We start from the raw sequence: 42,660 nt of genomic DNA, 5'->3' as shown, positions 1-42,660 counted from the left end.
CCGGGCGGCTCTGGCAAAGATCAGAGGTTGAGCGGATCGCCACCGCGAGGCCGATGACGTTGACAGCGTCGAAACCCAAGCCGTTAATACCGCTGTAAAAAGCGGAGCTGAGCCACATGCGCGCGCGACGGATATTGAGCACGGGGGCTTTCGATCACCGCGATATGGAGCGCCTGCAATCAGCGTTCAACGCGGCTGGGACGGTAATCGAGCCCACAATAGCCGAGACAAACCGCGACGCTTCTCGAACGACCTTAGCGACAATTATCGTGGCATCTGGAAATGTCTCTGGTCTTGACGATGGCGAGCTTGCCGCGATGGCACTTCGGACCTTTGAGTCCATTCGCGAGGCAAACGGGTTTCTGCTTTAGTAGAGACGCCAGCATATTTTTCCGTCCTGTCGGGCGCGGCTGTGGGAATTCGGATCGCCACCGCCGATTATGTAAAGTCATCATGTGCGGTTTGATCCGCCGGTTCGAAATGGCGGAGGAGGCTGGTTTTGCCGCGTTGACGAAGCTGAGGGCGGCTCGCTCTTAAGCGTCGCGCCGAACGGCATTGAACTTTGAGAAGGAACGGAATTCTGCGTGAGGTATGGAGCGAGATTCGCCCACGCTCCGCTCATCTTGAAATCGAAGGTCATCGGTAAAGAGCTTTGCTTGAGCGTGTCGGCATACCACTCGTTTGCTTGCGGGCGCGGTATCGGCGCTACCTGCGAGTTCCACATCTCCCGGCGATCGGTCGACAGAGATCTGAAGAATTTTTCGACGCCCTTCTCGATCCAGCTCAAGACGTCGTCGGCGTCACCAATAGTGAACTTCCGTTGATCGCTGGAGATTGGCCGCTCCGCATCCAAGTGGAAAACCTGCTCTTCCAACTTCGCGATTTTTGGCGGCATCTCGCCCGGAGCATAGTGGAAGCCGCCTCGCGCAAATTGCAACGCCGCTACATTGTCCGAACCCTTATCGTTGTTCGTCAGAAATAGAAACAAGTTGCGAGCGGTGCCGGCGAACGCGAGATACGCCATGTTCCAATCAGCGATCACGCTCGAAGTCGCCATCTTCTCGCGGGAATGTCGCACCATCGCCAGTTGATAAGGTAGATGTTCCTGGAGCCAGTTCCTTATGACTTCGGGGGGGAGTTGTTCTGGCTTTCTCTTAGAGTTTTTTGTCACCAGATTTTCCGCCGCATTTGTTCGAACTCGGTTCGCCGTTCGCCAAGTAGTAGCTCCAACAACTCTTGGCACCGCGAACGTAGGAATCGGAGCGGCGTTTCGCAATGATTCCTCATGCTAAAGCGCCTCGCAAGCTTCGAGCGGGTCATAGTTTTGCCGATCATCATCGGTCATGTCGTCATTCCCTTTCTGCTGCAGAGATCTGCTTCGGATCGAACACCGTTTTCGGCGGATCCAAAAAGTCGGTTCGGTCTGCTGCAACCGACATCATCCCTGATGACCAGACGATCGTCACGCCCGCAATCAAGAATGCCAGATATGACACCACGCCGAAGCCCCAGCCCGCGACGAACGTCCGGAAAATCACGGTCCCGTGTTTGAGCGGCGCATCCTTTGCTTGCTTCAACTTTTCGGACGGAACAAATTCGCCAACCGAAACCCACTTCTCCTCGATTTCGTCTGCGCTGAGCTTGAAATCCTCGTCCGTCTGCTGCGCGAGCATTCGAAAATTCCAGATGGTCGCAATACCAGACAGGGCGGCAGCTATAATGCCAATGAAAAAGAGTATCCCGGCCCACCGTTCCCAAGATAGCGCTGGCCCATCGCCGTTAAGAAACTGGTGAAGCGCTGGGACGCCTACGATGCCACCCGCATTGATGACAAACGCTGTATTGATCATCATTTGTGATAACGCGTCAGCAGACTTGTTCCATCGGTCTGAGATTTTGGCGCCGGTGTCGAGATGATGCTGCCAGCTGAGATTGAAGTCCTGCCATCGATCACGGTTCATCATCGCTGCCCACCCAAGTCTGAAAACAAATAGGCCCGCCAGCGCTGCAACGCTGAACGGGCCTTTATCTTGAACCCCTCCTGCAAGAGGAGGCTCACTTGTGATGATTTACAACAAGACTCGCGTCGCCGCAATGGCGGCGGGAGCGATGCTGCTTGCCACAAGCGCATCCCTCAATATTTCGTCCGCAACTGACGGCGGAGCGCCCTTGGTTTCACCCACGGTCGTCGCGATTGCCGTCGTCGCTCTAGCGACGGCGATATCCGTTCCCTCTGTCATGTTCGCTTGGCGAGAGCGACGCCGGGGAGTCGCGCTCGTGACCATTTTATTCCTGCTATGCGGGGAAGGCTTTAACGGCGTCAACAGCGCAGAGCGGCTTCTGGCGACCCGTGATGCTCGTGCTCAGGCAGCTGTCGCGGACAATCGGCCGTACGAGAACGCTCGGCAGCGAATGCAGACGGCGGAAGAAACTTACCAACGGGCTGATGTGGCAGCTGCCGCCGAGGCGGGAAGGGGTGGGTGCGGTCGGATTTGTCACGACCTTCGGGATGCTGCCGAAAACGCCCGTCTCCAGTTGGAGGATGCACGTGCAGTTCTCGAACGGACGCCGCCTCAGAGTTCGGAGCATGTTCTGTCGACAACGATCGGATGGGCGTCTTCGTCGGTCGAACTGCTTCAGGCCGGTTTGTTCACTGTCGCGCTGAATGGCCTTGGGTTCATGCTTTTGGCAATCGGCGATTCAGGCCGCAGTGAAGATCACTCGCGAGTGAACCGGGCACTGGTGAACAGCCCGAGTGAACCACGCCGGCGGCGCCGAAGAGTGAAGTTTTCGCGCCGGAACGCAAAACCTAGAGTGGGCCCAACGCGGGCCGAACAAATTGGCGCGTTCTGCCGGAGTTTCCGGGAGAGTGTCGGACGCGAGCCGACCTTCACGGAGGTCCGCGAGGCGACGAAGCTTCCGAACTCCACCGTTTCCAAGTATCGCAGAGTCGCCCTCGCGGCTTGATCATGCCGCGCGGGACCCTGTGAGTGCCGCGATCGCCGCTCCTCCCTCCGGCATTGAGACTTTCTCGATCAGATAAGCGGTCGTCTTTTTAATCGGGCAGCCGGTCTTTGTCGTGATCGGGACACGCTTATCGGAAAGCCGCGTTACGCCCGGGACGTCCGCAAGGGCCGCGAAAAAATTGTTGGGTTTCGGAAGGCGCTGGCCAGACGTGGCGGCAAGGCGGCTGGCGTAAACCCAGATATCGGCCCAGGCGACGGGATCGGCGATCTCGATGTTCGCTAGGTGCCAACGGACATACAGCTCCGCAAACGGGCGTGCCCGTTTGCGGGCGCCCGCCGGTCCGGGAAGTTTGGACGCAACGGCGGCCGCGCCTTTCGGTGCGGACCCTTGAGCACCTGGCGAGGGAACACCTGGCGAGGGAACACCTGGCGGAGTTGCGGACCGACCGTCCGGATTGCGGACTGCCGACCCCTGCACCGTTGACGTCGTGTTGGCTGTTGGCGTTGACGGTGCCGACCTTTGACCGGTTGATGGCGCGCTTCTTGGCGCGGCTGCCGACCCTTGAGCACCTGGCGAGGGAACACCTGGCGGACCTGGCGGAGTTGCGGACCGACCGTCCGGATTGCGGACTGCCAACCCTTGCGCCGTCAATGGACGCTGCAGACTGACTGCAGGCTGCCTGCTGTCGGCAGACTGCTCATTGCCTGCAGGCTGCTCGCCGCCGACAGCCTGCGGAATTTCCTCGGCCGCGCGCTGAGGACTGGCTGCGGACCGGACTACCGCTGTTTGTGGTGCCGGTCTCGTTGACGCGAACAGCCGCTTGGCAGAATGGCAAAAGGAAAGCGCCGCTCCGCCGATGCGGATCACGAGCAAAATGACTGTGAGCACGAGGCAGAGCGCGATCATGATGACGTCTGCAGCCATCACGTAGTCGTTCGTGGCGTCCATCCGGAATCCTCCCGTTCCGGGATAGTTTGGGAATCCGCTCGCGAAAGAGCAAATTGCGGAGGGCGGTTATCTACACCTCAATGTCCGGATTCGACGCATCTCGCCGTTAGGACATTCGAGCTAACGAATTGAGTTGAAACGGGCACTTTTGGGCCGAAATGTCCTAACGACATCAGAACGCATTGGTAAAATTCTGAACTTAAAATTCTGGGGCAGCAATGCCGTGAGGGTTCAACTCCCTCCGTCCGCACCAAACTGAATACCTGGGCTAAAAAGCTATTTTGGTCTGTCGAGATTCAGCTCCCCAAATTATCGCATTAGGACACGTTGTTCGAACACCCAGCCCTCTGCGCCTGACTTCTGCTTTGCAGAGACGCAGACATCACCTGGATTGCCGAACGGCGCGTCCCTCGTCAGGCGAACATGTCTGGAGTCCGTCGATGAGCAGACGGACTAAGTACTTCCGCCTAGGCCAACAGCGGTTATCGGCTGAGCCCATGATTGCACCGGCTCACGAGACTTTCGAATTCTGCCCCTATGCGCCTAAAGCAAAGGTCACAGACTGAGCTATGGCGGTAGTGGGTCTGCCAATGAGGCTGCCTGAGCTGCCGGCTAACATCGAAAGGAGAGCCGTTCGCAACATTCGCGTCTGATTCTACATAGATCGCCGCGAGACGTGAATACTCAAGGCGCACGAGTCCGATCGGTTAACGCAGAGGGAGCCACAGCGGGGTCTCCCATTCACTCAGTTGCTCCAGGAAGACCTGAAGCTTAGATGGAACGAAGCGACGAGTCGGATAGACAGTGTGAACGAGGATCTCCGGCGATGACCACTCCGGCAGGATTCGAACGAGTTCTCGTCTCCTTATCTGCTCCTCGCAATAGCCCGACGGCAGAAGACCTATGCCGTGCCCTCTGTAGGTGAATGCGCTGACGCTCTGGAAATCCCGGCTGGAGACCGGCCCTGCGACGCGCAACTTCACTGATTTGCGGCCGTTGACTAGATGCCATTCCACCTCGTTGTTCCGGCCATTGAGGAGAATACATTGATGGCTGGCTAAGTCTTCGGGCTTTGCGGGTGCAAGCCGGCCCTTGAGATATTCCGGTGAAGCGACGAGATAACGGACGCTTCGCCCAATCCGTTTTGCCACGAGCGTCGAATCCGAAAGTTCCCCAAACCGAATGGCCACGTCGACATTTTCTGCAATCAGGTCGACGAACAGATTTGTGATGAAAAGGTCGACGTGGATGCCGGGGTACTTCCTCAGGAACGTTGACAGAAACGCATAAAAGGGCTCCTGGCCCAAGGTCACGGGGACGGACACCTTCAGCAAACCCTCAGGCTTCCTCTGAGTCTGGGTCAATGCATTCTCCGCGTCGACCAGCCGACTGAGTGGCTCGCTGCACTGATCGTAATAGGCTCGACCTTGGGCCGTCAGGCTTAGCTTGCGCGTCGTCCGCTGAATGAGCGTGATGCCGAGCTGATCCTCGAGCGACGTCACCTTTCGGCTGACGGTCGAGACCGGCATGCTTAGTGCACGCGCTGCCTGGGTGAAGCTGCCGAACTGCGCCACCTTCACGAACACCGCGATGTCGTTAAGATCTGTCATAGCCACACTTTTTCAATTATGGAAAAGAGTATCCATATAATTGCATCTAAACGAAGAATGAGGCTTGGTCTATATCGCTTCATAAGGCGAGCGTAGACACGAAAGAGATCGCCGGTGAGCAACAGGAGATCAACATGGAACAGGGTAGAACAGTTATCGTCACGGGAGCCTCGCAGGGCATTGGTGCGGCGGTCGTGAAGGCCTTCACCGAGCGAGGTTACAATGTGGTCGCCACATCGCGTCGCGTCAGCGAGTCCGCCGAGATCAAAGCTTCGGAGCATGTTGCTCTAGTCGACGGTGATATCGGCGATGCTGCAACCGCAAAGAAAGTGGCGGAAACGGCGGTCGAGAAATTCGGCTCCATCGATGCGCTCGTCAATAATGCCGGCATTTTCATTGCTAAGCCGTTCGTCGAATACACGGAGGACGACTTGAGAAAAGTGTCATCGACTAACATCGACGGATTCATCCATCTCACTCAGCTTGCGATCCGGCAGATGCTGGCGCAAAAAACAGGCGGCAGCGTTGTCAGCATCACGACTTCCCTTGTTGATCATCCGATCGCGGGCTTCAATGCGTCGGTATCGATGGTGACGAAGGGCGGCATCGATGCGGCTTCTCGGAGTCTTGCCATGGAATATGCGAAAGACGGAATCCGGGTCAATACGGTCGCTCCTGGAATTGTCGATACGCCATTGCACAAGGACAACCCCAAGGACTTTCTGAAGACCTTGTCGCCGATGGGGGTCATTTCGGGCGCACAGGATATTGCCGACGCGGTGGTGTTCCTGACTGAGGCTGCGGGTGTGACCGGGGAGGTGCTACACGTCGACGGCGGCGCACATCTGGGCAAATGGTAGAGCGCGACGTTGCGGCGCCCATCGGCGCAGAACAGCTGCTGAGGGAGCTTGGCATCGAGCTTCCTTCGCCACCGACGCCCTTGGGCGCATACGTCGAAGCAGTTCGGTCCGGTGACCTGGTCTTCTTGAGTGGGATGCTGCCGGTTGTCGACGGCAAGCCGAAGTTTGTCGGTCGCGTCGGGGGGGAGCTGAACCTCGAAGAAGGACGTAGGGCCGCCGCGATAGCTTGTTTAAACGGACTCTCGGTGGCGAGGGCGTTTCTAGGCTCTCTCGACCGAGTAAGCGCGGTCGCCAAGCTCGGCGTGTACATCGCGACCGACGGCGATTTCCGGGAGCACGCGAAGGTCGCGGATGGTGCGTCTGAATTGCTTCAAAATATTTTTGGGACGGAAAAGCTTTCGCCTCGGATTGTCCTCGGTGTCGCGAGCTTGCCCCTGGGAGTACCGATCGAAGTTGAACTCGTTGTCGAGGTGCGAAACTTATGATTTATCGAAGCGCGTCTAGCCACTTTTCCACGAAGTCCGATTTGCGGAGAAAGCGAGCTTTAGTTGCCTTTCGCCAAACTGCGAACGTGTAATCCGCGCATCTAGTTCTCTTCAGCGCGGACTCAACGATGACTTCCGCTGACTGCTACGAGCGATCAGCGTACCAAGTGAAGGGAAGCTTAAGAGTCTTCTCTAAAAGAACCGTCGGATCTCATCGGTGATCGGATCGACGTGTGTCTCGAGAGCGAAGTGCCCGGTATCCAACAGAACGACACGACAATCGGGAATGTCGCGCCGAAACGCCTCTGCACCAGAGGGAACGAAGAACATGTCGTTGCGCCCCCAGATGGCAAGCAACTTTGGGGCGCGGGCACGAAAAAAAGCTTGATATAGCGGATAGCGCTCGATGTTGCGCTTGTAGTCCAGCTTGAGGTCGATCTGCAGATCTGCGTTGCCCGGCCGAGCGAGAATTGCTGCGTCCAGCGTGTAGGATTCAGGCTCGATGAGGGAGAGATCCGAAACTCCCGTAAAATAGGCGGCTTTGACGCCTTCTAGGGTCATGCGCGAACGCAGCCCCTCGCGAAGTTCGGGGTTGGGGTTCGCCCAGTATGCCAGCAACGGCGCCCACGCCTTTTCTCCAAGACCCTCCACGTAGGCGTTGCCGTTCTGACTGACGATGCCGGCTATCCGGTCGGGATAGGTCAATGCCAAATCCCAGCCGACCGGGGCTCCATAGTCGAAGACGTAGAGCACATAGCGTTTCAGTCCCAATACGTCGACGAAGGCGGCTGTTGTCCGAGAGAGAGAAGCAAAATCATATTGGTATTCAAGCTCCGCAGGAACTTCGGTGAACCCGAAGGATGGCAGATCAGGCGCTATCATTCGAAATCGATCGGCCAGTTTTGGCATCATGTGGCGAAAGTAAAATGAGGAGTTCGCGAACCCGTGGAGCAGAAGCAGCACCGGCGCGTCCGGCGGCCCTGCCTCACGATAGAAAATGTCGACACCATCGGCGCGAATTCGCCTGGTCCGGACATCGATCGATCGGGACAGCGTCGCGTCTCCGGCCGACGCTATCGCCGTCGCCGTCGCCGTCCCGGCCAGCCCTAAGCCGAGAGTTCCACCGGTGAGAACCTCCCTTCGGGTCGCAGCGACGAGTTCGTGTTTGATCGGCTTTGCAAGCGGTGCTGGTGAGGATGTGATGTCGGTCATGCGATCACCAATGCTCTAGAGTTGGCCGACGAGCTATCAAGTCCGAGATCGAGACTTCATGCCCTAGAATGATCGTCGCGGCAATCGAACGATCGAGTCGAATTGCGATCCGAGTGACTGGCGTAATAAGGGCATCAACCGGAGAAGGCTGACGCACGACTGCAGTGGCACGGGGGGAAGAGAGCCCCTGTTGCAGCCCGAGAGATATCGGGCGCGAGATTGCCATATTATTTTACTGGGCCGAGGCCCTGCGAATTCAACCGAAATGTAAATAATTCAATATTGCGCTGCAATTCAGATTGTTGACGACGGCGTGTCAAAAATGATCGGTACACAAGTGGCGCCTCGCGCGTCCGCCGCACTTTGATGGCAAACGAGCTAATTAAGTAAATATCTACGGAGCACTTAATCTCGAATTATATCGTCGCCGAATGGCGCAAGTCACTTGCGCTAACGGAGTGCCAAAGTATTGTTGCATCGCTTTTGAAAACATGCGGGAGATCTGCCATGTCGGGTAGTTCTAGATCTATTTTGAGTTTGAAAAGCATTCCCTTCCTTTTGCCAATTATCGTCATTCTGGGTTTGGGTCCCGTAGCTCTCGCGACCATCGACAAATACAGCGTGTCGGTGCCTGGTGGCTTGGCTTTTTCTGAATTTAAAGGCTACGAGCTATGGCCAGTTATCTCGATAAGCCAGGGCGAAAAGGTGATGGCGGTTATAGTTGGCAATCCAGCCATGATTGCAGCCTACCAGGCGGGCATACCGGGTAACGGCAAGCCATTCCCCGACGGCGCCAAGATGGCGAAGATCCACTGGGTCCCCACGAAGATGGAAGACGCTCCCGGTGAGCCGACGGTCCCTGGCACGCTGCATGACGTGGACTTCATGGTGAAGGACAGCAATCGTTTCGCGGACAGTGGCGGATGGGGGTATGGCCAGTTCGAATACAATGCGGCGACTGATGAGTTCAGGCCGGGCACCGTCGATGATAAACCACCTCAAGAACACGATGCAAAGTGCGGGTTCGCCTGCCATACCATTGTGCAATCGAAGGATTACGTCTTCACGGCATATCAAAAACGATAGTTGTCGGTCAGCTGGTTCCCAACGCCGAATATTTTCTCGCGAAAAAGTTGGTTTGATGGGATCCGGAATTACAAACCCAGCAGCGCTAAATCTTTGACGTGAGGGACTTACGATATCCAAATTGGAGTCGCCCATGAGCCAAGTGCAAGTCGAGCAGAAAAACTTTGAGATGCCACCGCAGGACGGATTTACCATCGCGCACTTTATTACTGTCGCCGACATCGAGCGATCGGCTCGATTTTACGAAACGGTTTTCGGGGGTCGCATTCTCAGCAGAGGCGACAGCAGCGGCGCGCCGGGTTACATCCAAATCGCGAACACGTGGCTAATCGTCAATGTCGGGGGCGGTCCTACACCCGACAAACCCACGGTGACCCTCAGCGCGCCCGCCGACCGTGATTCAGTCAACAGCTTCTTGAATATCCGCGTTGCAGATATCCAAGCCTGTTATGAACTTTGGCGAAGTCGAGGCGCTGAGTTTATAACTGAGCCAAAGGACAAGTACGGCGAGACGCGCTGTTACATCCGAGATCCCGATGGTTACATTATAGAAGTTGGGCAGAGCAAGCCGGGCGTCGCTTACGGTTAAAACGGCAATACCCACAAGGAGTAGCACCACAGGATGGGCTTAACTCCGAGAAGAGCGGCTCGCGCTCAATGACGTTCGATCGTAGCAGCACGAAAGGATTTCATTTATGAAAATTTTGATGGTTCTGACCTCTCACGACAAGCTCGGGGATACGGGTAGGAAGACCGGTTTTTGGCTCGAAGAGCTCGCGGCGCCGTATTTCACCTTCAAGGATGCGGGCGCCGAGATCGTGCTTGCATCTCCCAAGGGCGGCCAGCCACCGCTAGATCCTAAGAGTAATGAGCCGAAATTTCAGACCGACCTTACCCATCGCTTCGAAGCCGACAAAGACGCCGAAGCCCAGCTCGCATCAACGCTTCGCCTCGATAGCGTGAAGGCCGAAGATTATGACACGGTGTTTTATCCCGGCGGTCATGGGCCTATGTGGGATCTTGCAGAAGATCAGGACTCGGTGAGTTTGATCGAAGCCTTCGTTGCGGCCGGGAAGCCCGTAGCATTAGTCTGCCACGCTCCGGGCGCTCTTCGACACGTGCAAAACCCAGATGGCACGCCGCTTGTGCAGGGTAAGAAGGTCACAGGGTTCACCGACACCGAGGAAGAAGCCATGGGTCTCACCAAGGTCGTACCTTTCCTTGTCGAGGATGAACTGAAAGCCAAGGGTGGAATCTTCTCCAAAGCCGACGACTGGCAGCCTTACGTACTTACCGACAGGCTTCTGACCACGGGCCAAAACCCTGCGTCCTCGGGACCCGCAGCAAAAATCCTTTTGGGAGAACTCGCTAAGCTTGGAAAGCCATAACTGCGTTCGTGGTGATGATCGCACAGCGCTCGACCCGATACGCAGAACGAGAGCGCTCACAATCACCGAACCGAACATTCCCGAAAAAGCCGAAACGAGTTTGAGGATCGTCGAGACTCCTTAAAGATCAGGTGGGCCGGCTAGGAGATCGATCCCACACCGAATTACGAACTGGAATTTTATCAATGCACAACGTCGATATGAAGCTTGAAGTGGTCGTCGTCCCGGTATCGGATGTCGACCGCGCCAAACTGTTTTACGAAAGTTTAAGCTGGCGGCTCGACGCCGATTTTTCGTCGGATGATGGCTGGCGCGTGATTCAATTCACTCCACCCGGCTCCGCGTGCTCGGTGATCTTTGGCAAGAACGTGACACCAGCAGCGCCGGGCTCCGCTCAGGGATTGTACTTGATCGTCTCTGACATCGAGGCCGCCCGCAACGAACTGCTCGGTCGCGGAGTTCCGATCAGCGATATTTTTCACGGCGCCGGTGACGTGCATGCTGGAGGAGATGAACCTTATTTGTCGGGGATGGTCCGGGCTAGCGGCGCGGAACCAGAACGCCGTAGTTATGGTTCGTTCGCGTCGTTCAGCGATCCCGATGGTAACGGTTGGCTTTTTCAAGAGATCACAAACCGCTTGCCCGGGCGCGTAGACGAAGAATTGACTTTTACCACTTCGACTGATCTAGCCGCTGCGCTCAGACGTGCAGCTGCCGCGCATGGCGACCACGAGAAGCGTATTGGTCACCACGATGTCGATTGGCCAGACTGGTATGCCGAGTACATTATCCGAGAGCACTCCGGAAAGCCGCTGTCCCCATGACAAGCGACTTCACCCGCGCATCCGGTGCTGAAGCACGGAAAAGTCGGAAATCTGCTATCGATCAGTAATAGCTTGGTCAAATGTTCCAGCTGCGGAGGCACCGTGAAATCGCAAAGAGAGGGAATCAACCCCATAGCGAAGCCGACCGGTACCGGCTGTGTTGAATGCACCGCAGCGGGCGGATGGTGGTTCCATCTTCGACGATGCGCAGAGTGTGGTCACGTTGGCTGCTGCGATAGTTCCCCAAATCATCACGCGTCAAAGCATGCAGCTTCCACAGGACATTCAATCATCACTAGTTTCGAGCCCGGCGAACAATGGTTTTATGATTATCGCACCGGCGAAGCCTTCGACGGTCCAAAACTCGCGCCTCCAAATTCGCATCCTTTGGAACAGCCTACGCCCGGACCTACTGGACGGGTTCCACACGACTGGCAATCACGTCTCCGCGATTAAAAAATCACATTTTTCGTTTAGTGCGCTCGCGCCGCGCTAGTGTTGGCAAGTTACTTTTCCGGGGTGGATTACTCGCAGCCGTCTTCACGTTTTAGTGGCAGCTCGCCATCTGTAAGCGGACTGCGATTGGGACGTCAGAAAGACGTCACTTCAACCAGCCCGCGATGTCGGCTTTTGTATATGAGCAGACGAGCGTGAGTGTTCGCAAAGCAGAGAAAGCAGATCGTGAGCCGGCGCAATCATGGGCCCAGCCGACAACCGCTGTTGGCCCATAGCGGACTTGTAACCGGCGGAACACTTGCACAGAAGGAAGTATTTTAAGCGGATCCAACTCCATTCGTTCAAAGAGGAAGTCATGGGTCTTTACGCTCGATACATCGGTCCGCGCTTCGTAGGTTGTCTTTGCTCAATGCAAGACATTACCGACGAACGCTTGAAGGTCATACCCTACGCGTCAGGCGTAGTGCTGGAGATTGGGATTGGCCTGGGTCTTAACTTACCGATCTACGATCCGACTCGCGTGGAATGCGTTATAGGCGTCGATCCCGGCGCGAACTTTCTTCGTATTGGCCGCTCGCGGCACGCGACTTCTCCGGTGCCGCTGGAGATTATCAAGGCGCCTGCCGAGGCATTGCCGCTAACCGACGCTTCTATTGATACCGCAGTCGTCACCTACACTCTGTGCTCCGTCGAAGACCCCATGCGCGTTCTTGCAGAGCTACGCCGTGTTCTTAAGCCGACAGGCCGCGTCCTGTTCTTGGAACATGGTCTGGCTCACGATCAGAAGGTCTCATCGTGGCAGCATCGACTCAACCCGATATGGAAGCGCCTCGCCGTTGGCTGCAATCTAAACCGACCTGTCGCGTCGACCTTTGAAAAGGCCGGCTTTCGGCTGCTAGAGGTTGATCATTACTACCTTGGCGGCGCGCCGCGCTCTGTCGGGTATACTTGCAGGGGCGTTGCAGTTTCGACGGGCTGACTTTCAATTCGCACAAGCAATGCAGCGGAGACCCGCTGCTGGCCCTTAACTGACGTCAATAATCTATATCATTGTTGTCAGATTTTAGGATCGAGCGGCATGTAGGCAATGTCGACTGTCGGCCAGATGAGGCTATCAGGGCTGATCGATCTTCAAAGGCAACATTTGTCGCTAAAGAAAAATAAGAGGGGGCACGACGTCATATTGTAAACCATGTATTTCAGACGGTCAGGCTCGCGAAGTGGCTATTCAATCGCACCGTTGCAAAGCGCTAATGGGCGTGGGGTAATTGTTTAGACGTCTGCAGAGCAGCCGACGGAGGCTCGGCGGGCTCGGCTTTAGGCGATGATTGGGTGGCTGGGGGTGCTTCAGCTCTTGCTTCGGGTGAAGAGCTAGGGAGCATACCTGGGGTCATAACCTCGGGTCGGGTGCATGCCGACTTGATACGCACTTCAGACCTCTCGCGACCTTCGATACCTCCCTTGGTCTGAATCGGAATAAACGACAGTTTTGTCAATTTGTAGAGTTCGTTAGTAAACGTTGCACCACAGTCCAGCACAAACTGGTGATTTTCGGCCATGTGGCATTTGTCGAGTTCGGCATTTGGGTCGCCATTAGCGATGCGCGTGTCGTAGGCTTTAGTCAAACATCGGTCGACATCCGACATAGCGGCGACGAGGCCGTCTTCATAATATTTTTCAAGACCGGAAATCATATACTCGCCCGTGACCTCACGGATAGCAAAAATGTTTTGCATCACATTCTTGTTCCAATCGACATAAGTTTCATCATACGCGCGCTTTCGATAGCGCACTTCTTCGATATCGGCGCCGCGCCGCAAAGCGGATGCGACCATGCCAGCACGAGTGCGCCGCTCATATATAAGATGCACTAAGGCTTCGATGGATTGTTTGCGAGATTGATATTTGGCGTACGTTTGGCCGAGCCACGCCCCCACACCTGCAGTAATGATGCCATTCAGTACCGCCGAAGCGAGCGCGAAGGAGATGAGTTGTCTACGCGTGAGCCGCGCGTTTCTAAGCAATCCGAGACTTGTATGCCCTGACATGCGTTTGCTTTCTACGTAGGATAACCCTCGTCGGTAGTGCACTCTACTTCATGCGTTTAGGGGATACGCAACCGCCAGAATGCTTATTCACATGCGTCCTATATCCGAGCTTCAGGATAAAATTTGACTTTCCACCCCGCATCGCGCGAAGAGCTGGTCAAAGTGATCTCCTTTAGTTCGAGATGACGCGCTAACGACCGGAATCACTAACAAGCAGATATAGTTGATCATCAGCATGATGTGCCGAGCGCTTCAGGGTAATGTCGGCAAATGGGATGTACGCCGATCTTACAGGGAGGCGCACATTCCTAACCGGAATGTCTGCTCTTAGCGTTTTGGGGCCGTCAAGCACTGCTCTCATTGTTGTCGGCTTTTGAAGGCGGTGTAGGCACCTACGTTGTTGTTCTACCCGAGTCGCGAAAGTACGTAGTCGCGACCAGGCCGAGATATAGCATCGTCTCAGCTCCAATTTCATCGCTCTGAGATTTCCATCGCGCCCCTTGTACACATTGGCCCGGCGGCCAAAATCTCTCTCCATGATTTGCCACTCAGGTCGGTGGGTGCCAGAGATGACGTCCCCGTCGCGGTGAGCCAAATGCTGCACCGTTTCCCTGTTGCGCCATTTCGTTATAAGCATTGAACGCGTTAATTGGCTCGGCCGAAGCAGTTCCTATGAAATGCTAATGGTTGAGCGCATACCCGTAAGGGCCAGCAGCACCGCTGATGGCCGCTGCTAAGACGGAGTTTTGATCGTGTTAAAATATATCGCTGCCGTTTCGCTCACTGTTGCCGCGTGGGCGCCAGCAGCTCTCGCAAGCGATCTTACCGACACCATATCCGCCCGAGCCAATGCCCGGGCAGGCGGCGCCGTCAGCGAAAGAGACAAAGAATTGTTGGAACGTTATGGATGCGAGAGCGGCACGCGAAGCGCATCCTGCCAAAACGGGCAGCGTGTTAAGCAAAAAGCGCCACGTAGCTATGAAACTGAACGGGCACTAAAGACAAAAGCGCAAGAAAGATCACGAGCGCAAGCGCAAGCGGCTGCCGTAGCAAGGGTGAAGTTGAAGGCTACGCAGCGGAACGATTCAGGCGGCGGACCAATCAAGCCGGTAATCGCAACCGGAGCGACGGCGGCGCCGAAAGAAGACCTCCAAAAAACAACAGTCGTCACAAAATCTCCAAGCGCGCCCGCGCAAGACGCTCCAGCGGCGGCGACGTGCCGTAAATACTCCCCAGCGGTCGGAGGTATGGTCGAGGCGCCCTGTTAAATGCGCATTTACTCGCCGACCTAGAGTTATTTCGAAAGAACAAACAAGAAGCCACCTGCCGTCAACCCAGTTGGATGGCAAAGTCGCGACCGGGCATGAAGCGGGACAAGCTCTTTCTTAACGACGTCTGCTTGGGGTCAAAAGCGGAATAGCGGCGGACGAGCGCGGCTTCAGCTTATCACTCAAAACCAGACGTTCGTTGCTTCGTTGCTGTCGGCATCATCGCGTATCGGAATGATGCCCGCTTTTGTATCGAAGGAGACGAAGAGGCTCGGCCCTCTTGCCGTTAGGACATTTCGGCTAACATATTGAACCGTAATAGGGTGGTTTGAGCCCAAAATGTCCTAATGACCTTGGTGGCATTGATAAATTGGTGAACTTAAAATCCTGAGACGGTAACGTCGTGAGGGTTCGAGTCCCTCCGTCCGCACCAAACTGAAAACTTGGGCTAAAAAGCTATTTTGGTCTGTCGAGATTCAGCTCCCCAAATTATCGCATTAGGACGCGTTGTTCGAACACCCAGCCCAATGCGCCTGACTTCTGCTTTGCAGAGAAAGCGAACGTCGGACCTTCAAAAGTAGGAGTTGGCCTGAAAGGCCTCGATCATGTCTGCAATGCACTCAGAATCAGACATCCGCCAAATGACGCGATGGCGGCTTAACAGCTCGCGACATTGAGATGCGACGACACTGTGGGCGTCGCAAGTGACCGGCGAAGTAATGGACTCGGAATCAATCGCCGGACTTACGGACGGTGCGCCGCTTCGGCTTCTTGGGTTCCGCACCAAGAAGAGTGAGACGCGCAGCACGCAGCCTTTTGCGTTTTGGCAAGAATTGCGAGCTTGCTGACCTCCTGTTCCTTAACAGCAAGTGATGCGTCTTGCTGACGACGCAGCTTCAGTTCCCGCAGCCGTGGCGCGCGGAACCTCCCGCTCCCGCTTCGCGTCGATTGCCGCCTGATGCAAAGGGCTCTTCGGATACTTCCACATCTACTACAAATGGTCCCCGCACTTCGTTCGACAAGCCCCGCCGCAACCTTGGATATGCCGCGCCACTTGCTTCGGCCCGCTTCAGGGTAGGCCTGGCTTCATCATGCATTTCAAACGTCATATTCGAACATGGCTTCGAACTGCTTTGGATCTCCTGCCAGCAAGGACGCCCTCTTCGGCAATTGATCTCTGGGCATCAAGTGAAAGCCATTGAGAGAATTCAGTGCGTCCTTCGAAGGCAGGCTGGCAATTAGCCTCGGGATCAGCCTGTGATTCACGACGCTGACAAGCATCATTTCGGCCGGCGAGCCGAGACTTTGCCAAAGCCGGAGAAATCCTGCTTCCACCTCCGTGCTCCAGAGACCGCCGGGAAAGTATCGGTCAGCTCATATGGTCATGGCTGTGTGAATCCTTCGGTGGTCGTTTGCATTTTAACATTCCCGCCGGCCAGCTGCGCCAAATCATCAACGACACCGCAATGGTTGCGGTAACAACGCGTGATCGCCCCCGGCGTTATGTCGGAGAAGTCAGTGGTTTCGGACTTGGCTCCTATTCTCCCAATATTGCCTTCGTCAGATCGTCGATTTTAATCGTCGCGAAATTCGAGAAGGTATCCGAGATCGCATAAGGCAAGATGATCTGGTCGCCGCTACGCATGGCGCCGCATGTGTAGACGACGTTGGGCACATAGCCTTCTCGCTCCGCCGGCTCCGGGCGCACGAGAGGTTCATGCGAACGAGCGAGGACTTTGGAAGGATCCTTCTTGTCGAGGAGAACCGCCCCGATCGAATACTTCCGAACGGGTCCAACGCCGTGTGTGAGAAGAAGCCAACAGTCATCAAGCTCGATCGGCGATCCACAACTGCCGATCTGGACGAATTCCCAAGGATGCTCGGGCTTCAGAATCGGGTCGCCGCCTTCCCATGTGTAAAGGTCGTCCGAATAAATGAGATACAGGTTCTCGTTGTCTTGCCTCGCGATCATCGCGTAGCGGCCATCTATTTTTTTCGGAAATAGCGCCATGCCTTTGTTTCGCGCGGCCGAACCGGCAAGCGGCGTCATGCGGAAACTGCGGAAATCCTTTGTTTCTAACAATTCGGAGCGGATCGCCCGGCCGCTGTAAGCTGTGTAGGTCGCGTAAAAATTGATTTGCCCTTGATCGGCGAATTCAACGAAGCGGGCGTCTTCGATTCCGTTCGACTGAGCGTCGGTAATGGGAAATATGACGCGCTCGCTGAGGTCATCCTCAGGACGGAAAATGACTTCGACGCTATCCCCATTGGGTCCTGGCGTGCGACGTTCGACTTTTGGAACGCATGCGAGGCGCGCCGTCGGATCCACCGTGACGCTACCATCAACGCCGATACTTCCCGATCGGAAGGTCAGCGACGAAATATGCCCCTCGCCGACAGCACGAAGGCTCAGAATGAATCGACAACCGCCTTCAGGAGCACCGGACTGATCGGGGTGGCGCACGATGCTTGGATTGAATAGAGCTGACGCTTCAAAAGAATACTCGTGAAGAAAGTAAGCTCCGATTAGGCACCTTTGCGTCTTGTTTAATACGGCGTGTGGAACCAATGCCTCTTCCATCTCGGCGGCGCGCGCTTCGAAGATCTCAAGCAAATTTTTGTGACGGCCTTCGAAGTTCTCGAGAACCTCGGTAAGTTGTCTCGCCGCGACATCGGCCCCCAGCAGGAGCACCCTGTCGACGATATGGTTGGCTCGCGTCTTATCGGTCGGGTTTAAATCCCTCGGTTCAGTCGCCGGCTTGAATGGCCGGACGACGACTCGTGCCGGATCGGGACGGAGATGCAAGCTCTGGCGGTTCAGGAATCGTGATTGAGACAACGTGGCCCCCTGGACTTGTTCTCGATGGCGTTTGGCGACTTACGGGGGAGGAAACCAATTTGGGTGTGGGTCTCGGCCGGTCCATCATAGCGGTGCGGTTGAACTCCCTAATCTCGACAAGCGCAAGAAGATACGACAGTGCGGACTCCGCGCCCCTGTTCTCGTTAGCGCGATCCGGGTGCAGACCGTCAGAGCATCCGCCCGTATCGGGATCAATTAGCGACTTCCGCAAGTCGTTCTCGCCTAGGAACCAATTGAACGCGCACATCGCGGCTATAGGCCATTCACTGCTGCCATCGGCGCGTGCCGCTGCAATACATGCAGAAATCGACGCTGCGGCTTCGACGGGCTGCTGATCAAACGGTTCAGGTGTTTGGTGCACCCGCCCGAAACTATCGGATCCGACTGGCCTGAAGTGGCCCGAGGAAGCTTTCTGAATTGCCATAAGCCAGCGAAGAGACCGTAGGCCAGCCTCAACGTAGGACGACGTCTGAATCGCTATGCCGGTTTGGATCAACGCCTGAGGAAGGCGCGCGTTATCGTAAGCGAGCACGCGCTCGAACCAGGGCCAACCGTCGGGCTCGTTCTCCGCCGCTTCCAGCATGGAAGTTAGCCGATCAGCTAGCTGCCGGCGCATGCGCTCGGCGGAAACGTCGCCGGCTACCGACGCACAATAAGCGTCGAGTCCCAAGAGCGAGAAGGCCCAGGCTCGGGGCGATGAGAAACTTTCGACGATCGGAAGAGCGGTCTTGAAGAGTGCAGTCGCCCACTTTTTTCGAGGGAGATCAGTGTTGTTTCGAGCGCATTCGCCCAACGCCCATAGCGTCCGCCCGTGGCTATCCTCCGAGCCCATGTCTTCGAGCCAGCGGCGGTCGAAACTCATGAAGTTTCGGAACCGACATGTGTCTGGGTTCCAGGCGTGTTGGATGAAGGCCGCAAAGCGCGCCGTAATCAGCTCGGGAAGCTGCACGTCGCCGACGTGCGCAAGTGCGCTCGAGAGCAGCAACGCGCGGGCATTGTCATCGACGCAATAACCGTGAGCGCGATCCGCTACCGTATGGACGGCGTGCTGAAGCATGCCGGTGCTATCGCAAAGCGATAGGAAGTGTCCGATCTTGATATCCGGTATTTCATGCTGCGAGCGTTCGGACACAATCCGATCTGAAGAAAGCAAAATTGCGGGCCGCGAATATCCGCGCGCCGCGCCGAAGTTCAAATTGTAGCGCTTGGCGGTCTCAGCCCACGTCATCGATCGACTTGCGGCGTAAGCCCTCTTACGCATTGCGTGCCGGCGAACGTCATTCGTCAGAAGTCCGGAAATCTCCGTCCCCATAGCCTTGGCGTCTCCGAAGGGAACCAGAACCCCGCGCCCATCGCCAAGCAGCTCCTGGGCATGCCAATAGGGCGTCGACACAACCGCTTTTCCAAGCCCGAAACTGTAAGCCAGCGTGCCCGATGTCATCTGAGCTTCGTTGAGATAGGGGGTCACATAGACGTCGCACATCGAGATGAATTCGAGCAGCGTACTTTGCTCCACGAACTGGTTGAAGAACACGACGTGATCTTCAATGCCAAGTTCGCGAACGCGAGCCATAAGGCTCTGACGATAAGCCTCGCCGTGATCGCGGACAAGATTGGGATGGGTCGCGCCCAAAATAACGTAAACGGCACTAGGACAAGATTCTATGATGCCCGGCATGGCATCAAGCATCGTCTCAATGCCCTTGCTTGGAGATAGTAGACCGAACGTCAGAATGACGGCCTTGCCTGCAAAGCCCAGCTTCGCTTTGGCATGATGCGTGTCTAGGAACGGGGCATCGGGTATCCCATGCGGTATGACATCTATTTTGTCGGCTGGAACGCCATGCACGGCACGGAGTATCTCACGGCCCTTTTCCGCCATGACGATGATTTTCGCCGAAGCCTCGATGACGTGATCCAGAACGGCGCGTTGAGCCGGTGTGGGCAGGGCGAGAACAGTATGAAGCGTGGTTACGATCGGCATCGCGAGACGGGAAACGAGGCCGGTAATATTTCCGCCAGCATCACCGCCGAAAATGCCGTACTCGTGTTGAAGCGAAACCACTTCTATTCCCGCGGTGTTCAAGAATTCTGCCGCATCGACATAGTCGACCATCATATCGTCGCGAATTTGGAACCGCACCGCTTGCGGAAATTCGTAGGTGCCGCCGGGATCGGTCATGGCAACCACGGGGGTTTCGAGGTCGGGTCGCTCTTTCGTGACCGCGCTATGCAGATCGTATGTGAAGGTTGCGATGCCGCAGCGGCGTGGAAGATAATTGCCGATAAACGCAACGCGCCGGAGTGGCTTCATCGGATGATTTCCTTACGTTGGTTGCCACCGCCGGTCGTTGCAGCGGTGAATGAAGACGGCTCTGGCATTGTCTCGTCGAACTTCAAATCCGGCGAGCCGGCCTGCGTGATGCGCTGAAGAGCGTGGGGAATCGGACCGCCGACACCGGAATATGCCAACAGCGCGATAAGGCCATCTGGACCCACGTTGATGTTAACTCGATCCGATTGAGCAAAAATGGCGTCACCTGTAGTGACATCAGATGAGCCGACGTGCGCGAGGCCACCTAGAACGAGAAGCCAAGTCTCTCGCGCGGCTTCGAGCCACCATGCTGTGCCCGATGCCAAGCGAAGTCTTTCGAAAACAAAGTGAGTATTGGAGACAAGAAGCGTTCGCTCATCGGTAAGGGCAAGCGGCCGAGCTTGAACGACCATCGGTCCGGCATTGGCAACAGCAAGCGCGCTTTCGACGTGGAGCTCTCGCTTACGGCCGTGATCGAAAATGCGGTACGTTGTGTCGCTGCGCTGTTGAATCTCTGCGATGACGAGGTCCGCGCCGATTGCGTGAATGGTGCCGGCCGGCACAGACACGACGTCACCGGTCGAAACCGGCTGCCATGCGACTATCGTCGAGATGGAGCCGTCTTGAACCGACTCGCGAAAATGCTCCGGTGTCATCTGCTGGTTGAGACCGATCGCGACCTTCGCACCGGCTGCCGCGCTCACTACGTACCACGCTTCAGTCTTGCCGCTCGGCAGTCCGATTGACTGCGCATAAGCGTCATCCGGATGGACCTGAATGGAGAGCGGCTGGCTGGTAAGCAGTATTTTAAGCAGTAATGAGGGTTCCGACACGGGTTGGCCAGGTCGTTCGTACCTGATCTCGCCAATGGCTACGCCGTCATCGTCCGTCGTAAAAGGAAAACTGCCACCGACAACGCCCCACGGCCGCGGCACCGACACCGTTCGCGCAAACTCTATCGTCAAGGCGTTTACCTATTGAAGACATCTAACCCTGGATTGATGGCACCGACGGAGCGGTGAGAGCGCGAACCTACCTGGTGGTCGGTTTGGCCGGTACCTTCGGAAACTACTCAGAGATCGCCACCGAAACCGAAGCACAGTGCTTTCCGGCCCTGGGCGGTAGAATTCATCGCCCGTAAAGGACGTTGACGCTAGTCATTCAACGGCTTCTTCCGGTGTTCGTTTGCGGAGGCCCCAGCTGAACGGGCCGGGTAATCCATTTTTTGACCAGCTTCCTCACTGTCAGAAAGCGAAATTCATTATCCCTTGCGGGCAGTTCTTGCTCCCTCCATTTCTGCTAATGGCCTGAAGCAGACCTTTGTCGGTTGTGGATCCAAAGTCGATTCCGAATGCGAGCCTCCGTGTCGGCCGCCTACGATAATGCCCGTGACACAACTCGTGCTATGGAGACGTGCTACGAGAGTGGCGACCGGAACTCTTAAGGTAAAAGCCCATGTTGGAATTTGGCAGTACATCATCGCGATACAGCATCTCCCGCTCGGTGAACGAGAGGGACCGTCATCTCATTTTCGAGGAAGGCGGCTTCGATGAACTACCTGAGAGCATCCGCCGTCAGACGCCGTGGCAATACCTGAAGAGCGGACAGTTTAAAAATCTTCGTCCGGATTACCTCAAGGCGCTCGTGGATCGCGGCTATATCATCGTTGAGCAGTCGGCGGGGGTGTTCTCGGCGGAGACGTAGTCTCGGTGGCCAGCTTCAAGTGGCACAACACGACCGATCGGAGGGGGACACCAGGCGGGCCACGCATATAACTCTACTGCAGAGCAGCCGGAGCAGGATCATTGGGTGTCTTCAAAGCGAGCATTCAAATCGTTCGATCGCGTAGGCCCTCAATTTGTCAACGTCCGTTTGTCCCGTCCTCGCATAGCCTAAAATAAGGAATGCCACGGCCTCGCATTTCTTGTGATCTTGGCTTACTCCGAGCTCCTCACACGCCGAATCCAATGCCGTTTGCAACGTGTTGATGTTGGCACTGTCCCAGTTTCCATCAGGATATTTCATTGTTGTCCGCCCGTGCAGAGAGTCGCGATCAAATTGCTGTCGATCGCCAACACCGCGAAATCGCTTCGCCGATCGTAACAAGCACACTTTGGTCGATAGCGAGCGAGGTTCGGAATCTACTTATTACCTTTCCGGTGTCGTCTAACGCGTTGAACACGATGGCATGATCGAGCATCCCGAAAGGTGGCGCGCTATTAAACCTAAGATCGAGGCTGAGTAGATTCCGACCCTGTGACCAACTCAGCTCGCTCGCCATGATCAACACCGCGCCGACGAGCGCGTTCTATCGCCTAAACAGTGTGGCCATCGCAATTTTTGCGAAGGATTTTTTTATGGCACTTAGCTTTCCCAATCCAACCAGAAGCTATGATAGCAAGCATCACTGCGTGCGCTTTTGGGGCTATGACGGAACGTTCGAAGTCAGCTTTCTTGTTGAGCAGCTGGCTTTCTCGCGGATCAACCCGGGAGCCCCTCTAGACGAATCCGGTATTCTAAGAATTTTTGACAAATATCGTGACAAGATTCTCGGCGTTGCTCGCCGTGTTTATCGTGGGCGCCATCCCGGAGCTTATACATTGGTCGCATCGGATTTCTGAGTCGGCGGCGTGTCCATACCGGATCTACTTGTCGCTCAGTATTTTCCGAGCCTGACCGACTCCAGCTGCGTCACCTATGTATCTACCGCTCGGCAAAACGGCGTCGCGTCGGCGATCGCTCGTTGCCTCCACAGTCTGTAGTGTCGCGCGAGACGCGGTCTCCGGCTTCCGATAAGACACCGTTGGATCTCGATCCACTGGAGAAGCTTCGACCAAGCGGCCACGGCTAAGCATGCCGATGAGCGCGATTTTGGCGAGCGGTTGCTCGATAGCTGAGCGGTAAAGCGTCTCGGCTCGAGGCGTTCTGCTGTCCGTGCGGAAACCCTCAATTTCTGTTCTGGAGAAATCAAAGCTATGTTCCGTACTTTATCCGTCGCGACTGCATTTTCCGTCGCGCTCGCAATTCCCGTGTTCGCCGACGAGACGAAGATAAAAGCCGATCCCGGCACGGACCTCACAAGCACGATGTCCGATCGCGTTCCTGAGATGAGGAGCGATGCTAAAAACTCAAACGTCGATGGATCGAGCTCCGCAAACCTTTTACCTGCCGCGAAGGCGATGAATGACGCCGTGTCTTCGATGCGACCCAATGATGCCATGTCGGGGCAGTTGGACATTAAATCGAGCGCCGGAACGCGCACTGCGGGTACTGGCCTATCGCTCTCCATGCAAGAAGGCGAGAACTGGATCAAGAAGCCGATCTATAGCAACGACGGTAAAAAAATCGGCGTCGACATTTCCTTTCAGCGCGACAAAGATAACAACGTTGTGGGAATGCGCGCCGACATCGGTGGATATTTCGGCTTTGGTCGCAGTCGTGTCGACCTGACGACAGCGCAGTTCAGACTCCAAAGTGATCGCGTCGAACTTGATTTGACGGCAGCTGAAGTCAAGGCCCTGCCAGTCGTACTCACCTAGTACGGCGAGGTTCGGGGTGCGGTCCTAGGTTCGCACTCCAAGGATATTGGAAGGCAAGTGCAGTTCGAGGCGGCAAGCTTACGAGCGCGAAGCCTTTCGCGACGACAAACGCAAAAAGGGCGATCTTTTGAAGTTCGCTGTAGCCCACTTAAGCTGCCCCTTTGGCGTCCATCGCGAGTTCCACGGCCCGGGCCAGATCGGCAGCAAAGAACGGCTTCTGCATCACGATGGCATCGGGCATCGCTGCGCGAACGCCTGAAACGTCGCCACTGACGAGCATGTGCGGCACATGCCCGCTCTGCAGTATCGTCGCTAACGCCGCGACTCCGCTGCCCTTCCGCAGTTTGGCATCGGCGATGATCAAGTCCGGATTGAATTTCGCTGCTGCAGCGACGGCGTCGGCCTCCGTACTCTCCATTGCACAGACATTGTGCCCCATGTCCTCCAGGACCTCCGCAAACAGCATCGCGATAAGGATTTCGTCCTCGACGAGCAGTACTCGAAGCGGCCTCATAATGCGTCGCCTCTCCGGACACCCTCGTTGATGGAAATCCCGATGCCATCGCACCCTACCAGATCGGCGCGATAAGGCCCGGTCATTGGCGGATGCGAAGGCATCCTTAGGGGGATCACGTTTTGCGTGTTGATTGACTTCATAGGCGCCGGACCGCAGCCTCGACATGATCTCGGCCGATGCATTATTTCTGTCATCGTCAGTCCTTGTGCAGGGCCATGAACGTTGGTGGCTAACCATAAACTCCGCACGAAGCTTCAAGGCGACCAACCTATCCGAAAGGAGTCCGCTGCGTTGAGGATCGGAAACTACTTAGGCGTTCGCGATATGACGGAACCGGCGATGGCGCCACGCGCCGATGCGCCCATTACATTAGCACTCTACGAAGAGCGGGGCGTGATACTATGGTCGGAGGCGACTTGTCGGGGGGCAGGCCTCTCGAGGACATTCGCGTCATGCCGACCGATCGACCAAGTCAAATCAAAGCAACCGGCGCGCCGGCGCGCCCGCGTGCGGTCGCGGCGAGCTGGCCGCCATCCAGCTCTCTCGATTTCCCGGTTGTTGGCATAGGCGCGTCCGCCGGCGGCCTCGAGGCTTGCAGGAAGCTCATCGGCGCGCTTCCTGCCACGAACGGCATGGCCTTCATCCTCGTTCAACATCTCGATCCAACGCATGAAAGCATGCTGGTCGACTTGTTGTCCGGGTCCACGACGATGACGGTCCAGCAGGCAATAGAAGGGATGCCGGTTGAGCGTGACCACCTCTATGTCATTCCTCCCGGAGCCTATCTTTCTGTTGGCGCAGGCGTTTTGCACGTGTCGCAGCCACAGGCGCGCCACGGCACACGGCTGCCGTTTGACTTCCTTCTGCACTCCATGGCCGATGATTTCGGGTCTCTCGCCGTCTGCGTTATTCTTTCCGGCACCGGGAGCGACGGGAGCGTCGGGCTCAAGGCCGTCAAAGAAAGCGGCGGACTAGTCATTGCCCAGAACCCCGACGAAGCCGGTTATGATGGCATGCCTCGCAACGCGATCCTGACGAGTATGGTCGATTTCATCCTTCCGGTCGCGGAGATTGCTGATGTTCTGACCAGCCACGCCAAACAGATCTCGATTGCGCGGGCAAAAGCCGGCGCCGCGAGCGACCTGGAACCTGACTGGCTATCCGAGATCATCGATCTACTGCGCGCGAAAACCGATCATGATTTCACGCTTTACAAGAGGGGGACGCTACAGCGCCGGATCGAGCGGCGCATGGCAATGTCCTCTATGGAGTCCAGGGGCATGAAGAAGTATCTCGAAGTCCTGCGAGGCGACACGAATGAACTCGAGCTCCTGGCTAAGGACCTACTCATCAATGTCACAAATTTCTTTCGGGACCCGGAAGTCTTCAAGTTTCTAGCAGAAATTACCATACCGGAACTTGTCCGAGAGCACCCTGTCGATCAGCCGCTACGCGTCTGGGTCGCTGGCTGCAGCACCGGCGAGGAGACATACTCCCTGGCCATGCTTTTCCTTGAAGGCATCGCAGCGTCCCATCGAAACATCAAGCTTCAGGTTTTTGCATCCGACGTTGATCCTGACGCGGTTGCCGTCGCCCGTGAGGGCCTTTATCCTGAATCCATCCAGGGTGACGTATCGCCGGAGCGGCTCGCGCGCTTTTTTTCCAAAGAGGATCGCAGCTATCGAGTGTTGCCTGCGCTCCGAGCCGTGGTGGTCTTCACTGTTCAGGACGTTCTAGCCGATCCGCCATTCTCGCGTATTGATTTTGTCTCCTGCCGTAATCTGCTCATCTATTTGCAGACTGAGGCCCAGGCGAGAACCATCGCGGCTTTCCATTTCGCACTCCGCGACGGCGGCCTGCTTCTTCTTGGTAGCTCGGAGACTGTTGGAAGCGCCGATGGCCGCTTCGGGTTGATCTCGAAGTCGGCTCGGCTTTATCGGCATATCGGACGAACCCGTCAGGGGGATTTCAAATTTTCGCGGAATGCCGGAGGTACGACGCGCGCGCCCTTACGATCGGCTCTCGATCCGGCGCCGTCGCGTCAGGCGGCATTGGCCGAACTTTGCCGGCGAATGGTCATGGAGACTTATGCGCCTGCCGCCGTCCTGATTAATCGCAAATACGAGTGCCTCTATTATCTCGGGCCAACCGACCGCTATCTGAAAGTGGCGTCTGGCCGCCCGATGCACGATCTGCTCGCTATGGCCCGCGAGGGAATGCGCACGAAGCTTCGCTCGGCCATTCAACGAGCCATTCAGGAAAATGCGCGTATCGTCGTCCCGGGAGGACGCATCGGGGTAAATGATGGTGTGAAGCCCTTCAGCATCGCCGTGCAGCCGACGTCAAGCGATGGCGAAGATTTACTGCTGGTCTGCTTCATCGACCAGCCGCAGAAAGAAAGCAAAGAGGGTCGGCGGTCGTCCTCCTTGGACATTCCACGCGTCAGCGAACTTGAGAGGGAACTTGATGCGACGCGAACGGAACTTGAAGGCGCGATCCACAATCTTGAGATTTCAGGCGAAGACCAGAAAGCGATCAACGAGGAAGCTCTTTCCGTCAACGAAGAATTTCAATCAACCAATGAAGAGCTGCTGACATCAAAAGAGGAGTTGCAGTCGTTAAACGAGGAACTTACCGCCCTCAACACTCAGCTGCAAGAGACGCTGGAGCGACAGCGCACAACATCAAACGATCTACAAAATATTCTGTATAGCACCGACGTTGCAACGGTGTTTCTAGACACCCAACTCAACATCCGTTTTTTTACGCCGGCAACAAAGTCTCTGTTCAATATCATTCCCGGCGATATTGGTCGACCTCTCGCCGACCTCAGCTCGCTCGCATCTGATGGCTTTCTTCTGAGCGACGCGCGTACGGTCCTGCAGACCCTCACGCCGGTCGAACGGGAAATCGAAGCCAATAACGGTGACTGGTATGGGAGGCGGATTCTTCCCTACCGTACCCAGGAGAATGGCGTCGAAGGCGTCGTCATCACTTTCGCTGACGTTACCGATCGCAAACAAACGTCGAAAGCGCTGGAGGTGGCGAAACAGCAGGCTGAATCGGCAAATCTCGCAAAATCGCGATTTCTGGCTGTGGCCAGCCATGATTTGCGCCAGCCGCTCCAATCCCTTGCGTTGATCCAGGGTCTATTGGTCAAGATCGTCGAAGGCGATAAAGCACGGAACCTCGTCGGGCGGATCGAGGAGACTTTGGCTGCCATGTCGGGGATGCTGAACGCTCTGCTCGACATCAATCAGATCGAAGCCGGCATCGTCCGCGGTGAAGTCGTCAGGTTTCCCATCAACGATATTCTGAACCGTCTCAGGGACGAATTTACGTATCACGCGAAGGCTAGAAAAATCGAGCTTCGCGTCGTCGCGTGTGGAGCGTCGGTAGACAGCGATCCGCGCCTGCTCGAGCAGATGATCCGCAATCTCCTCGGGAACGCATTGAAGTACACCGAACAGGGCAAGGTGCTGCTCGGCTGTCGCCGGCACAAAGGCCGGCTGACGATTGAGGTATGGGATACGGGGATCGGGATTCCGGAGAAAGACTACCAAACGATATTCGGCGAGTTTAATCAGCTCGACAACGCTGCGCGCGAGCGGAGCCGAGGCCTGGGCCTTGGTCTCTCGATCGTGCAGCGATTGGGTCGCCTGCTCGGCCATCAGGTTAGTGTACGCTCCGTACCAGGCAAGGGATCTGTCTTCACTGTCGAAATCGATATGCGGCGGAGCGGCGCTGACGTGCCGTTGTCCTCTCATCGGCCCGAGAGTGCGCCGGAAAATGCCGACGTTACGCGCAGCGTCAGCAATATTCTGGTCGTGGAGGACGATCCGGAATTACGCCAACTGCTCGAACTTCTATTAGAGGGCGAGGGCCACCGCGCGGTAACAGCGGCCGACGGCGTCATCGCACAGGCGAAGCTGGAACACGGGGCGATCCGGCCCGATCTTATCCTGACAGACTTCAATCTCCCGAATGGGCTGAACGGGCTCCAGCTCGCGGCGGCACTGCGAAAAAAATTCGATCTGGAAACTCCGGTCGTCATTCTGACGGGTGATATTTCGACTGAGACCCTGCGGGATATCGCGGGTGCGAACTGCGTGCAGCTGAATAAACCCGTGAATGTGCAAGAATTGACGAGTGTCATTCAGCGCCTCCTACCGGCGTTGCGTCCGCAGACATCCGGGCTCACGCGGAATGGAGATACTGCAGCCATCGCCGGTTTGGCGCCTGTAATTTTTGTGGTTGACGACGACACGAACGTCCGAGACGCCATCCGCAGCGTGCTCGAGGACGAAGGATGGACGGTCGAGGATTTTGGTACTTGTGAATCGTTCCTCGAATCCTATCGCGCAGGCGGCGAAGCGTGCCTGCTGGTGGACGCCTATCTGCCCGGAATGAGCGGACTGGAATTGCTCTCGCGGCTTCAGCAAGCGGGCTATCGACTCCCGACGATCATGATGACGGGCGACAGCGACGTTCAAATCGCGGTTCAAGCTATGAAGGCCGGCGCCTCCGATTTCATAGCGAAACCCATCGGCCGTGGTGATTTATTGAACAGCATCGAACGCGCACTCGAGCAATCGAGGGATTCAAACAAGCTGGTTGCTTGGCAGCAGTCTGCCGCGAGCAACATCTCGGGCCTTACACCGCGACAGCGCCAGATTATGGACCTCGTGCTTGCCGGTCACCCCAGCAAAAACATCGCAGCAGATCTCGGCATTAGTCAGCGCACGGTTGAGAACCATCGGGCCGAGATCATGACCCGAACCGGTGCGAAATCGCTGCCGGCATTGGCGCGCTTGGCGCTTGCGGCGGCAAGGACCGCGCAATCCGACGTCTGATGAAGCCGGCCGTATCGGCAAGGCTCAATACAATGACATTCATGGCTACGCGATGAACCAAGCCACCATTCGGCAAAGAAAGACGGGGCGGCCCCCGTGCGGTACGAACTGACCAACCAGACACGACAAGCAATCGACGAGTATCTGAGACTGATGGACAGAAAGGTAGGACAATTCCTGTTCGCCGGCCGGGCCATGCCGACAGTCGATTAACTACCCGCCAATATGCCCGGCTTGTGCAGGAGTGGGCGTCCAGTATCGGCCTCGATCCAGCGAAGTTCGGCACGCATTCTCTGGGTCGAACTAAGGCGGCTCTTTTCTACTGCCGAACCGGAAACCTTCGTGCTGAACAGCTGTTGCTTGGACATTCGAAGATTGAGAGCACCGTGCGCTATCTCGGCATCGAGGGCGATGATGCGATCGACATCTGATGGCAGCATTACCCCCATGAGCAGACCTAGTCGGCGATTGGACGGGGGGCGCCGACTAAGGCCCGAGCAATGTCTGCTTTTGGGATGTTCCGGCTATCGCTATGCAGAGAAAGCGGACATCCGGCTACGCGCGAGCCGGCCGCGGCAGGAGCACCAAGTCGGCCGCTTCCTCGGCATCCCTGAGAAGCGTCTTGCGCGGCATACCCATCTGCGCACGCATGGTAAGGCCACGACCAAGATCAATGAGCTGGCTCGCGCGCACGGCCACAGGAAAGTCGGAGGGTAATTCTCCGGCTGTGATTGCGTCTCGGAAACGGCTTTCCACGAGCGCCACGGCGCCCTCTGCCGCCTTCTGCAGGAACTGCCGGACCTCAGCATCATCCACAAGCGGCGCGACGCACACCAGAAGACATCCTCGAGCAGATCCTTTCTCGGTCGCCGTTTCTACGGCGTGCCTCAGGAAGGCGGCGAGTGAGTCGCGCAGAGTGCGTGGCGAGAGGAGTGCCTTCGCAGCGAGAGCGCCTTTCGCCTCAGCGTAAGCCCTCAGCGCGCGCAAGAACAACGTCCGCTTGTCTCCGAAGATGGCGTACAGGCTCGGCCGTCCCACGCCCATTCCGGCGACGAGATCATCGATTGTTACGCCGTCGTAGCCCTTCGACCTAAATATCTGGGCGGCCTTTTCCACCGCGTCCACTTCATCGAAGTTGCGCGGCCGTCCGGGCGGCCTGGCGGCATTTTGAAACATTTAGTTCAAAACTCCTTGACCATCATCATCTCACCAATATATAACTAAATAGTTCGAAATTAGCAAGATGGCCCTGGCCGAGCACGACTCGAACTTCACCAAGGAGGCGCCTGTGGAACATTCGATCGCACTCGTCACGGGCACCACCTCCGGGCTCGGTTGTGCGGCAGCCCGGTTACTCTCCGCCAAGGGCTACCGCCACATCATCGTCACCGGACGCAGCCTGCGGCAGGTTCAAGAAACGGCCGCTCAACTCGGGTCTGAGACCAGGAGGCTCGTTTTCACGCCGCTGGAACTGGAGCTGGGCACGCCGTCCAGCGTTCAGTCTGCGATCGCGGCGCTCGTCAAGCGAGGTACGCCGATCGATTTCCTCCTGCTCAATGCCGGGATGGTCCCTGGCAAGGCGCGCGTGCTGACGCCGACGGGCGTCGAGGCTTCTCAGGCTCCGCTGATCGGCCATCATCAACTGACTGTCGGCTTGCTTCGCGCCAACCTGCTGAGCCCCGGCGCGCGGATCGTTATCACCAGTGCGGAGCCTGCCCGAGGGGGCGTGCCCATGTTCAAATACACCGACGCGCCCGCCTTCGCGGCCAAATACTTCCGGGGCGATCAAACCGCCGCTGTTGAAGCCCTGATCCGCAACGGCCCGCACGTGAAGTACGCGCCCAACAATGCGTATGCCGACGCGAAGCTCATTGTCGCTTGGTGGGCCGCGGCGCTGGCGCGCCGACTACCCACCGACATGGCCGTCTACGCGGTCTCGCCCGGTGCGTCGAACGCCACCAACGTGGCGCGAAACGCTGGCCCATTGTTGAAGTATCTGATGATTCCAATCGTGAATCTTATTCCCGGTATGAATCAGACGCCGGAGACTGCGGCCAGTCGGTACCTCCAGGCGTCGGAGTTCGGAACCAACGTCTCAGGGCAATTCTTCGCCTCGGCTCCAGGAAAGTTCTCAGGCCCAATTGAGGTGCAGCGCCAGCCACACCTCCACGATCGCGTCAGCCAAGAAGCCGCGTGGCAGGCCGTCGTCAATGTCTCCGGTATTGACTTGTGTAACCCATCCTTGAGCGCGGTGTCTTGAGCGTGCGTCGCTCGCGGCGAAATGGGCGCCGATGCCGAACCGACTCCGCGCCCGCTGGGCTAACCGGCACGACGCCGCAAGTCACTGCGGCCAACAACAAAGCGAGGACCAGACAATGCCCGTGATCGAACTTGTCGCCGTCGGGCTTCCGATCGCACTTGGCGTCGTCATGATCGGGACTGGCGCGCTCAACTTCGCCGGTTCTTCATTAGCACTTAAGAACTTCGCGCTCTGGGGTTATCCGGCCGGCTTTCACCGGGTGGCGGGCAGCCTTGGAGTCGTGCTCGGTTTACTTCTCATGATCCCGGTGACGGCGCAGGTTGGAGCTATCGGGAGCGCCATTTTCATGCTGATCGCAGTCGCAACCCTGATTCGTAGTCGCGACTGGGGGCACCTGCCGAGCGCTGCGGTTCTGATGGCGGCCTCCGGCGCGGCGATAGCGATCCACCGGTAGTTGGACCTCATGAGAAAAACTGAAACGCAGCTCTGACAACCCAGCAGCGCTGCGCAAGAGGCGAGACTGCTATCTGCGCTCGAACCTACGCGCTCGTCACAGACCCCAAGGCATTTTGAAACAAATAGCACAAGGAGATTACGCATGAATCGGCACGAAGGTAAGAAAGCGGTGGTCATCGGCGGCACCAGCGGCATAGGGCTCGCGACGGCGAAGATGCTCGTCGATGGCGGCGCGCGCGTTCTAGTGACGGGGCGGTCGCAGGCCGGCCTGGATTCGACGCAGAAAGAGCTTGGGAAGAGCGGCGTCGCGGTTTCGAGCGACGCGCGCTCATTGACGGACATCGACGCCCTCGCCTCTCGGGTGAAGGCCGAGTTCGACACCTTCGATCTACTCTTCGTCAACGCCGGGTTCAGCGCCTTCGCCCCTCTCGAGAACACGACCGAGGCGACCTTTGACGAGATGTTCAACCTGAACGCCAAGGGACCGTTCTTCGCGGTCCAGAAGCTCGCGCCGCTGATCAACGAGGGAGGATCTGTCGTCCTCACGACCTCGACCGCAAACATTAAGGGGATGCCTATGATCGCCGCCTATGGGGGGGCCAAGGCGGCGCTGCGATCCTTCGCTCGGACGTTCGCCGCTGAGCTGCTTCCTCGGGGTATTCGCGTCAACGCGGTGTCGCCCGGCCCCACCCAGACGCCGATCATCGGCAAAGCGTTTCCCGATAAAGCAACGGCCGACTATCTCACCGGGCAGATGCGCGAAGCCAATCCGATGAAGCGCTTCGGAACGCCGGAGGAAGTCGCCAAAGCAGTCCTCTTCCTCGCATTCGACGCGACCTTCACGACCGGACTCGAACTACCGGTCGACGGGGGCTGGTCGCAACTCTGATCCTTACCACAACGAACTTGAGGATCTACAAACCATGACACGGCGGACTTTTCTCGTGACGGGCGCCACAAAAGGTATCGGCCTCGCCATCTCCAAGCGCCTCGCCGAAGCCGGCTACGCCGTCGTGGGCATCGCGCGCGAATCCCTCCCTTCGTTTCCCGGAACTCTCGCCGCTGTCGACTTTAGCGATGAAGCGGGCTCGGCCAAAGCCTTCTTGGAACTTGCAGAGCGTCACTCGTTCGATGGCGTCGTCAACAACGCTGGGGTCGGAAGGGTTCAGCCGCTGGGCGAGGTCGATGTGAATGTCCTCGACGAGTTGCTGCGGTTCAATCTCCACCCGACCCTCAACGCTGTCCAGGCAATCCTGCCGACGCTCAAAGAGAAGGGGTGGGGCCGGATCGTGAATATTACCAGTCTCGTCACGCTCGGCATGGCCAACCGAACGGCCTATGGGGCGAGTAAAGCTGCGCTCGGAAACTTCACGCGGACTTGGGCTCTCGAGCTTGCGGAGACCGGCATTACCGTGAACTCGGTGGCACCCGGCCCCATCGAGACGGAACTGTTCCGCACCGTTACTCCCGCAGGAAGCGAGGCCGAGCGGAAGTTTCTGTCGATCATCCCGATGCGACGCCTTGGACAGCCCCACGAGATAGCCGCGGCCGTCGCGTTCCTCCTCTCGGAGGAGGCAAGCTACATCACCGGCCAAACGCTGCACGTCGACGGCGGCGGCTCCATCGGAAAAGCCGCGATATGAGCCGAGGGCGGTGTCGATCTATCGCCGAACTGGCAAGGCGGGGGGGTCAACACACTCCAAGATCGAAAGCACCGTGCGCTATCTCGGCATTGAGGTTGGGTATGCGATCGAGATGCGGAGAAGATCGAGATCTAACGCGATACCTCAATAAGCAGACGCGGTCTGCGCTGGCTTGCGCCTCGTCGATCATGTGCGGCCGACTTCTGCTAGTGGGATAAAGCAGACGAAGAGCTTTCCTTCTTGGCGTTAGGACATTTCAGCTAACGTATTGAACCTTAATGGGGCGGTTTGAGCAAGAAATGTCCTAATGGCCTTGGTAGCATTGATAAATTGGCGAACTTAAAATCCTGAGACGGTAACGTCGTGAGGGTTCGAGTCCCTCCGTCCGCACCAAGCCGATCTGCCGAGTGAAAAGTCGATTTGACCGACCGCGAACCTTTTCGCTGGAACTGCGATCAAGCTCGCATCGACCGCAAAACTGATACCGCCGACGAGATTAGCTTTGATGCAGGCAGCAACGACGCGCTCGAACACTTGGCGGAAAATGTCGTGCTAGCGGAAGCGCGCGTGAAGGCGGAGTGATCGGGAATCTTGTCTTCGATACCGAGACAGGCAAGATTGAGCTCAAACTCGCGACAGAGCGCGCGTTCCGAGCGAATGGCAAAGACATAACCGATGACGAGCATCCGGATCTTGTGCTCCGGATCGATCGAGGGCAGGCCGGTGTGTGAATAGTGCGGCGCGAGTTCCTTGCGCAGCCAGGAGAGGTCCAGAACCGCCGCGATCCGACGTGCCATATGGTCGCCTGGCACCGCCGCATCGAGATCGAACGCGTAGAACAACTGCCCTTGCTCAGACTGGCGAATTGGCTCGCGGTCAGTTTCGTGCCTGACAGCATTGGCTTCGCCGCTTCAATCAGCTCGTACATGACAAAACGATAGGACGTTTACGCCAAACGCCGAACGAAATGCTCTACTGAAATGAGAGGGGCTTATCCGCACCAGCTTGAGGCCCAATTAGGTGATTGTTTTCACACTCTCGAACCATAGGTTGGGCCGATCAGGAATTTACCGAATCGACGACGCAATGCCAGACGGACTATACCTCAATGCGCGCGGTGCTGAATTCGGACCTATGCGAGGGACCGGAGGTCTGGCGCGAGTTGGTGTGAAGGCGCGTTGGGACTTGGAGGCGTAAGTGAGTACACCGCTCATTCATGCGATGTCGCAGGGTCGCCGGATACCCATATTCCGTGATCCTTTCCTGAGCAGCGCCAACAGCCCTTGGGCCGGATTTCCCCTCGAAGAGTCGGACTCTAAATTGGAGGAGATCTCCACTGCATATTTTCCCCATACCATGGTCTTCGTCGTCACCTGTGGTTCGGGAATCGCACATTGGAAAGATCGCGGCGCCCAAGTTCATCATCGTGTCGTGCCGGGGGCGCTCAGCATCGCGCGCAGCCATTGCGAGTTGCACTCGTCTTGGGCGACAAACGCGTGGTCCAGAGTGGCTGTGCAGCTCGATAGCGCGAAGTTGTGGTCGATTGCGCCCTCTGAAGTGACGACTATAGAGGACTCGTTGCCCCGCATGCTGCCGACACGCGATAGCAGGCTTGAGGGCTTGGTCCTCGCCATGCGGAACGAGGTCAAGGAGGGATGCCCCTCTGGGAGATTGTTCGCAGAAGCGATCTCAATCGCCTTAGTTGCATATCTCGCTGGCAGGTACGCCACTTCTGGCAATTCGCACCGCGTATCCCCCTTGTCGGCGGCGCAGAGACGAAGCATCTCCGACTACGTTCGCGAGAACCTAGACAATGATATCAGTGTGACCGAGCTTGCCGCGATCGTGTGCATGAGCCCGGCTCACTTCTCCCGGCAGTTCAGTGCGACCTTCGGCATCACGCCCTATCGCTTTGTCTTGCGGGAACGGATTACACGGGCAAAGGATCTGCTCGCAACGACCACGTTGTCCTCCGGTCAGGTAGCCATGGCTTTCGGCTTTTCGAGCCAGAGCCACTTCGCGAAAGTCTTCCGTCAGTTCACCGGCGTCACACCCAAACAATACAAGGCTGGCCTCTAGCCAATCCTCGCGGGATGAGGGTTAGCGGATTCATACGGAGTGCATGAACGCAATTGGCCGGTATCCGCTCACGGGATTTTCTAACCCATGCCGCTATCGCTGTCCCGCGTATTCCAAGCCGGGAATATTCGTCGTCCCAGACGAGTACGCCATTCGCGCAGTCAACCGAAAAGCGCCCGGCGTACAGCCGAAACGCTTTTTGAAATGCCGATAAAATATTGAGGAATCGCGGTAGCCTGATTCACGGATCAAATCCAATACACGCTCGTTCGTATTCTGGGAAGCAAGTAGGCCGGCAACCCAATCCATCCGCATATCTGAGACGTATCGACCAAATGTCATTCCCTCTCGAGCGAAAAGCTTGTGTACATATCTGGCAGACCAGCCCATGTCGCGAGCGACAACTGTTGCCGAAATCTCGGGTCTATGAATATTCAGGCATATATACTCAGCAAGACGGTCGAATCGAACGTTTTTGGTGTCGAGCCATAGAATACGATTGCGATTTATCGAATAGTGCGCTCCACACGAAATGTTCGTTATGAACGGATTAAGAGAAATTGACTCACCATCAAAGGTTATGCGCCATTGAGCGGGAGATATCGGAGTAACAATTATAAATCCGCAACAGCAAGGACATCGGTGAACTAAAGTCGCCATTTTAATGGAGACGTACAGGCGACCCGCGACGATCTGATCCGGCAAGTGATCAACGAATTCGGGAATGAGCAGCCCTGGCTTCAGCCTCCGAGCAAAGGATGCTGTTCCCGAATTCAACCGCAACGTTTTTCTGAATTTCACTAATTCCATCGTCTGGGAGGTCGACATGACGTAACCCCGTCCTTGGTTAGGATCTGCTCAGTGGCAGCGGCGGTCATCCTCTGTCTGGGAGCGCCATATCCCCGCTGAACAGTCGCGTACTCTGCGTGATGGCGAGGTTGCGCCACGCTGCTTTGCTTTTTGCAATACAACTGCAGAGGAATACGATGGGCTCGGTGATCCACGAATTGCGCGGGGCCGCAGTTCAAAGCTCGCTCGATGTTCAACATCCATCGGTTATGCATCACGTCTGCGAAGTAGCGGCCCTGCGCCGCGCGAAGCGAGCAGAGCCGAGTATTTAGGTCCTCGTCCCGCGAGGGACGAGGACCGCCGCAGGATTACCAGTTGCCCCAGCCCCAGTGGCCACGCGGGTTCCTCGCGTAGCTGTCGAGCTTGTTCTTCTTAAGGTTCTTGAAGAGCAGCGATGCGACCTTGTCGTTATCCATGTCCATGAAGGGGATATGCGTGCTTCCGGGGAGGCCCGCCTCGTCCAGCTTGACGACTTCCGCGTTGCCGCCGTAGGCGTTGATCAGCGCGGCGCACTGGCGGGACTGGATAACGTAGGTGTAGGTTTCGGCCCGATGATCGCCCCAAACGAACTGGATCTTCTTGAGTTTCGCGAGCTTCTTGAAGTTTTCCTCGGGAATGCCAATGGGACCAAAGGCACAGCCCGTCCCTGACATGTCGCACAGGTTCGCCGGCTTCGGCAGATTGGCTGCCGCCCCCGAAGTTGTGAGCGGGAACACGTAGCCGATGCTCTCATAGGTCGTCATGCCCGCGATGTTGTTTTTCGTGGACTTGGACGTTGTCACCATGGCGCGAAGGCCACCGGCGGAGTTCGTCAAGTAGTACAACGCATTACCGAGCTTGCCCGAGTCGGCCGCGACAGCCGCCGCATCAGTCTCGATGTCGATATTCCGGCCGATGTCGAACTCGTCGTAGCGAGCCCCAGTGGCATTCCACCAATAGTCCTCATAATTCTTAGCGGTGATTGGGAACTGCTCGCCAGGCCACCATTCCGCTGCTGTCGGCACTAGTCCGGCGGGAACCGCAGGGCCGAAGTTCCAGGCGGTGAAATTGCCCTGGTCGCGAGAGGAAGGCGTGTAGGTGATCGACTCGCAGCTCCAATTGGCGCGCCCGACGCGCGGGCCGTCCCAAATGTACGTGGGATAGTCGGCTCGCAGCATCTTGTCCTTGAAGCCTTCGCCGCCGTCCCAGCGGTTCTGCCAAACCTGCGCGCTCGAACTGTGCCACAGCACGATGCTCGTCTTGCGCGGGTTCATCGGTAAGAAATACTCGACGTACCCGTGATCGCACGAAAGTGTCCGATTGGGAGTTGCCGGATTGATGGCCTTGTGCTGCCCGCCGATGATGAACCCGCCCGATTTTTCGAGGACGATGGGGTCCTGACGGCTATTGTTATCATCGTCGTGCGCTAAGGCGCTACCGGGTGTTCCTGCGATGAGAAAAAGTGCGGCAAGCGGATAGTATCTGCGGGCCATTCTACTCCGTGACTTGGCAACGTTATTATTATTGTTCATTTTACGTCCCTTTTTTTGCTTCTTCCCTTGGCTTTTGCGACGAGCACTTTCGATCTTCGTCGAAAGCTGAAGTGTCCTCGTCAAAACGGATGCTAGAGGCGAGCGCGTGAGGGAACCACAATGATCCTGCGCATTCGGGCACAATCCTGCTCCAAACAGAATTTTACTTGGCGACGGTCTCATGGATATGGAGCGACCTTAGAGGTCGCGATTGGATGCGGCGCCGAACACGCGCGCTACAATCCGACTTTATATTGCTTGGGGGAAACGCCCGTGAACTGACGAAAAACTTTTGCGAAGTGACTCTGGCTCGAAAAACCATACATGGAAGATATCTGGCTGACAGATAAACTCTTGTTGGCGATCAAACCCTTCGCATCTTCAATTCGTGCATGCATCACAAATCGATAGGGTGTTAACCCAAACGCGTCAGCAAATACCCGAGTGAAATGAGAGGGGGTCATCTGTACGAGTCCCGCAAGCTCGGACACAGATATGTTGTTCGTCAGGTTAGCCCGGATGTAGTCGATAACTACGCGCTTCTGGGCTGGTGAGAGACCGGTATCACGATTTCCCGCAAGCTGACCGGCAGCATATTTACTTGAAAGCATCGCGAGAAAGGCTAGCGAGATCGATTCGCCAAAAAGCCTGCCAGAGGGACATCCGTCTCGGACTTCATCGCACATTGCTGACATCAGGGTGGCGAGGCGGAGATCATTGGTCACTTGCGCCGTTCCCAACAATTTATCGATGGCAAGAACGTTATCGGGCGCGAGGTGCTGCAATTTGGAATTATCCAGTTGGAGCACTATGGTCGGCATCGGATTGCTCGGCAAGCAGGCTTGAATTTCCACATCGCGCCGTATGATGGAGACGGTTCCGTAGCGGACGGAATCCGTCCGCCAAATGCCTCTATGTTTCCAATTCAGGGAACCGCCGCCACCTGTGACCAACAAAAGCGTGGTCTTGGACCAGGAATGGCTCGGTATCGGATCGGCGGGGCCGTACGCCTCCTCCAAATAATAGCCCGCCCACGGATGATCGGAACTCCTGAGAGCCGGGTCGGAAAAAAAAGGCAGGCGATGTCCGTTCGAGTTTATTTGGAGGCGTGATGTGGTCACATTCTCTCCTTCGCGACGAAACTCGGCCGAGATTCTTTTACAAGACGTGGGCGGAACATCAATGCAGTCGTGAACATGTCTCCCAATTACTGGCGACGGAGATGATGGGGGTGTCGCTTTGAGCCACGGGGGGCGCTGTAAGCCGTCGACAACAGCATGTCGTTATCCAAAAACTGGCACGGCTAGCCGACGTCTAAGTGCTTGCTTTTGCCCGGTTCGCTAAAGCTGACGCCGAGGAAGGCTGTCCCTACACGGCCAATTGAGATAGGCCACTGGCGCTAACTGTTCTGCGCTCCCACATAGTATGTGGAAGTAATTGGCGGGAAATGCCGCAATTGAATATGTGCTGAATGATAGCAAAGGGATCGTATCATTGGCTCTGAATACCTTCGAGCATCACAAGCAAGCGGCTGAGCACCATGAGCATGCTGCAAAGCACAATCGCGAAGCAGCAAAACATTATGAGGCAGGGCAGAACGAAGAGGCCGCCAGGCACGCATATTTGGCACACATACATCATCTGCAGGCTGAACATCATCACTACAAGGTTTCCAAAGCGTCCGATGCGGAACGGCAATAGCCACTGAGGGATTGCGCCAAGTACCGGTACGGTCCGCGATGGTCCTGAATTTACCGCATGGCAGGATCCAATGCTGCCTCGATACGAATGCCGATGTCGATCCGACCTTCGGTCATCTCGATGGGCTAATCGTTGAGCTGCAGTCGCACCTCCACTTCTTTGTAATGAGCGACAAAATCGTGGACGATCGGCAGGATGTGCCGATGCCCGAAGCAGTAGGGAGCGGCAATGGCCGTCTCAAGCTTCGGCCTTGGCTGGCACTCGACCGTCCGACGGTGGCGATGTCGCTTGCATGCCCTACATCGCACTGATCCACGAAGGCGGCCTGTCCATCGACGGTCGTCCCTCTGTGGCCGCCTGGGTTGAGCGCGTAAAGGCATTGCCGGGGGTCATCGGAATGCCGGGACTTTGATCCGGACCGAAGAGAAGGCGGTGCGCTGCCTGACGAGCGTCGTGTCGGCAAGAAGTCCGTTGATCACTTGAAAGCGGTCATGTTGCGACTGGATCGGACAAGGGTAGTTCACCACCGTCAAGTGTCCGCTAACGTATATGAGCGGACGAAATCGCTTAGCTTGCTCGCTGTTAGGACATTTCAACTAACGCAATGAAGCAAAATGGGGCTATTTGATCCCAAAATGTCCTAACGGCCCTTGGAAGAGTTGATCAATCGACGAACTTAAAATCCTAAGACGGTAACGTCGTGAGGGTTCGAGTCCCTCAGTCCGCACCACTCCAGCTTTCCCCCCTATTAATTCGTGTCGCGCTTGTAATTTTTTTCGCCCGAAGCCTATCCTAATGTGACGCCGACCAAGAGATCGCAGGGGGAATCTGTGGCGATACAAGGAGATGGCAGGCCGCTCGTGAGCGTTCTGCTTCCAGTATATAACGCCGCGCGTTTTGTTCGTTTGAGCATCGAGAGCGTCTTAAAGCAAAACTACGAAAATACCGAGATTATCGTTGTTGACGATGGATCCACTGACAGTACAGCCGAGATAATCAAAGATCTCAGCAATACCGATTTCCGCATAAAATATATGCATAAACACAATAGCGGGATTGTCGACGCGCTAAATCTTGGATTGTCGGCTTCATCAGGCGAATTCATCGCACGTCAAGATGGCGACGATATTTCGGCGCGTGGCCGACTTACAAAACAAGTTGACTATCTTCTGGAACGTCCTTCGTGCATCGCCGTGAGTGGGGCGCACTTTCACATCGACGAGGAAGGCAGATTTACGGGGGAAAAACATTATCCAAATAATAGAGGATCGGGCGATTACACGGCATATCCCGCGCGTGAGCCGTATCTTCCGCACCCATTTTTGATGATGAGAGCGGATATCCTGAAGAAACTTAAATATAGGCACACCTTCCACTGTGAGGACAGTGACCTGTATTGGAGAGCTGTGCCGTTCGGCCAACTCGAGAATATGGGGGACATTTTGGGACTATACCGCATCCACACGGCGAGCATTTCCGGCGCGTCCGTCGTGGAAGGGCGCATCCAAGCTGTATATAGCCAGCTCGCAGCGATTTCTGCTGCACGACAAGACCTGATGCAGCCCGATCTTGCTTTCGATCCGAGCCTCTTGAAGAGATGCAGGGAAGCTAAGAGCCTTGAGGGAATGATCGGCCTTTTTGCGGGTGAATTGCCGCCGCATGAACTTTTCTATTTGAAGGCAGCATCCGCGCTGAAGCTTATCGAACTTGCCGGTTTTCGCCCCTACAGGTTGGAGGAGGATGATCTTCGGTACGTTCGAAACAACGTCGATCCGTCAGTGCTTCGCGGCAAAGAAAATCGGAAAAATGCTCGGAAAACAATTCGCGGCTACTACCGCAGGCAGGGATTGCCGAGCTTGCTGAAATATTTCATGGGTTTTTGAAATCATTTTCCATCAATGTTTTTATAGGGTGATGGGATGTGCCCCAAAAGGGCTGCTGCTCTCCCTATAGCCCTGGCGATTTTATCGCCACCCGTCAGAGCCATCTTTTTGAAGGCGCACGGGCCGAGTGGGAGCGCGAATGGACTAAACATAATCAGTAGAGGGCCGAGGAAAAGATTGAGCGGAATCGTATGGAGTTTTGATACCAAAGTCGTTGCGAGGCCTTGTCGTACAATAGACTCGCGGATGTTGGCCGCGGCTATCCAATAGGACTCTTGGCACTGGCGCAAAAAGGTCAGTCGTTCGGGATGGATCGCCTCGAACGTAATCGCCCTCGCAGTTTGCCGGATTTCAAATCCTGCTTTTCTGGCTCTCGTAAAGAAATCCACATCCTCGCCTCCGCTTAAGGCTAGCCTCTCGTCGAACTTGAAACCTTTGTCGACAACGGCTCGGCTGAAACGGACATTATGTGTGTAGGCCGTGTGACAGAATTCGCCTTCAATGGGCTTTTTGCTACGCCCCGCGACATCCCAATAGGGCGCCGGTTGCGGTGCCTGCAGAATGCGGTATCCCCTCAAGATAGCGACCGAAAAATAATCGGAAGACATGAGTTCTGCCAGCCACGAAGTGTCGGCGATTTCATCGTCATCGATGAACGCTATCCAATCGGCGCCGAGGTCGCTTGCAGCCATGAGTGCCGCATTCCTCGCGAACGAAATGCCCCGTTTGAGTTCGACAAAATATGCGATGTCGGGACCAAATCGACGCGCAGCGCTTTCGCCGGACCGTTCACTATCGTTGTCGACGACAATGATCCGATACCTCATATTTCCAATCGGCTTCTGGCTTACCAGTGACGCAAGACAAGCCTCGAGCATGACGGGACGTTTGTAGGTACAAGCACAAATGGCCACGAGCTGATCGACATGAGGCTGCGCCGCGCTTGCACCTGACTGAGTTCCAGAAACGACATCTACTGATGATCCAGTCATGCCTGGAATGTTAGCCTCGCGCCTCGATAGCGCATCGCATGAGCATAATAT

Annotated in this window: 36 protein-coding genes and 1 pseudogene; 21 read left to right on the top strand and 16 right to left on the bottom strand. The window is 56.4% G+C overall.

Features of this window, described 5'->3' with window-relative positions:
• Positions 1 to 451 precede the first annotated feature (451 nt).
• The 4 genes from WC811_RS09815 to WC811_RS09800 all read right to left on the bottom strand — a co-directional run bounded on the left by WC811_RS09815 (position 452) and on the right by WC811_RS09800 (position 5,525).
• Complete coding sequence (locus WC811_RS09815; protein ID WP_372643668.1) at positions 452 to 1,057, bottom strand: hypothetical protein; 606 nt, start codon at positions 1,055 to 1,057, stop codon at positions 452 to 454.
• A 292-nt stretch (positions 1,058 to 1,349) separates the two neighbouring features.
• Positions 1,350 to 1,673 (bottom strand): hypothetical protein, encoded by a 324-nt coding sequence (locus tag WC811_RS09810; RefSeq protein ID WP_372643664.1) that lies wholly within the window; start codon positions 1,671 to 1,673, stop codon positions 1,350 to 1,352.
• Positions 1,674 to 2,967: 1,294 nt separating this feature from the next.
• Positions 2,968 to 3,915 carry a hypothetical protein gene (locus WC811_RS09805; protein WP_372643661.1) on the bottom strand — a complete coding sequence of 316 codons (948 nt, stop codon included), beginning with the start codon at positions 3,913 to 3,915 and terminating at the stop codon, positions 2,968 to 2,970.
• 707 nt (positions 3,916 to 4,622) lie between these two features.
• Complete coding sequence (locus tag WC811_RS09800) at positions 4,623 to 5,525, bottom strand: LysR substrate-binding domain-containing protein (RefSeq protein WP_372643657.1); 903 nt, start codon at positions 5,523 to 5,525, stop codon at positions 4,623 to 4,625.
• 134 nt (positions 5,526 to 5,659) lie between these two features.
• On the opposite strand from WC811_RS09800, the gene WC811_RS09795 reads away from it, so the two are divergent.
• Positions 5,660 to 6,385, top strand: a complete 726-nt coding sequence (locus tag WC811_RS09795; protein ID WP_372643654.1) for an SDR family NAD(P)-dependent oxidoreductase — start codon at positions 5,660 to 5,662, stop codon at positions 6,383 to 6,385.
• Entirely contained in the window at positions 6,379 to 6,870 is a 492-nt protein-coding gene (locus WC811_RS09790; protein ID WP_372643652.1) for a RidA family protein, read from the top strand. Before WC811_RS09795 ends, WC811_RS09790 begins: the two co-directional genes overlap by 7 nt.
• 192 nt (positions 6,871 to 7,062) lie before the next feature.
• On the opposite strand, the gene WC811_RS09785 is transcribed toward WC811_RS09790, so the two are convergent.
• On the bottom strand, positions 7,063 to 8,082 hold the full coding sequence (locus tag WC811_RS09785; protein WP_372643650.1) for an alpha/beta fold hydrolase: 1,020 nt from the start codon (positions 8,080 to 8,082) through the stop codon (positions 7,063 to 7,065).
• A gap of 507 nt (positions 8,083 to 8,589) precedes the next feature.
• On the opposite strand from WC811_RS09785, the gene WC811_RS09780 reads away from it, so the two are divergent.
• The 6 genes from WC811_RS09780 (at position 8,590) to WC811_RS09755 (ending at position 12,815) form a co-directional block, all read left to right on the top strand.
• Positions 8,590 to 9,168 (top strand): cytochrome P460 family protein, encoded by a 579-nt coding sequence (locus WC811_RS09780; RefSeq protein WP_372643647.1) that lies wholly within the window; start codon positions 8,590 to 8,592, stop codon positions 9,166 to 9,168.
• A 133-nt stretch (positions 9,169 to 9,301) separates the two neighbouring features.
• Positions 9,302 to 9,757 carry a VOC family protein gene (locus tag WC811_RS09775; RefSeq protein ID WP_372643644.1) on the top strand — a complete coding sequence of 152 codons (456 nt, stop codon included), beginning with the start codon at positions 9,302 to 9,304 and terminating at the stop codon, positions 9,755 to 9,757.
• Between the two features lie 106 nt (positions 9,758 to 9,863).
• On the top strand, positions 9,864 to 10,556 hold the full coding sequence (locus WC811_RS09770) for a type 1 glutamine amidotransferase domain-containing protein (RefSeq protein ID WP_372643642.1): 693 nt from the start codon (positions 9,864 to 9,866) through the stop codon (positions 10,554 to 10,556).
• Positions 10,557 to 10,741: 185 nt separating this feature from the next.
• Positions 10,742 to 11,380, top strand: coding sequence for a VOC family protein (locus WC811_RS09765; protein ID WP_372643640.1), 639 nt, complete (start codon positions 10,742 to 10,744; stop codon positions 11,378 to 11,380).
• Positions 11,381 to 11,404: 24 nt separating this feature from the next.
• The gene (locus tag WC811_RS09760; protein ID WP_372643637.1) at positions 11,405 to 11,836 is read left to right on the top strand and encodes a UBP-type zinc finger domain-containing protein; all 432 of its coding nucleotides are present in this window, start codon (positions 11,405 to 11,407) and stop codon (positions 11,834 to 11,836) included.
• A gap of 409 nt (positions 11,837 to 12,245) precedes the next feature.
• Complete coding sequence (locus WC811_RS09755; protein ID WP_372643635.1) at positions 12,246 to 12,815, top strand: class I SAM-dependent methyltransferase; 570 nt, start codon at positions 12,246 to 12,248, stop codon at positions 12,813 to 12,815.
• A gap of 271 nt (positions 12,816 to 13,086) precedes the next feature.
• Here WC811_RS09755 and WC811_RS09750 read toward each other — a convergent pair whose 3' ends face one another.
• The 4 genes from WC811_RS09750 to WC811_RS09735 form a co-directional block, all read right to left on the bottom strand.
• Positions 13,087 to 13,884: a hypothetical protein gene (locus WC811_RS09750; protein WP_372643633.1), complete on the bottom strand. Its 798-nt coding sequence runs from the start codon at positions 13,882 to 13,884 to the stop codon at positions 13,087 to 13,089.
• Between the two features lie 2,805 nt (positions 13,885 to 16,689).
• Positions 16,690 to 17,991: a glycoside hydrolase family 130 protein gene (locus WC811_RS09745; RefSeq protein WP_372643631.1), complete on the bottom strand. Its 1,302-nt coding sequence runs from the start codon at positions 17,989 to 17,991 to the stop codon at positions 16,690 to 16,692.
• On the bottom strand, positions 17,900 to 20,326 hold the full coding sequence (locus tag WC811_RS09740) for a glycosyltransferase family 4 protein (protein WP_372643629.1): 2,427 nt from the start codon (positions 20,324 to 20,326) through the stop codon (positions 17,900 to 17,902). The genes WC811_RS09745 and WC811_RS09740 overlap by 92 nt, the downstream gene beginning before the upstream one ends.
• A complete protein-coding gene (locus WC811_RS09735) occupies positions 20,323 to 21,291 on the bottom strand; it encodes a class I mannose-6-phosphate isomerase (RefSeq protein ID WP_372643626.1) in 969 nt (322 codons plus the stop codon). Before WC811_RS09735 ends, WC811_RS09740 begins: the two co-directional genes overlap by 4 nt.
• Positions 21,292 to 21,781: 490 nt before the next feature.
• Here WC811_RS09735 and WC811_RS09730 point away from each other — a divergent pair, with 490 nt between their 5' ends.
• The 3 genes from WC811_RS09730 (at position 21,782) to WC811_RS09720 (ending at position 23,865) form a co-directional block, all read left to right on the top strand.
• Positions 21,782 to 22,030, top strand: a complete 249-nt coding sequence (locus WC811_RS09730; protein WP_372643624.1) for a hypothetical protein — start codon at positions 21,782 to 21,784, stop codon at positions 22,028 to 22,030.
• A 575-nt stretch (positions 22,031 to 22,605) separates the two neighbouring features.
• Positions 22,606 to 22,947, top strand: a complete 342-nt coding sequence (locus WC811_RS09725; protein ID WP_372643622.1) for a DUF1488 domain-containing protein — start codon at positions 22,606 to 22,608, stop codon at positions 22,945 to 22,947.
• A gap of 408 nt (positions 22,948 to 23,355) precedes the next feature.
• On the top strand, positions 23,356 to 23,865 hold the full coding sequence (locus WC811_RS09720; protein ID WP_372643619.1) for a PRC-barrel domain-containing protein: 510 nt from the start codon (positions 23,356 to 23,358) through the stop codon (positions 23,863 to 23,865).
• 148 nt (positions 23,866 to 24,013) lie between these two features.
• Here WC811_RS09720 and WC811_RS09715 read toward each other — a convergent pair whose 3' ends face one another.
• On the bottom strand, positions 24,014 to 24,379 hold the full coding sequence (locus WC811_RS09715) for a response regulator (RefSeq protein WP_372643616.1): 366 nt from the start codon (positions 24,377 to 24,379) through the stop codon (positions 24,014 to 24,016).
• A gap of 455 nt (positions 24,380 to 24,834) precedes the next feature.
• Here WC811_RS09715 and WC811_RS09710 point away from each other — a divergent pair, with 455 nt between their 5' ends.
• Together WC811_RS09710 and WC811_RS09705 are read left to right on the top strand one after the other, a co-directional pair.
• On the top strand, positions 24,835 to 29,235 hold the full coding sequence (locus WC811_RS09710; protein ID WP_372643613.1) for a chemotaxis protein CheB: 4,401 nt from the start codon (positions 24,835 to 24,837) through the stop codon (positions 29,233 to 29,235).
• Between the two features lie 209 nt (positions 29,236 to 29,444).
• Positions 29,445 to 29,666: pseudogene (locus tag WC811_RS09705) on the top strand (integrase); the annotation flags it as partial.
• A gap of 124 nt (positions 29,667 to 29,790) precedes the next feature.
• On the opposite strand, the gene WC811_RS09700 reads toward WC811_RS09705, so the two are convergent.
• Positions 29,791 to 30,411, bottom strand: a complete 621-nt coding sequence (locus WC811_RS09700; protein WP_372643611.1) for a TetR/AcrR family transcriptional regulator — start codon at positions 30,409 to 30,411, stop codon at positions 29,791 to 29,793.
• A 67-nt stretch (positions 30,412 to 30,478) separates the two neighbouring features.
• On the opposite strand from WC811_RS09700, the gene WC811_RS09695 reads away from it, so the two are divergent.
• From WC811_RS09695 to WC811_RS09680, 4 genes are all read left to right on the top strand, one after another.
• Positions 30,479 to 31,495: an SDR family NAD(P)-dependent oxidoreductase gene (locus WC811_RS09695; RefSeq protein ID WP_372643608.1), complete on the top strand. Its 1,017-nt coding sequence runs from the start codon at positions 30,479 to 30,481 to the stop codon at positions 31,493 to 31,495.
• A 115-nt stretch (positions 31,496 to 31,610) separates the two neighbouring features.
• Entirely contained in the window at positions 31,611 to 31,949 is a 339-nt protein-coding gene (locus tag WC811_RS09690) for a DoxX family protein (protein WP_372643606.1), read from the top strand.
• Between the two features lie 144 nt (positions 31,950 to 32,093).
• Positions 32,094 to 32,840 carry an SDR family oxidoreductase gene (locus WC811_RS09685; RefSeq protein WP_372643603.1) on the top strand — a complete coding sequence of 249 codons (747 nt, stop codon included), beginning with the start codon at positions 32,094 to 32,096 and terminating at the stop codon, positions 32,838 to 32,840.
• A 34-nt stretch (positions 32,841 to 32,874) separates the two neighbouring features.
• Complete coding sequence (locus WC811_RS09680; RefSeq protein ID WP_372643600.1) at positions 32,875 to 33,594, top strand: SDR family oxidoreductase; 720 nt, start codon at positions 32,875 to 32,877, stop codon at positions 33,592 to 33,594.
• 455 nt (positions 33,595 to 34,049) lie between these two features.
• Here WC811_RS09680 and WC811_RS09675 read toward each other — a convergent pair whose 3' ends face one another.
• Positions 34,050 to 34,391, bottom strand: a complete 342-nt coding sequence (locus WC811_RS09675; protein ID WP_372643597.1) for a transposase — start codon at positions 34,389 to 34,391, stop codon at positions 34,050 to 34,052.
• 400 nt (positions 34,392 to 34,791) lie between these two features.
• Between WC811_RS09675 and WC811_RS09670 the strand changes: the two genes are divergently transcribed.
• Positions 34,792 to 35,673, top strand: coding sequence for a helix-turn-helix domain-containing protein (locus tag WC811_RS09670; RefSeq protein ID WP_372643595.1), 882 nt, complete (start codon positions 34,792 to 34,794; stop codon positions 35,671 to 35,673).
• 93 nt (positions 35,674 to 35,766) lie between these two features.
• On the opposite strand, the gene WC811_RS09665 is transcribed toward WC811_RS09670, so the two are convergent.
• From WC811_RS09665 to WC811_RS09655, 3 genes are all read right to left on the bottom strand, one after another.
• Positions 35,767 to 36,333: a helix-turn-helix transcriptional regulator gene (locus WC811_RS09665; RefSeq protein WP_372643735.1), complete on the bottom strand. Its 567-nt coding sequence runs from the start codon at positions 36,331 to 36,333 to the stop codon at positions 35,767 to 35,769.
• Between the two features lie 497 nt (positions 36,334 to 36,830).
• The gene (locus WC811_RS09660) at positions 36,831 to 37,994 is read right to left on the bottom strand and encodes a hypothetical protein (protein WP_372643592.1); all 1,164 of its coding nucleotides are present in this window, start codon (positions 37,992 to 37,994) and stop codon (positions 36,831 to 36,833) included.
• Between the two features lie 275 nt (positions 37,995 to 38,269).
• Positions 38,270 to 39,154 (bottom strand): helix-turn-helix transcriptional regulator, encoded by an 885-nt coding sequence (locus WC811_RS09655; protein WP_372643589.1) that lies wholly within the window; start codon positions 39,152 to 39,154, stop codon positions 38,270 to 38,272.
• 316 nt (positions 39,155 to 39,470) lie between these two features.
• Between WC811_RS09655 and WC811_RS09650 the strand changes: the two genes are divergently transcribed.
• The 3 genes from WC811_RS09650 (at position 39,471) to WC811_RS09640 (ending at position 41,617) form a co-directional block, all read left to right on the top strand.
• Positions 39,471 to 39,734, top strand: coding sequence for a hypothetical protein (locus WC811_RS09650; protein WP_372643586.1), 264 nt, complete (start codon positions 39,471 to 39,473; stop codon positions 39,732 to 39,734).
• Between the two features lie 38 nt (positions 39,735 to 39,772).
• The gene (locus tag WC811_RS09645; RefSeq protein ID WP_372643583.1) at positions 39,773 to 40,045 is read left to right on the top strand and encodes a hypothetical protein; all 273 of its coding nucleotides are present in this window, start codon (positions 39,773 to 39,775) and stop codon (positions 40,043 to 40,045) included.
• Between the two features lie 549 nt (positions 40,046 to 40,594).
• Complete coding sequence (locus WC811_RS09640; protein WP_372643580.1) at positions 40,595 to 41,617, top strand: glycosyltransferase family 2 protein; 1,023 nt, start codon at positions 40,595 to 40,597, stop codon at positions 41,615 to 41,617.
• A 2-nt stretch (positions 41,618 to 41,619) separates the two neighbouring features.
• On the opposite strand, the gene WC811_RS09635 is transcribed toward WC811_RS09640, so the two are convergent.
• Entirely contained in the window at positions 41,620 to 42,609 is a 990-nt protein-coding gene (locus tag WC811_RS09635) for a glycosyltransferase family 2 protein (RefSeq protein ID WP_372643578.1), read from the bottom strand.
• Between the last annotated feature and the right edge of the window lie 51 nt (positions 42,610 to 42,660).

It is taken from the genome of Hyphomicrobium sp. (genome assembly GCF_041659645.1).
Taxonomy (GTDB): domain Bacteria; phylum Pseudomonadota; class Alphaproteobacteria; order Rhizobiales; family Hyphomicrobiaceae; genus Hyphomicrobium_B.
Note: the sequence above shows the minus strand (reverse complement) of the source record. Positions and strands in the feature narration are given on the sequence as shown.

Bases quoted from the DNA above. Each gene is read 5' to 3' on its own strand.
- WC811_RS09675 (WP_372643597.1), bottom strand. From the start codon at position 34,391: ATGGCACGTCGGATCGCGGCGGTTCTGGACCTCTCCTGGCTGCGCAAG.
- WC811_RS09765 (WP_372643640.1), top strand. From the start codon at position 10,742: ATGCACAACGTCGATATGAAGCTTGAAGTGGTCGTCGTCCCGGTATCG.
- WC811_RS09690 (WP_372643606.1), top strand. From the start codon at position 31,611: ATGCCCGTGATCGAACTTGTCGCCGTCGGGCTTCCGATCGCACTTGGC.
- WC811_RS09725 (WP_372643622.1), top strand. From the start codon at position 22,606: ATGATCAACACCGCGCCGACGAGCGCGTTCTATCGCCTAAACAGTGTG.
- WC811_RS09695 (WP_372643608.1), top strand. From the start codon at position 30,479: ATGGCCCTGGCCGAGCACGACTCGAACTTCACCAAGGAGGCGCCTGTG.
- WC811_RS09790 (WP_372643652.1), top strand. From the start codon at position 6,379: ATGGTAGAGCGCGACGTTGCGGCGCCCATCGGCGCAGAACAGCTGCTG.
- WC811_RS09755 (WP_372643635.1), top strand. From the start codon at position 12,246: ATGCAAGACATTACCGACGAACGCTTGAAGGTCATACCCTACGCGTCA.
- WC811_RS09715 (WP_372643616.1), bottom strand. From the start codon at position 24,379: ATGAGGCCGCTTCGAGTACTGCTCGTCGAGGACGAAATCCTTATCGCG.
- WC811_RS09635 (WP_372643578.1), bottom strand. From the start codon at position 42,609: ATGACTGGATCATCAGTAGATGTCGTTTCTGGAACTCAGTCAGGTGCA.
- WC811_RS09750 (WP_372643633.1), bottom strand. From the start codon at position 13,884: ATGTCAGGGCATACAAGTCTCGGATTGCTTAGAAACGCGCGGCTCACG.
- WC811_RS09785 (WP_372643650.1), bottom strand. From the start codon at position 8,082: ATGACCGACATCACATCCTCACCAGCACCGCTTGCAAAGCCGATCAAA.
- WC811_RS09660 (WP_372643592.1), bottom strand. From the start codon at position 37,994: ATGGCCCGCAGATACTATCCGCTTGCCGCACTTTTTCTCATCGCAGGA.
- WC811_RS09700 (WP_372643611.1), bottom strand. From the start codon at position 30,411: ATGTTTCAAAATGCCGCCAGGCCGCCCGGACGGCCGCGCAACTTCGAT.
- WC811_RS09795 (WP_372643654.1), top strand. From the start codon at position 5,660: ATGGAACAGGGTAGAACAGTTATCGTCACGGGAGCCTCGCAGGGCATT.
- WC811_RS09800 (WP_372643657.1), bottom strand. From the start codon at position 5,525: ATGACAGATCTTAACGACATCGCGGTGTTCGTGAAGGTGGCGCAGTTC.
- WC811_RS09680 (WP_372643600.1), top strand. From the start codon at position 32,875: ATGACACGGCGGACTTTTCTCGTGACGGGCGCCACAAAAGGTATCGGC.
- WC811_RS09730 (WP_372643624.1), top strand. From the start codon at position 21,782: ATGTTGGAATTTGGCAGTACATCATCGCGATACAGCATCTCCCGCTCG.
- WC811_RS09685 (WP_372643603.1), top strand. From the start codon at position 32,094: ATGAATCGGCACGAAGGTAAGAAAGCGGTGGTCATCGGCGGCACCAGC.
- WC811_RS09710 (WP_372643613.1), top strand. From the start codon at position 24,835: ATGCCGACCGATCGACCAAGTCAAATCAAAGCAACCGGCGCGCCGGCG.
- WC811_RS09810 (WP_372643664.1), bottom strand. From the start codon at position 1,673: ATGCTCGCGCAGCAGACGGACGAGGATTTCAAGCTCAGCGCAGACGAA.
- WC811_RS09815 (WP_372643668.1), bottom strand. From the start codon at position 1,057: ATGGCGACTTCGAGCGTGATCGCTGATTGGAACATGGCGTATCTCGCG.
- WC811_RS09775 (WP_372643644.1), top strand. From the start codon at position 9,302: ATGAGCCAAGTGCAAGTCGAGCAGAAAAACTTTGAGATGCCACCGCAG.
- WC811_RS09740 (WP_372643629.1), bottom strand. From the start codon at position 20,326: ATGAAGCCACTCCGGCGCGTTGCGTTTATCGGCAATTATCTTCCACGC.
- WC811_RS09645 (WP_372643583.1), top strand. From the start codon at position 39,773: ATGGTCCTGAATTTACCGCATGGCAGGATCCAATGCTGCCTCGATACG.
- WC811_RS09780 (WP_372643647.1), top strand. From the start codon at position 8,590: ATGTCGGGTAGTTCTAGATCTATTTTGAGTTTGAAAAGCATTCCCTTC.
- WC811_RS09805 (WP_372643661.1), bottom strand. From the start codon at position 3,915: ATGGACGCCACGAACGACTACGTGATGGCTGCAGACGTCATCATGATC.
- WC811_RS09770 (WP_372643642.1), top strand. From the start codon at position 9,864: ATGAAAATTTTGATGGTTCTGACCTCTCACGACAAGCTCGGGGATACG.
- WC811_RS09665 (WP_372643735.1), bottom strand. From the start codon at position 36,333: ATGGCGACTTTAGTTCACCGATGTCCTTGCTGTTGCGGATTTATAATT.